52 protein-coding genes (1 of these 52 running past the window's edge) are annotated in these 57671 nt (G+C 39.8%); 44 read left to right on the top strand and 8 right to left on the bottom strand.

Annotated features, from left to right (window positions below):
* From Q8S11_RS12820 to Q8S11_RS12700, 25 genes are all read left to right on the top strand, one after another.
* Positions 1-733, top strand: partial view of a hypothetical protein gene (locus Q8S11_RS12820; protein ID WP_305662509.1) — the 3' end only. 950 nt of this gene lie to the left of the window's left edge; the window shows 733 of its 1683 coding nt (coding positions 951-1683); its start codon lies beyond the left edge, outside the window; its stop codon occupies positions 731-733.
* An 84-nt stretch (positions 734-817) separates the two neighbouring features.
* Entirely contained in the window at positions 818-1189 is a 372-nt protein-coding gene (locus Q8S11_RS12815; RefSeq protein WP_305662508.1) for an NADH-quinone oxidoreductase subunit A, read from the top strand.
* A gap of 108 nt (positions 1190-1297) precedes the next feature.
* Entirely contained in the window at positions 1298-1840 is a 543-nt protein-coding gene (locus Q8S11_RS12810) for an NADH-quinone oxidoreductase subunit B (protein WP_305662507.1), read from the top strand.
* Positions 1840-2343 (top strand): NADH-quinone oxidoreductase subunit C, encoded by a 504-nt coding sequence (locus tag Q8S11_RS12805; RefSeq protein ID WP_305662506.1) that lies wholly within the window; start codon positions 1840-1842, stop codon positions 2341-2343. The genes Q8S11_RS12810 and Q8S11_RS12805 overlap by 1 nt, the downstream gene beginning before the upstream one ends.
* Positions 2340-3551, top strand: coding sequence for an NADH-quinone oxidoreductase subunit D (locus tag Q8S11_RS12800; RefSeq protein WP_305662505.1), 1212 nt, complete (start codon positions 2340-2342; stop codon positions 3549-3551). Before Q8S11_RS12805 ends, Q8S11_RS12800 begins: the two co-directional genes overlap by 4 nt.
* The gene (gene nuoE / locus Q8S11_RS12795) at positions 3544-4059 is read left to right on the top strand and encodes an NAD(P)H-dependent oxidoreductase subunit E (RefSeq protein WP_305662504.1); all 516 of its coding nucleotides are present in this window, start codon (positions 3544-3546) and stop codon (positions 4057-4059) included. Before Q8S11_RS12800 ends, nuoE begins: the two co-directional genes overlap by 8 nt.
* Before the next feature lie 93 nt (positions 4060-4152).
* Positions 4153-5523 (top strand): NADH-quinone oxidoreductase subunit NuoF, encoded by a 1371-nt coding sequence (gene nuoF / locus Q8S11_RS12790; protein ID WP_305662503.1) that lies wholly within the window; start codon positions 4153-4155, stop codon positions 5521-5523.
* A gap of 61 nt (positions 5524-5584) precedes the next feature.
* Positions 5585-6586, top strand: a complete 1002-nt coding sequence (locus Q8S11_RS12785) for a 2Fe-2S iron-sulfur cluster-binding protein (protein WP_305662502.1) — start codon at positions 5585-5587, stop codon at positions 6584-6586.
* Complete coding sequence (gene nuoH, locus Q8S11_RS12780; protein ID WP_305662501.1) at positions 6586-7623, top strand: NADH-quinone oxidoreductase subunit NuoH; 1038 nt, start codon at positions 6586-6588, stop codon at positions 7621-7623. Before Q8S11_RS12785 ends, nuoH begins: the two co-directional genes overlap by 1 nt.
* Before the next feature lie 61 nt (positions 7624-7684).
* On the top strand, positions 7685-8191 hold the full coding sequence (locus Q8S11_RS12775) for an NADH-quinone oxidoreductase subunit I (protein ID WP_305662500.1): 507 nt from the start codon (positions 7685-7687) through the stop codon (positions 8189-8191).
* Between the two features lie 93 nt (positions 8192-8284).
* Positions 8285-8788, top strand: coding sequence for an NADH-quinone oxidoreductase subunit J (locus tag Q8S11_RS12770; protein WP_305662499.1), 504 nt, complete (start codon positions 8285-8287; stop codon positions 8786-8788).
* Between the two features lie 3 nt (positions 8789-8791).
* On the top strand, positions 8792-9121 hold the full coding sequence (nuoK, locus tag Q8S11_RS12765) for an NADH-quinone oxidoreductase subunit NuoK (RefSeq protein ID WP_305662498.1): 330 nt from the start codon (positions 8792-8794) through the stop codon (positions 9119-9121).
* A 75-nt stretch (positions 9122-9196) separates the two neighbouring features.
* Positions 9197-11104, top strand: a complete 1908-nt coding sequence (gene nuoL, locus Q8S11_RS12760; protein WP_305662497.1) for an NADH-quinone oxidoreductase subunit L — start codon at positions 9197-9199, stop codon at positions 11102-11104.
* Between the two features lie 23 nt (positions 11105-11127).
* Positions 11128-12591, top strand: coding sequence for a NuoM family protein (locus Q8S11_RS12755; protein WP_305662496.1), 1464 nt, complete (start codon positions 11128-11130; stop codon positions 12589-12591).
* A gap of 4 nt (positions 12592-12595) precedes the next feature.
* Positions 12596-13975, top strand: coding sequence for an NADH-quinone oxidoreductase subunit N (locus tag Q8S11_RS12750; protein WP_305662495.1), 1380 nt, complete (start codon positions 12596-12598; stop codon positions 13973-13975).
* Positions 13976-14020: 45 nt separating this feature from the next.
* Positions 14021-14677 (top strand): DedA family protein, encoded by a 657-nt coding sequence (locus Q8S11_RS12745; RefSeq protein ID WP_305662494.1) that lies wholly within the window; start codon positions 14021-14023, stop codon positions 14675-14677.
* 5 nt (positions 14678-14682) lie between these two features.
* Positions 14683-15225 carry an inorganic diphosphatase gene (locus tag Q8S11_RS12740; protein ID WP_305662493.1) on the top strand — a complete coding sequence of 181 codons (543 nt, stop codon included), beginning with the start codon at positions 14683-14685 and terminating at the stop codon, positions 15223-15225.
* 5 nt (positions 15226-15230) lie between these two features.
* On the top strand, positions 15231-16550 hold the full coding sequence (locus Q8S11_RS12735; RefSeq protein ID WP_305662492.1) for a hemolysin family protein: 1320 nt from the start codon (positions 15231-15233) through the stop codon (positions 16548-16550).
* A 15-nt stretch (positions 16551-16565) separates the two neighbouring features.
* Positions 16566-17267 (top strand): 16S rRNA (uracil(1498)-N(3))-methyltransferase, encoded by a 702-nt coding sequence (locus Q8S11_RS12730; RefSeq protein WP_305662491.1) that lies wholly within the window; start codon positions 16566-16568, stop codon positions 17265-17267.
* Positions 17264-17935 (top strand): DUF4159 domain-containing protein, encoded by a 672-nt coding sequence (locus Q8S11_RS12725; protein WP_305662490.1) that lies wholly within the window; start codon positions 17264-17266, stop codon positions 17933-17935. Before Q8S11_RS12730 ends, Q8S11_RS12725 begins: the two co-directional genes overlap by 4 nt.
* 3 nt (positions 17936-17938) lie before the next feature.
* Positions 17939-18439: an acetyl-CoA carboxylase biotin carboxyl carrier protein subunit gene (locus Q8S11_RS12720; RefSeq protein WP_305662489.1), complete on the top strand. Its 501-nt coding sequence runs from the start codon at positions 17939-17941 to the stop codon at positions 18437-18439.
* 124 nt (positions 18440-18563) lie between these two features.
* The gene (locus tag Q8S11_RS12715) at positions 18564-20303 is read left to right on the top strand and encodes a GMC family oxidoreductase (RefSeq protein WP_305662488.1); all 1740 of its coding nucleotides are present in this window, start codon (positions 18564-18566) and stop codon (positions 20301-20303) included.
* Positions 20304-20307: 4 nt separating this feature from the next.
* On the top strand, positions 20308-20991 hold the full coding sequence (locus Q8S11_RS12710) for a gluconate 2-dehydrogenase subunit 3 family protein (RefSeq protein WP_305662487.1): 684 nt from the start codon (positions 20308-20310) through the stop codon (positions 20989-20991).
* Positions 20992-21199: 208 nt separating this feature from the next.
* Positions 21200-23632, top strand: coding sequence for a bifunctional YncE family protein/alkaline phosphatase family protein (locus Q8S11_RS12705; protein WP_305662486.1), 2433 nt, complete (start codon positions 21200-21202; stop codon positions 23630-23632).
* 48 nt (positions 23633-23680) lie between these two features.
* Positions 23681-25921 (top strand): TonB-dependent receptor, encoded by a 2241-nt coding sequence (locus tag Q8S11_RS12700; RefSeq protein WP_305662485.1) that lies wholly within the window; start codon positions 23681-23683, stop codon positions 25919-25921.
* 112 nt (positions 25922-26033) lie between these two features.
* Here Q8S11_RS12700 and Q8S11_RS12695 read toward each other — a convergent pair whose 3' ends face one another.
* On the bottom strand, positions 26034-27635 hold the full coding sequence (locus tag Q8S11_RS12695) for an SUMF1/EgtB/PvdO family nonheme iron enzyme (RefSeq protein WP_305662484.1): 1602 nt from the start codon (positions 27633-27635) through the stop codon (positions 26034-26036).
* A 428-nt stretch (positions 27636-28063) separates the two neighbouring features.
* Here Q8S11_RS12695 and porV point away from each other — a divergent pair, with 428 nt between their 5' ends.
* Positions 28064-29218 (top strand): type IX secretion system outer membrane channel protein PorV, encoded by a 1155-nt coding sequence (porV, locus tag Q8S11_RS12690; protein WP_305662483.1) that lies wholly within the window; start codon positions 28064-28066, stop codon positions 29216-29218.
* 5 nt (positions 29219-29223) lie between these two features.
* A complete protein-coding gene (gene ispF, locus Q8S11_RS12685; RefSeq protein WP_305662482.1) occupies positions 29224-29706 on the top strand; it encodes a 2-C-methyl-D-erythritol 2,4-cyclodiphosphate synthase in 483 nt (160 codons plus the stop codon).
* Between the two features lie 140 nt (positions 29707-29846).
* Here ispF and Q8S11_RS12680 read toward each other — a convergent pair whose 3' ends face one another.
* Complete coding sequence (locus Q8S11_RS12680) at positions 29847-30014, bottom strand: FeoB-associated Cys-rich membrane protein (protein WP_305662481.1); 168 nt, start codon at positions 30012-30014, stop codon at positions 29847-29849.
* 259 nt (positions 30015-30273) lie between these two features.
* Between Q8S11_RS12680 and typA the strand changes: the two genes are divergently transcribed.
* From typA to Q8S11_RS12650, 6 genes are all read left to right on the top strand, one after another.
* Positions 30274-32085, top strand: coding sequence for a translational GTPase TypA (typA, locus tag Q8S11_RS12675; RefSeq protein WP_305662480.1), 1812 nt, complete (start codon positions 30274-30276; stop codon positions 32083-32085).
* A gap of 75 nt (positions 32086-32160) precedes the next feature.
* Complete coding sequence (locus tag Q8S11_RS12670; protein ID WP_305662479.1) at positions 32161-33486, top strand: flippase; 1326 nt, start codon at positions 32161-32163, stop codon at positions 33484-33486.
* The gene (locus Q8S11_RS12665) at positions 33483-34127 is read left to right on the top strand and encodes an FkbM family methyltransferase (RefSeq protein ID WP_305662478.1); all 645 of its coding nucleotides are present in this window, start codon (positions 33483-33485) and stop codon (positions 34125-34127) included. Before Q8S11_RS12670 ends, Q8S11_RS12665 begins: the two co-directional genes overlap by 4 nt.
* 1 nt (position 34128) lies before the next feature.
* Positions 34129-34905, top strand: coding sequence for a class I SAM-dependent methyltransferase (locus Q8S11_RS12660; protein ID WP_305662477.1), 777 nt, complete (start codon positions 34129-34131; stop codon positions 34903-34905).
* Between the two features lie 18 nt (positions 34906-34923).
* Positions 34924-37218, top strand: coding sequence for a c-type cytochrome (locus tag Q8S11_RS12655; RefSeq protein ID WP_305662476.1), 2295 nt, complete (start codon positions 34924-34926; stop codon positions 37216-37218).
* A 110-nt stretch (positions 37219-37328) separates the two neighbouring features.
* Entirely contained in the window at positions 37329-38234 is a 906-nt protein-coding gene (locus Q8S11_RS12650) for a glycosyltransferase (RefSeq protein ID WP_305662475.1), read from the top strand.
* A gap of 435 nt (positions 38235-38669) precedes the next feature.
* Here the strand turns inward: Q8S11_RS12650 and tnpA are convergent, their stop codons facing one another.
* On the bottom strand, positions 38670-39122 hold the full coding sequence (gene tnpA, locus Q8S11_RS12645; protein WP_305662474.1) for an IS200/IS605 family transposase: 453 nt from the start codon (positions 39120-39122) through the stop codon (positions 38670-38672).
* 209 nt (positions 39123-39331) lie between these two features.
* The gene (locus Q8S11_RS12640; RefSeq protein WP_305662473.1) at positions 39332-40078 is read right to left on the bottom strand and encodes a bifunctional 2-polyprenyl-6-hydroxyphenol methylase/3-demethylubiquinol 3-O-methyltransferase UbiG; all 747 of its coding nucleotides are present in this window, start codon (positions 40076-40078) and stop codon (positions 39332-39334) included.
* 88 nt (positions 40079-40166) lie between these two features.
* On the opposite strand from Q8S11_RS12640, the gene Q8S11_RS12635 reads away from it, so the two are divergent.
* A complete protein-coding gene (locus Q8S11_RS12635; RefSeq protein WP_305662472.1) occupies positions 40167-41459 on the top strand; it encodes a glycosyltransferase family 4 protein in 1293 nt (430 codons plus the stop codon).
* Complete coding sequence (locus Q8S11_RS12630; RefSeq protein WP_305662471.1) at positions 41446-42198, top strand: glycosyltransferase family 2 protein; 753 nt, start codon at positions 41446-41448, stop codon at positions 42196-42198. The genes Q8S11_RS12635 and Q8S11_RS12630 overlap by 14 nt, the downstream gene beginning before the upstream one ends.
* Positions 42199-42335: 137 nt before the next feature.
* On the opposite strand, the gene Q8S11_RS12625 is transcribed toward Q8S11_RS12630, so the two are convergent.
* The 4 genes from Q8S11_RS12625 to uvrB form a co-directional block, all read right to left on the bottom strand.
* A complete protein-coding gene (locus Q8S11_RS12625) occupies positions 42336-44828 on the bottom strand; it encodes a YfhO family protein (protein ID WP_305662470.1) in 2493 nt (830 codons plus the stop codon).
* A gap of 170 nt (positions 44829-44998) precedes the next feature.
* The gene (locus Q8S11_RS12620; protein ID WP_305662469.1) at positions 44999-45253 is read right to left on the bottom strand and encodes a DUF4834 family protein; all 255 of its coding nucleotides are present in this window, start codon (positions 45251-45253) and stop codon (positions 44999-45001) included.
* A 675-nt stretch (positions 45254-45928) separates the two neighbouring features.
* On the bottom strand, positions 45929-46114 hold the full coding sequence (locus tag Q8S11_RS12615) for a YwbE family protein (RefSeq protein WP_305662468.1): 186 nt from the start codon (positions 46112-46114) through the stop codon (positions 45929-45931).
* A gap of 92 nt (positions 46115-46206) precedes the next feature.
* The gene (gene uvrB, locus Q8S11_RS12610; RefSeq protein ID WP_305662467.1) at positions 46207-48237 is read right to left on the bottom strand and encodes an excinuclease ABC subunit UvrB; all 2031 of its coding nucleotides are present in this window, start codon (positions 48235-48237) and stop codon (positions 46207-46209) included.
* A 255-nt stretch (positions 48238-48492) separates the two neighbouring features.
* Between uvrB and upp the strand changes: the two genes are divergently transcribed.
* The 9 genes from upp to Q8S11_RS12565 all read left to right on the top strand — a co-directional run bounded on the left by upp (position 48493) and on the right by Q8S11_RS12565 (position 57333).
* Positions 48493-49137 carry a uracil phosphoribosyltransferase gene (gene upp, locus Q8S11_RS12605; RefSeq protein ID WP_305662466.1) on the top strand — a complete coding sequence of 215 codons (645 nt, stop codon included), beginning with the start codon at positions 48493-48495 and terminating at the stop codon, positions 49135-49137.
* A gap of 83 nt (positions 49138-49220) precedes the next feature.
* Positions 49221-49913 carry a YjjG family noncanonical pyrimidine nucleotidase gene (locus tag Q8S11_RS12600; protein WP_305662465.1) on the top strand — a complete coding sequence of 231 codons (693 nt, stop codon included), beginning with the start codon at positions 49221-49223 and terminating at the stop codon, positions 49911-49913.
* Positions 49910-50431 (top strand): DinB family protein, encoded by a 522-nt coding sequence (locus tag Q8S11_RS12595; protein ID WP_305662464.1) that lies wholly within the window; start codon positions 49910-49912, stop codon positions 50429-50431. Before Q8S11_RS12600 ends, Q8S11_RS12595 begins: the two co-directional genes overlap by 4 nt.
* Before the next feature lie 112 nt (positions 50432-50543).
* On the top strand, positions 50544-51524 hold the full coding sequence (locus Q8S11_RS12590) for a DUF6427 family protein (protein WP_305662463.1): 981 nt from the start codon (positions 50544-50546) through the stop codon (positions 51522-51524).
* A 100-nt stretch (positions 51525-51624) separates the two neighbouring features.
* Positions 51625-52362 (top strand): type III pantothenate kinase, encoded by a 738-nt coding sequence (locus Q8S11_RS12585; RefSeq protein WP_305662462.1) that lies wholly within the window; start codon positions 51625-51627, stop codon positions 52360-52362.
* Positions 52355-53650, top strand: coding sequence for a hypothetical protein (locus tag Q8S11_RS12580; RefSeq protein ID WP_305662461.1), 1296 nt, complete (start codon positions 52355-52357; stop codon positions 53648-53650). The genes Q8S11_RS12585 and Q8S11_RS12580 overlap by 8 nt, the downstream gene beginning before the upstream one ends.
* A gap of 3 nt (positions 53651-53653) precedes the next feature.
* Positions 53654-54217: an LPS export ABC transporter periplasmic protein LptC gene (gene lptC, locus Q8S11_RS12575; protein ID WP_305662460.1), complete on the top strand. Its 564-nt coding sequence runs from the start codon at positions 53654-53656 to the stop codon at positions 54215-54217.
* A gap of 276 nt (positions 54218-54493) precedes the next feature.
* Positions 54494-55354 carry a glucose-1-phosphate thymidylyltransferase RfbA gene (rfbA, locus tag Q8S11_RS12570; protein ID WP_305662459.1) on the top strand — a complete coding sequence of 287 codons (861 nt, stop codon included), beginning with the start codon at positions 54494-54496 and terminating at the stop codon, positions 55352-55354.
* Between the two features lie 686 nt (positions 55355-56040).
* Positions 56041-57333, top strand: a complete 1293-nt coding sequence (locus Q8S11_RS12565; protein WP_305662458.1) for a dienelactone hydrolase family protein — start codon at positions 56041-56043, stop codon at positions 57331-57333.
* Positions 57334-57671 lie beyond the last annotated feature (338 nt).

Below are 57671 nucleotides of genomic sequence, written 5' to 3'. Positions count from 1 at the left end.
TTCTGCCTTTGAAAATGAAAATTTTGCCTCAAGTGCACAGGCCCTTAAAGAGTTTATTTCTAAGGTTGAACCAAGCCGTTTAATATCACAGGATTATCTTTATTTGGGAAGAGCTCAGATGAAAGATTCTACGATGCTTGATGAAGGTATGGTAAATATAACCAAGGCTGTGCAAATGGATTCTACTAATGCAGCAGTAATGAGTGAAATTGGTTTAGAATTGTTCAAGGCAAAAAGATATGAAGATGCCGCGAAAGCATATGAGATATCTATTTTGAATCCGGAAAGAGCACTTCTTGATTATTACTACTTAGGCTCATCGTATTACTTTCATTATGGGGCATTGAAAAATGCTAATTTGTCTCCTGAAAAAGATCTTTTAGTAAAAGCAGATACAGCCTTCAGCTTCCTGGTTCAGCGTTCTCCAACTACACAGATTGGTTGGCAGTACAGAGGTCGCATCAATCGGCTATTGGACGATGAAAACGATAGCCAGGGTCTGGCGGTGCCATTCTATGAAAAATACATAGATCTGGTTACAGTTGAGAAGCCGGAACTTGCTTCAAAGAGTACTCCCGGACTGATTGAGGCATACAATTATCTTGGATCAGTTGCAGCGAGAAAGGATGGAGACAATGTAAAGGCTAAAGAATACTTCGATAAGGTTCTTTCTTTGGATCCGGCAAATGTCACAGCAACGCAGGCAGTTAAAGCAATAGACGGAAGTAAGTAAAAAATTCAATACTATTTAAAGAGAAGTCCCTGAACCTTGTTTAGGGACTTCTTTTTTTTTATATTTGCCCAGCAAAAAACAACAATGGAAGCACAAAGTACGGCTGTAAATTATCTCCCTATAATATTTCAAATGCTTGTTGCCCTTGGCTTTGTGGCACTGACAATGACCATTACTCATTTGGCAGGACCTAAGCGAAAAACATTAGATAAGTTGGTTGCATTTGAATCCGGAATAAAGTCTGTTGGAAATGCGCGCCAACCCTTTTCTATAAAGTATTTTTTAGTGGCTATACTTTTTGTTCTATTTGACATAGAGGTAATTTTTATGTACCCCTGGGCGGTTAATTTCCGCGATTTTGGAGTCAATGGTCTTCTTGAAATGTTTGTATTTATGGGCACGCTCTTACTAGGATTTATTTATATAGTGAAGAAAAAGGCCCTCGATTGGGAATAATGTTTAGACTGATTCTAAATAATGGTTTAAACAATTGAAAACATTAAATTTCTTAAATTTGGGCTCAATTCAGACTTGTCTGAATTGGGCTTTTTCTTTTGAAGAATTATGACTGAAGTAAAGTTAGTAGAAGCACCTCCGGGACTTGAAGGTTCTGGTTTTTTTGCTACATCCATGGATAAAGTAGTTGGCTTGGCAAGATCACATTCATTGTGGCCATTGCCTTTTGCAACCTCTTGCTGCGGTATAGAATTTATGGCTACGATGGGATCACACTATGATTTTGCCCGATTTGGATCAGAAAGGCCTAGTTTTTCACCCCGTCAGGCAGATCTTTTGATGGTCATGGGTACCATTGCTAAAAAAATGGGTCCTGTATTGAAGCAGGTTTATCTTCAGATGGCAGAACCACGCTGGGTAATTGCAGTAGGTGCCTGTGCCAGTAGCGGTGGAATATTTGATACTTATTCTGTGATGCAGGGTATTGATGAAATTATCCCGGTTGACGTTTATGTTCCGGGTTGCCCACCAAGGCCAGAGGCCATAATTGATGGGTTTAATAAAATACAGGAACTGGTAAAGAATGAGTCACTTCGCAGAAGAGATTCGCCAGAGTACAAAGAATTATTAGAAAGATACGGAATCCAGTAATGGGCAAACTTAATAATCAGCAAGTCATACAAAGTATAACCTCAGCGTTTGGAGACAGAATTTCTGTCCCCACAGAACCTTATGGTTTTTTAACATTTGAAACTACTGCTGAAAATATCAGTGAAGTGCTTCGTTTCCTTAAAGAGGATAAGGAGCTAAAATTTAATTATTTGACCGACATTACAGGAATACATTTTCCTGAAATGGAGCTTTCAATTGGTGTAATTTATCATTTGCATAGCCTTTCAAATAATGTTCGGGTCAGGATTAAGGTTTTTATTGATGGAAATGCACCGCACATCCCAACTGCTACCAACCTTTGGGAAGGAGCTAATTGGATGGAGCGTGAAACCTATGATTTTTTCGGAATCATTTTCGATGGACATCCGAATCTGGTAAGAATTTTAAATGTTGATGACATGACGGTTTTCCCGATGCGAAGAGAGCATCCACTGGAAGACCCGAATCGTGTAGATAAAAAGGATTATTTCTTCGGAAGATGACGAATCACCCTATATTCACAGATCAGGACCCACAGAAGGAAACGTTTACATTAAATCTTGGTCCAACCCATCCGGCAACGCATGGTGTTTTTCAGAATATTCTGGAGATGGATGGAGAACGAATAATAAGTGGCGTTTCAACCATTGGCTATATACACCGTGCATTTGAAAAAATTGCTGAACACCGACCCTTTTATCAAATCACTCCGCTTACTGACCGTTTAAATTATTGCTCATCTCCAATCAATAACATGGGATGGCATATGACGGTAGAGAAATTGCTTGGAATTGAAACCCCCAAAAGAGTGGATTACCTGAGAGTGATTGTTATGGAGCTTGCCCGTATTTCGGATCATTTAATATGTAATGGAATATTAGGGGTTGATACCGGAGCCTTTACTGGCTTCCTCTACCTGATGGAGGAAAGAGAGCATATTTACGAAATTTACGAAGAGATTTGCGGTGCACGATTGACTACTAACATTGGCCGTATCGGCGGATTTGAGCGGGATTTTAATGATATCGCCTTTGCCAAAATAAAAAAGTTCCTGGTGAAATTTCCACCTATTCTGAAAGAGTTTGAAACCTTATTTAACCGAAACAGAATCTTTATCGAGCGTACCTCAGGTGTTGCTGCTGTTGATCCGGAAACTGCATTGAATTATAGCTGGAGTGGTCCGATTTTACGGGCAACAGGTGTTGATTATGATGTGAGGGTAAATGAGCCATATTCATCTTATCAGGATTTTGAGTTTGAGATACCGGTTGGTACAAGCGGCGATGTTTACGATCGTTACATTGTACGAAATGAAGAAATATGGCAGAGTTTAAGGATTATTGAACAGGCGCTGCAAAAGATTGAAAAGGAACCCAAAGGTATTTTTCATGCAGATGTCCCTGAATTTTATCTGCCACCTAAAGAAGAAGTTTATAATAGTATGGAAGCCCTTATCTACCATTTTAAAATAGTGATGGGAGAAATTGATACTCCAAAAACTGAAGTTTATCATGCAGTTGAAGGGGGTAATGGTGAACTGGGTTTCTATCTGGTTAATGACGGAGGACGTTCTCCTTACCGTCTGCACTTCAGAAGGCCAAGTTTCATTAACTACCAGATGTACGCTCCAATGAGTGCTGGAATGTTTTTATCCGATGCCATTATTAATATGAGTAGCTTGAATGTAATTGCAGGAGAATTAGATGCTTAGTGTAACTGAACATAAGGAAATTGAATTTTCATCAGAACTGCTTATAAAGTTTGATGAGATTGTAACCCGTTATCCTCAGGGAAAACAAAAGTCGGCCTTATTGCCTGTACTACATTTGGTTCAGGCTGAATACGGTTGGATTAGCCCGGAGGCAATGGATAAAGTAGCAGCTTATCTTCAGATAAAACCAATTGAGGTTTATGAAGTTGCAACATTCTATACGATGTTTTTTCTACGTCCACAGGGAAAATATGTTTTGGAAGTATGTCGTACCGGACCATGTTGTTTGGTAGGTGCCGAAAAGATTATGACCCATATTGAAAATACTCTTGGAGTTAAAGAGGGTGAAGTGACAGCCGATGGAATGTTCAGCTGGAGAGGAGTAGAATGTTTGGCGGCCTGTGGTATGGCACCGGTTCTACAGATTGGCCCTGAATACACTTTTTATGAGCATTTAACAGAAGAGAGTGTTGATAAATTGATTGAAACATTAAAGAATAAGATATGAGAAACGAGATGTGAGAAATGAGATATAAGACTGAGTGTTTTCTAACAGCCCGGTCTCCCATCTCATTTCTCACATCTCTCATCTTGATTTAACATGGCGCGCAAGTTATTACTAGAGAATATTAATGTACCAGGAATTCATACTTTCGATGTATATCGTCAGAATGGAGGATACCGTTCGGTAGAAAAGGCTATAAAGTCTATGACTCCTGATGCCATAGTGGAAGAAGTGAAAACTTCAGGACTACGCGGACGTGGCGGTGCCGGATTCCCTACAGGTATGAAGTGGAGTTTTTTGGCTAAACCGGAAGGTCGTGAGCGCTATCTGGTTTGTAATGCTGATGAATCTGAACCTGGAACGTTTAAAGACCGTTATCTGATGACTCACATTCCTCATCTTCTTATCGAAGGAATGATTGTTTCCAGTTTCGCTTTAGGGGCAAAAACATCCTATATCTATGTGCGCGGCGAAATGATGCCTCAAATCAGAATTTTGGAGCGTGCAATTGCTGAAGCAAAAAATGCCGGTTTTCTTGGAAAAAATATATTGGGTTCTGGTTATGACCTTGAATTATATGTTCAGCCTGGTGGTGGTGCATACATTTGTGGTGAAGAAACCGCTCTTATAGAATCATTGGAAGGCAAGCGTGGTAACCCACGTATCAAGCCTCCTTTTCCTGCAATCTCAGGAGTTTGGGCTTGTCCTACTGTGGTTAATAATGTGGAAACCATAGCAGCTGTTGTACCTATTATAAATGATGGCGGAGACGAGTATGCTAAGGTCGGTAATGGCAGAAGTACTGGAACAAAACTGATTTCTGCTTCCGGAAACCTCAAAAAGCCTGGTGTTTATGAAATTGAATTAGGTCTGCCTGTTGAAGAGTTTATTTATTCCGATGAATATTGTGGAGGGATAGCAAATGGTAAAAGATTGAAAGCTGTAGTGGCCGGAGGTTCTTCTGTTCCAATTCTGCCAGCTAATCTGATCCTGAATACCATCAATGGTCAGCCCCGTTTGATGAGCTACGAATCTCTTTCTGATGGAGGCTTTCAAAGTGGGTCAATGTTGGGTTCAGGTGGTTTTATTGCTTTTGATGAAGACCAGTGTATTGTTAGAAATACCTGGAATTTCTCCCGTTTCTATCATCATGAAAGTTGCGGACAGTGTTCACCCTGCCGTGAAGGAACAGGCTGGATGGAAAAAGTTCTTCACCGTTTGGAATATGGCCATGGAAAAATGAGTGACATTGATCTTTTGGTGGATGTCTCTAAGAAAATCGAAGGAAATACAATTTGTCCACTGGGAGATGCTGCTGCATGGCCTGTCGCCAGTGCTATTCGCCATTTCCGTGATGAATTTGAATGGCATGTAACAAACCCTAAGGAAGCAATGGAACGGAATTATGGTCTGGCAAAATATGCCGATCCCTTGCCAAAATTAGAAGAAGTGGTAAGTGAAAATTAAAAAGTCAAAAATTTGGACGGAAAGCCCTTTGATACTAAGCACAGGTTTTGAATTTTAAACAATGAGCGATAAAGTTAAAGTTACAATAGATGGGATTACGGTTGAAGTAGAGCCTGGTACAAGTATTCTCAATGCTGCGCGTCAGATTGGAGGAGATATTGTACCACCTGCTATGTGCTATTATTCTAAACTGGAAGGTAGCGGCGGAAAATGCCGCACCTGTCTGGTAAAAGTAAATAAGGGCTCTGAGAAGGATCCACGCCCGATGCCAAAATTGGTGGCTTCATGCCGTACCGGGGTAATGGATGGAATGGAGGTGCAGAACATTACTTCCCCGGAAGTGATTGAAGCAAGAAAGGGAGTAGTTGAGATATTGTTGATTAACCACCCTCTGGATTGCCCGATTTGTGATCAGGCTGGTGAATGTCATTTACAGGATCTTTCCTATGAACATGGTGTAGGTGATACCAGATATGAATTTGAACGCCGTACTTTTGATAAAATAGATATTGGGGATAAGATTCAGTTACATATGACCCGTTGTATTTTATGCTACAGATGTGTTTATGTTGCAAATCAGATTACTGATAACCGTGTGCATGGCATTTTGGGTCGGGGCGATGCTTCAGAAATCTCTACCTACATTGAAAAAGCAATTGATAATGATTTTTCAGGTAATGTTATTGATGTTTGCCCGGTTGGAGCTTTAACCGATAAAACCTTCCGTTTCAAGAACCGGGTTTGGTTTACTAAGCCTGTAGACGCTCATCGCGATTGCCCAACATGTAAAGGAAAGGTCACCCTCTGGTATAAGGGAGATGAAGTTTTAAGGGTTACAGGCCGTAAAGATCAATTTGGTGAGGTAGAGGATTTTATTTGTAATACTTGCCGCTTCGAGACTAAAAATACTAACAGTTGGATCATTGAAGGTCCGCGTCATATTGCGCAAACCTCAGTTATATCCGCTAATCATTATGAATTTGCTCCATTACCTGTTATTAAAGAGAATCAGGTATTGATTGAAGCAAATAAAGTTGAATTTGAACGAGCAACCAAGATCTGATGGAACTAGCATTTATAATTGAAAAATTCGCTTTAATTCTCGTAATATTTGTGATCAGTCTTACTGTTGCAGCTTATTCAACACTGGCAGAAAGAAAAATCGCAGGCTTTCTTCAGGACAGGGTCGGACCGAACAGAGCCGGACCCGGAGGAATGTTCCAGCCGCTTGCTGATGGACTGAAGATGTTTTTTAAGGAAGAAATTATTCCAACGGAATCAAGTAAAGCGCTTTTTATTCTTGGGCCATCCCTTGCATTATTTACATCGTTTTTAGGTAGTGCGGTCATTCCCTGGGGTCAGGATATCGAAATAGCCGGACGACAGGTCAGTTTGCAGATCACTGATATCAATGTAGGAGTCCTCTATATTTTTGGGGTGGTTTCACTGGGTGTGTATGGAATTATGATTGGTGGTTGGGCTTCGAATAATAAGTTCTCGCTCATGGGGGCCGTAAGAGCAGCTTCCCAAAGTATCAGCTACGAGATCCCATTGGGCTTATCCATCATTGCTTTGCTTATGCTTACCAATACCTTGAGTATGAAGGAAATAGCTGAGCAGCAACATGGCATAAACTGGAATATTTTTTACCAGCCTCTTGGATTTCTTATTTTCCTTATTTGTTCTTTTGCAGAGACTAATCGCACCCCTTTCGATTTACCTGAATGTGAGACTGAACTTGTAGGAGGTTACCATACCGAATATTCCGGTTTTAAAATGGGAGCTTACATGTTCGCTGAATATTTGAATATGTTTTTGGCTTCGGCGGTAATGTCCACACTATATTTTGGAGCATACAATTATCCCGGAATGGATTGGGTAAATGAAATGACCGGAGCTGTGATTGGACCACTGATCGGAATGGCTGTCCTTATGCTGAAGATATTTGCATTTATCTTCCTGTTTATGTGGGTGAGGTGGACTATCCCGCGTTTCAGATATGATCAGTTAATGAATCTTGGCTGGAAAATTTTAATTCCATTGGCAATAGCCAACATAGTAATTACAGGTATTGTAATTACTATTATTGACAAACTTTAACCAGTCTGAAATCGATTGGTTTATTTAAAATAAAATACCCTTTTAGGAGGATTTAGGGTCTATGGAACCATTAAGTAACAGGAAAAAAGTTTTAGAACAGAAACCAATGAATTTCTGGGAGCGATTATACCTTCCTGCAATTTTTCAGGGTATGGGAATAACTTTCAGGCACATGTTCAAAAAGAAGGAAACTATTTTTTATCCTGAGGTAGAACGCGAGTTTTCGGAGAACTGGAGAGGGATGCATTCATTGAAGAGGGATGAACAAGGCCGTGAGCGTTGTACTGCATGCGGACTTTGTGCGCTTTCCTGTCCTGCAGAAGCAATTACAATGATTGCTGCAGAACGTCAGAAAGGTGAAGAAGCTTTATATCGGGAAGAGAAGTATGCAGCTGTTTACGAGATTAATATGCTGCGCTGTATTTTCTGCGGATTATGTGAAGAAGCTTGTCCGAAAGAGGCAATCTATCTGGATGGTCCTATTGTCCCTGCTGATTATCTGAGGAAGGATTTCATCTATGGTAAAGACAAATTGGTTGAAGAGCCCATGAAGGTTCAGCAAGACTAAGTTTTTGTAATTGAGGCAGCCGGGATCTGTAAATATTTCGGTAGAAATTATACCTTTGCCCAAAATAGGAGCAAAGATTAAATTATCTTATTAATGAGTATATCTCTTTTTTATTTTGTTGCTTTCTTAACCATATTCTTCTCACTTCTGGTGATATTTTCGAAGAATCCGGTGCATAGCGTGCTTTATCTCATCGTCACATTTTTTACGTTTACGCTGCACTATATCATGTTGAATGCACAGTTCCTTGCTATTGTGAACTTTATAGTTTACATGGGTGCAATTATGGTTCTGTTCCTGTTTGTCCTCATGCTGCTTAATCTTAATGAGGGTTCAATCGGTTCTAAATCCAATCTTCTTAAAATGGTTGGTGTAATTGCAGGTATGTGCCTGATCATAACATTGGTTGGTTCTGTAAAAGCATTAAATGATTCTGATCCATTAATTCTGCAAACCCAGGATCTGGGTCTTGTAAAAAACCTGGGTAAGGTTTTGTTCAGCAAATTCCTTTTGCCATTTGAGTTATCGTCAATACTCTTACTTTCTGCGATGGTCGGGGCGGTTCTATTAGCTAAAAAAGATATTAAACAGGGATAGGTCATGGAAAATTTAACTCAGTCAATTCAAGGCGTTCCTTTAAATCACTATATCCTTCTAAGCACGATTATTTTTGCAATAGGTGTAATAGGGGTCTTGATCCGTAGAAATGCAATCGTAATTTTCATGTCAATCGAATTGATGCTCAATGCTGTGAATCTGTTGCTTACTGCCTTCTCAGTTCATCATAATGATCCTGCGGGGCAGGTATTTGTATTTTTTATAATGGCATTGGCAGCTGCTGAAGTGGCAATTGGTCTGGCCATCATTGTAATGATTTACCGGAACACGAACTCCACGGATGTAAATATTTTGAATAAGCTTAAGTGGTGATCCTCGCTGAGGATCAGCCTGCCTTTGGGCGGCCGGGGATGATCGCTTAAACAAAATGATAATTAGAATATAATAATGATAAATTTAGTCTGGTTAGTTCCTTTATTCCCTCTTTTGGGTTTCCTCATCAATGGATTAGGCCGCAATACCCTGCCTAAAGCTATTGTTGGATTTGTAGGTTGCCTTACAGTACTTGCTTCTTTTGCGGTTAGTTTGGGAATATTCTTTGAACTGAATTCAGCAGAAACAAAATCTTTCATAATTCCAATTTTCGATTGGATAAGTGCAGGAAATGTGAAGATTCCTTTTTCTTTTCTGGTTGATCCCCTCAGTGCATTAATGCTGCTGATTGTAACAGGAATTGGATTTCTTATCCATGTATATTCAACCGGATACATGCACCATGATGCAGGCTTTGCCAAATTCTTTTCCTACCTGAATCTGTTCATATTTTTCATGCTCCTATTGGTGCTTGGTTCCAATTATGTCGTCATGTTTATTGGATGGGAAGGCGTGGGTTTATGCTCTTATCTGCTTATTGGATTCTGGTTCACCAATTCATCGTATGCAAGTGCTGCAAAAAAGGCTTTTGTGATGAACCGTATCGGTGATTTAGGCTTTTTGATTGCTGTCTTCCTGATCTTCACCACTTTCAATAGTGTCGAATTCTCCAGTGTTTTTCCTCAGGCTGCAGATATGGCTTCAGGAGATTCAGTTCTGATTCTGATTACGGCTTTATTATTTGTCGGTGCAATCGGAAAGTCGGCTCAAATTCCATTGTTTACCTGGTTGCCTGATGCGATGGCCGGGCCAACTCCAGTATCAGCCCTGATTCATGCTGCGACAATGGTTACTGCGGGTATCTACATGATTGCACGTTCTAATATATTATTTACACTGGCTCCTGAAACTTTGGGAGTGGTAGCCATTATCGGTCTTGCAACGCTCTTCCTTGCAGCCGCTATTGCTGTAACTCAGACAGATATTAAAAAAGTTTTGGCTTATTCAACTGTATCTCAGTTGGGATATATGTTCCTCGGATTAGGAGTTGGAGCATATACTGGTGCATTCTTTCATGTAATCACTCATGCATTCTTTAAGGCATTACTCTTCCTTGGTGCAGGATCTGTTATTCATGCGATGAGCAATGAACAGGATATGCGAAACATGGGTGGACTTAAAAAGAAATTACCTGTTACTTACCTGACAATGATGATCGGAACAATTGCGATCGCCGGACTTCCTCCTTTTTCAGGATTCTTTTCAAAGGATGAGATACTAGCGCACGTTTATGAAAACAACAAACTCTTCTGGCTGATTGCTGTTATTGGTGCGATGTTTACAGCATTTTATATGTTCAGGATGATGTATTTGACATTTAACGGGATGTTCAGGGGTACAAGCGATCAGGAAAACCATTTACATGAATCACCGACATCAATGACGGTTCCTTTAATAATTCTGGCAATCCTATCAGCTTTGGGCGGATTAATTGGAATTCCAGCAGTATTTGGCGGTGGGCACTGGCTGGCGGGTTTCCTTGCCCCGGTTTTTGAAACATCAGCTTCTAAATCAGCTCAACTCAGCTTAGATCATACCACAGAATACATTCTTATGGCTGTTTCTGTTGGAGCTGCAATTATTGCGATGCTTTATGCCTATAGCCGTTACGTAAAACAAGCGCATATTCCAGCTGATGAAATTACAGGACGCAAGGGACTTGCGCGCCTGTCATATAACAAGTTTTTTATAGATGAGATCTATGATACGCTGATTTCACGTCCATTAAATACATTGTCCGTTTTCTTCTTCAGAACTATTGATAAAGCAGGTATTGACGGCCTGGTGAATGGTTTTGGTAAGGGAGCTGTCGAAGCAAGTAAAACTTTCAGATTACTTCAATCTGGTATGGTTGGCTTTTACATTTTCATGATGGTGGCAGGAATTATAGCCTTACTGGCCTATAGTATGTATAAAATTTAATATTAAGGAGTAGAACAATTTAAATGGAAATCTTACTGTTACAAATTTTTATTCCGCTTATAGCTGCACTGGTCATCCTCCTTTCAAGCAGAACAATTGTGAAAGGGCTTGCAGGTGTATTGTCTTTATTATCACTGGCAATTACTTTTTATTTGTATCTGAATTTTGTTCCGGATGCCAGCACCCAGTTTCTGGTTGACCTGGCCTGGATTCCTCAGTTCGGGATACATTTTAAGGCAGGGGTGGATGGGATAAGTATGTTACTATTAATTTTAACCAATCTCCTTATTCCGATAATTATATTATCAAGTTTTAAACATGATATGAAGAATCCCAATGCATTTTATGCACTGATATTCTTCATGCAGACTGGATTATTGCTTGTTTTTACAGCTTTAGATGGGTTTTTGTTTTATATCGGATGGGAAACAGCCTTAATACCAGTTTATTTCATTTGTGCACTATGGGGTGGAGAGAACCGTATAAAAGTTAATTTAAAATTCTTCATTTACACAATTGCAGGAAGTTTATTGATGTTACTGGCAATTATCTACCTGCATTTACAAACTCCTGGCAATAGCTATGATATAGCAGAGTTTTACAAGCTTGAACTTGATTCGGTAACTCAGGCATGGATATTCTGGGCATTCTTTATTGCCTTTGCTATTAAAATGCCGGTATTTCCATTCCATACCTGGCAACCTGATACGTATACTGAAGCTCCAACTGCCGGAACTATGTTACTTTCAGGTATCATGCTGAAGATGGGAATTTATGGAGTTTTACGCTGGTTAATTCCTGTTGCGCCTCTCGGTTTTGATGCATGGGGAGAAACGGCATTAATCTTGTCGGTAATAGGGGTGGTTTATGCATCAATAATTGCATTTACTCAGAACGATATTAAACGCCTGATTGCCTATTCATCAATCGCACACGTCGGACTAATCTCAGCTGGTATTTTTGCCTGGAATCTTCAGGGTCTGCAGGGAGCAATGATACAAATGCTTAATCATGGAATAAATGTGGTGGGGATGTTCTTCATTGCAGATATTATCATCCGCAGGATGAATACACGCGATATGGCTCAGATGGGCGGAATAGCAAAACCTGCACCGGTTCTGGCTATTACTTTCCTTATTGTATTATTGGGAACTGTAGCCTTACCACTTACGAATGGCTTTGTTGGAGAATTTCTGTTATTAATGGGCGTTTATAATCACAATCTCTGGATGGCTGCTATTTCAGGTTTAACCATCATTTTCGGCGCAGTTTATATGCTCCGAATGTACCAAAAGGTGATGCTGGGGCCTGTAAATTCGAGTACTACGATTTTTAAAGATCTGGATGGAACAGAAAAATCAGTTTTACTGATTATTTCAGCACTGGTGATTTTAATTGGGGTTTACCCTCAACCAATCCTGCATATTTCAGAAGCAGCAGTAATTAACCTGTTAGATCAGGTCAATCAAAAAATATTAGTTAAATAAAAGCATGAACGCATTAATAACCCTATCTGTTTTAGCCATTCTGGTTCTTTACTTAGGCTTGTATAAGGCAAAAAATGCTTTACTGCCTGTTACTTTGCTAGGCTTAGCGGCCGGACTTGTTTTCGCTTTACTTGAGTGGAACTCGGGTGCAGGACCGATTTACAGTGGAATGATGCAGTTTGATAATTTTGCAGTGGCATTTACATCGATAGGAATTGTTTCAACAATGCTGATCTTGCTGATATCCAAAGATTATTTTGAACATATCAGCGATAATGTCGCAGAGTATTATGCAATCATGCTTTTCGCTCTGATTGGTATTCTGGTTATGGTGTCATTCAATAACCTCTCTATGCTGTTTATCGGCATAGAAATTATGTCAGTGAGTCTTTATATTCTTGCGGGTATCCGTAAAAATGATTTTAAGTCAAATGAGGCTGCTCTTAAGTATTTTCTGACAGGTGCTTTTTCGACTGGATTTTTATTGATGGGTATTGCATTGCTGTATGGAGCTACCGCAAGTTTTGATCTGGGTATGATTAAGGATTATGTAATTTCCAACCCTGCTCACATTTCACCACTTTTTTATACTGGCCTGATTTTAATGATTATCGGACTTAGTTTTAAGGTAGGCGCCGCTCCATTCCATTTCTGGACCCCTGATGTTTATGAAGGTTCCCCTACTATAATTACTGCTTTCATGAGTACGGTAGTTAAAACCGCTGGATTTGCTGCCTTCTTGCGTTTATTCATGATCTGTTTTGCGCCGCTTCAGGAATTCTGGATGCCTGTTCTGCTGGTAATCGCCCTTTTAACCTTGTTTATTGGGAATGTCACCGCTTTATATCAGCATAGCTTTAAAAGAATGCTTGCATTTTCGAGCATCTCACATGCAGGCTATATGTTATTTGCAATTATTGCTTTAGGACCCGGTTCTGGTAATGCGGTGTTTCTTTATGCCAGTGCCTATTCTGTAGCTTCAATCATTGCCTTTGCCGTGCTTATTCTAGTTAAACGTCAAACCGGATCTGACAATTTTGATAGTTTTACCGGCCTTGCTAAACGAAATCCTTTCATCGCATTTACGCTGACAGTGGCAATGCTTTCTTTGGCAGGAATACCCCTGACTGCCGGCTTCATTGGAAAGTTTATGATGTTCTCAACGGTTATGTCAGAATATCATATCTGGCTGGTAATCCTTGCGGTTGTAAATGCTGTAATTGGGATCTATTACTATTTGAGAGTGGTTGTTGCAATGTATTTTAAATCGGCAGAGCGTTCAGAGATTCAATCATCTCCATACTTTAATTTTGTTCTCGGCTTTTCAGCCCTGCTAACAATTATAGTTGGGGTGTATCCAGGCTTTATATCCAACCTTTTCTAAGTCAAATTCTTCCATAAATATTGTAGCTTTACGCTTATTGATATTATGCACGAATTCTGGGATTATTTTCAACATCTTATTGATCCGGTAAAATTGCTTCGGGAAGGAGGGTTTTACTTACTCCTTTTTGTGGTATTTGCAGAGACAGGTTTATTTTTCGGATTTTTCCTTCCGGGGGACTACCTCCTGTTCCTCGCCGGTATGTTTGTTGCTACTAATAAACTTGATGTATCAATTTATATCCTGATAGTTGGCCTAATTGCAGCTGCAGTTGGTGGTAATTTTGTAGGGTATTGGTTTGGAAAGCGCACCGGACCGGTTTTATATCAGAGAGAAGATTCTTTTTTTTTTAAGAAGAAATATCTCAAAGCTGCTGAAGTTTATTACAGAAAGCAGGGAGCTTTTGCTCTTATCATGGGTAGGTTCATCCCAATTGTCCGGACTTTTGCGCCAATAATTGCAGGGATAGTAAAACTTGATTTTAATAAATTTGCATTTTATAATATATCTGGTGCGATTCTATGGATTTCATCCTTAACTTTGCTCGGATATTATCTTGGCCGAAGTTTTGAGCAAGAGATAAATGACTACCTGTTATACATTATTATCGGTTTCATACTGATAACAACTATACCTTTAATTGTAACCTATTTAAAAAGGAGAATTGAAGGAGACAGGAGCGAAGAAGAGCAAAATACTTAAGCAAAATGAACAAAGACCATCCCTGGCATAACGTTTCTCCTGGTGAAGAAATACCTTCATATGTAAATGCAATTATTGAAATTCCAAAAGGGTCCAAAGCAAAATATGAGATTGATAAAGAGTCAGGCCTGATTAAATTAGACCGTGTGCTTTTTTCATCAGTAATGTATCCGGCAAATTATGGCTTTATTCCACAAACATATTGTGATGATAAAGATCCTTTGGATATATTAGTTTTGTGTTCAGTTGATGTTTATCCAATGTCAATTGTGGAAGCAAAAGTTGTAGGTGTTATGCACATGGTTGATAATGGAGAGCAGGATGATAAAATTATTGCTGTTGCAAGGAATGATATGTCTGTTAATTATATAGAGGACCTGAAAGAATTACCTCCACACACAATGACAGAAATTGTACGGTTTTTTCAGGATTATAAGGCTTTGGAACGCAAAAATGTTAGCATTGAACATTTACTTGGAAAAAATTATGCATATAAAGTCATCAAAGAAAGTCTGCAATTATATAAGAGCACATTCTTAAATAAATAACCATCATGGGCCTCGCGCTGTTTTTTACATTTTTCCTTGTTTTTCTTAACGGCTTTTTTGTTGCTGCTGAATTTGCATTGGTTAAGGTGCGTGCTTCACAAATTGAAATTAAAGCCAAAACCGGAAGTCGTGTAGCTAAGATTGCCAAGCACATGACACAGCATTTGGATGGTTATCTTGCCGCAACACAGTTAGGTATTACACTTGCTTCATTAGGATTGGGTTGGGTTGGGGAAGAAGTAATGACTGATATTGTCAGTAAGTTCTTCAATTTTATAAATATAGACATGTCTTCTTCGGTGGCAACCAATATTGGTCATGTTCTCGCCTTTGCGATTATTACAGTTTTACATATTGTATTTGGTGAACTGGCTCCAAAATCACTTGCCATTCAGCGGCCGATTGGTACAACCATGGGTATCGCTTTACCTCTTCATTTCTTTTATATAGTGTTCAGACCCTTTATCTGGCTACTTAACGGATTTGCAAATTTTATACTTAAACTTATTGGTATAACGACAGTAGGAGGTCATGATGCTCACCATAGTTCTGAAGAACTGCAGTATCTGCTTGATCAGGGGAAAGAGAGTGGCGCACTCGAAACCAATGAACACGAATTGATAAAGAATGTATTTGATTTCAATGATCGTGTTGTGAAGAATATCATGGTACCAAGAACCAAGATTTCTGGCATCGAGCTGAATACGCCCCACAAAGAAGTTCTGGATATAATTATTCGGGAGGGATATTCCAGGATACCTGTTTATGATGAAACAATAGATAAAATTGTAGGAATCGTTCACGCTAAGGATATTCTACCTCTTTTAGCGCAAAATAAAGAGTGTGTTCTTAGAGAGATTATACGTACACCTTATTTCATTCCTGAAACTAAAAAAATTAATGATCTTCTAAGTGAGCTGCAGTTGAAACGTATACAGATCGCTATTGTCCTGGATGAATTTGGAGGTACAGCAGGTATGGTGACCGCCGAAGATATTGTTGAAGAGCTTGTTGGTGATATTCAGGATGAATACGATGAGGAAAAGCCAATTGTTGAAAAAGTATCTGCAAATGAATTTATAATCGATGCCACGGCTTCCATTTATGATGTAAATGAATACCTTCCGCATGATCTTCCGGAAGATGGTGACTATGATACTGTCGCAGGTCTTGTTAGTGAGATTTTTGGAAAGATACCGGATGTTGGGGAAGCCAGTGAATTTCATGGATATGTTATTACTATCTTAAAGAAGGCCGATCAGAATGTTGAATCTGTTAAACTTGAATTAGTAATTAACAGTGAGGATGCAGTGGATATTCATTAATCCGGAGGTCTTTCCATGCATATTTTCTATACACCTGATATAAATTCTGATACTTATATCCTGAGTGAAGAGGAGAGCAAACATTGCATCAAAGTTTTGAGGTTCCAGAAAGGAAGCTTGCTTAACCTGGTTGATGGGAAGGGTGGCTTTTATGACGCAATTGTAGATGAACCCCATCCTAAAAGAACCAGGATAGTTATCCAGCGTGTTCAGAAAAATTTTGGAAGGAGGAACCACTACCTTCACATTGCTATTGCACCCACCAAGAACATTGAGCGACTGGAGTGGTTCCTTGAAAAAGCTACTGAAATTGGAATTGACGAGATTACACCGATCATTTGCGACCGGTCAGAACGTAAAGATGTGAAAACGGAGCGACTAAACAAGGTAATTACCACTGCGGTTAAACAATCAATTAAAGCATTTCATCCAAAGTTAAATGAAGCAGAACGCTTTTCTGAATTTATTCTGAGAAGTCAGAATACCAATAAATATATTGCTCATTGCATCGAAAGTAAAAAATCGGTGATTAAAGATCAATTCAAACTCAATTCTGATTATATTGTAATGATAGGCCCTGAGGGAGATTTTACTTCCCACGAAGTTGATGCGGCTATGAAGCAAGGTTTTATTCCTATAAGTCTTGGAAATTCGAGATTAAGGACTGAAACTGCTGCTTTGGAGGTTTGTTTCGAAATTAATTTTTTAAACAGATGAAACATTTAAAGAGTGCTATCTCTGGGATTATTTTTTTTCTTTTTTTAGGAATATTTTTCTCATTCCAGGCTCCCACTTATAAGATGGCCAAGATGAAATATAATGGGGGCGGGGATTGGTATGCTAACCGGACAGCCCTTCCCAATCTGATCAGATTTTGCAATAAAAATATAGGGACTAATTTTGATAAAGAAGAGGCAATAGTGGAGGCCGGAAGTATAAATCTGTTTAATTATCCCTTTGTTTATCTGACAGGACATGGTAATATTGTGTTCTCTGATCAGGAAGCTCTGAATATCCGTAAGTATTTGACAGGTGGTGGATTCTTGCATATTGATGATAATTATGGATTAGATCAGTTTATTCGCCCCCAAATGAAGAAAGTATTCCCGGAGCTTGATTTTGTAGAGTTACCATCTAATCACATACTTTACAATCAGAAATTTAAATTTCCAGCCGGTCTTCCAAAGATTCATGAACATGATGGTAAACGTCCTCAGGGTCTTGCACTAATTTATAAAGGAAGAATAGTTTGTTATTATACTTTTGAATGCGATCTTGGTAACGGATGGGAGGATGCAGGAACATATGCCGGCGATTCTGAAGATACCCGCCAAAAAGCGCTAAAAATGGGCTCAAATCTGATTCAGTACGCATTAACTCAATAGTGTATGCTTAAAGTAAAAGTAAATGATAAGTTCAGTTTTGAAGTTAATTCAGAAAGGGATATTACGAAGATAAATAGTCGGGTCATTAAGGCAGACATAGTCAGAATTAATGATCGAACCTACCATGTAATTCACAATGGGAGATCTTATAATGCAGAACTCATTTGTATAAACAGGGATGAAAAATCATGTTCTATTAAGGTTGGTACGAATATTTACTCGATGCAAATGTCTGATCAGTTTGATGAGCTTCTGCATCAACTGGGAATGGATAATTTAAAATCTACCAAGGTCCCGGAGGTTAAAGCTCCAATGCCTGGTTTGGTGATCCGGGTTCTGGCTTCCGAAGGTGATGAAGTGGAGAAAGGGGGTAATTTGTTTGTACTCGAAGCGATGAAAATGGAGAATATCATAAAGGCTCCTGCCGATGTTAAAATAAAATCAATAAAAGTTAAACCCGGCGATAAGGTCGAAAAGAATCAAGTTGTGATGGTCTTTTCCTGATCCTGAAACCTCATTTGATTATAATTGAATAATTCGCTGTTTTCCTGGAATAATATTTCTTCCCGCAAATAAATATTGTTTATTTTCAAACATATTTAAGCCCAATTAATTAGAAATAGTCCTGATGGCAATAGAAATAAAAACCAAGGGTGAACTTTATGATGTTTGTATCGTAGGTTCCGGTGCCGGTGGTGGAATGGCGGTGAAAGTACTAACTGAAGCCGGACTTAAAGTGGCATTGCTCGAAGCAGGCCCCGATTATGACCCTGCAAATCCTGAACAGAAAACCCAGCTTAAATGGCCTTATGAATCACCCCGCAGAGGCGCCGGTACAAACCGTGCTTTTGGTGATTTTGATGCGGCTTATGGTGGATGGGAAATTGATGGGGAACCTTACACAAAAAAGAATGGAACTGAATTCGACTGGTTCAGATCGCGTATGCTTGGCGGAAGGACCAATCATTGGGGAAGGATTTCCCTTCGTTTTGGTCCGAAAGATTTTAAACGGTATGATTTCGATGGTTTGGGAGATAACTGGCCCATAGGATATGATGATGTAAAGCCATATTACGACCGTATTGATAAAATGATCGGTGTTTTCGGTACCAAAGAAGGAATTTATAACGAGCCGGATGGCTACTTTCTTCCGCCACCAAAGCCAAGACTTCATGAGTTGATGATTAAGAAGGCTGCAAATAAGATTGGAATCCCGGTCATTCCTTCCAGGCTTTCAATTTTAACCCGTCCGGTAAATAATGACCGGGGTTCATGTTTCTTTTGCAACCAGTGTAATCGCGGCTGTTCAGTACATGCTGATTTTTCATCTTCAACCTGTCTGGTTAAACCCGCAAGAAAAACCGGCAATGCTGATGTCTATGTCAATGCCATGGCACGCGAAGTTCTTACCGATCGTGAAGGTAAAGCCACCGGTGTATCCTATGTAGATAAAACAGATATGCAGGAATACCAGGTAAATGCAAAAGTTGTTGTTCTTGCAGCAAGTGCCTGTGAATCTGCGAGATTATTATTGAACTCAAAATCAAGTGCACATCCAAATGGACTCGCCAATTCAAGCGGAATGGTGGGTAAGTACCTCCACGATTCTACCGGGGCATCACGTGGCGCATTTATCCCTCAGTTGATGGATAGGAAACGTTATAATGAAGACGGTGTAGGAGGCCTCCATCTCTATATTCCATGGTGGCTTGATAATAAAAAACTTGATTTTGCCCGCGGCTATCATATTGAATTCTGGGGCGGACTGGGTATGCCTTCATACGGTTTCGGTTTTGGGATCGAAAGAATGAATGGTATGTATCCCGGAAAGGATGGAAAGATGAAGGCTGCAGGGGGTTATGGAGCCTCTTTGAAAGATGATTATCGCAGATACTATGGTTCAACTGTTGGATTTGCCGGTCGCGGAGAGAGTATCCCCAGAATAGAGAATTATTGTGAAATTGATCCTGAAGTTGTAGATAAATATGGAATTCCTGTCTTGAAATTTAATTATAACTGGACTGATCAGGAGGTAAAGCAAGCCAAACATATGCAGGATACTTTTGAGGAAATTATCGATTCAATGGGAGGCGTTGCGAGTGGGGTAAAACCAGGAGCGGATAAGAAGTATGGCCTGGAAGCACCCGGAAGGATTATTCACGAAGTTGGAACAACCCGGATGGGTAATGACAAGAATAAGTCGGTGCTAAATAAATACAATCAGGCCCATGACGTAAAAAACCTCTTTGTAGTTGATGGCGGTGCATTTGTTTCTCAGGCTGATAAAAATCCAACCTGGACTATTCTTGCACTCTCCTTACGCGCTTCGGAGTATATCGTTGATCAGTTAAAAAAGCAAAATATTTAATCAGATGAACAGAAGAGATTCACTCAAAGCGCTGGCTGTTGGAACAGTGAGCGTCGGTACACTACTCACATCCTGCGATAAAAAAGAAGGAACACAATCTTCCGGAGAAGAAAAGACCGTGGTATATGGCCGTACACCTGAAGAAAAGCTGATTGATGAAAAGCTGATGGCCGAAAAGTTCTTCAGTGCAGCTGAAATGGGTACAATTACCATTTTATGCGATATCATCATCCCACGCGACGAAAATTCGGGGAGTGCAAGTGAGGCTAAAGTGCCTGATTTTATTGAATTTATCGTAAAAGATCAGCCCCGGTATAAGATTCCGATGAGAGGTGGTTTGAAATGGCTGGATGTGAAGTCGCTTAAACTTTTCAAAAAATCATTTACTGAGGCTACTAAAGCACAACAGATTGAACTTGTTGAACTCATCGCGTTCCCTGAGAAAGCAGCTCCTGAGAATGCTGCAGGAGTAAGTTTCTTCAATACCATGCGTAACCTGACAGCTACCGGATTTTTTACAAGTAAAGAAGGTATTGAAGATATGCAATATAAAGGAAATCAACCTAATGCATGGGATGGGGTTCCCGATGATGTATTGAAGCAATATGACCTTGAATATGATGAAAAGACTCTTGCCGAGTGTCTGAAGGCTGAGGATCGGGGGAAAATTATGACCTGGGATAGTTAACCTATTGCGTTTGGTTCCTAATTTTCTTTAATAAATCAAGGATTGAATCTGCATTAATATGAACATGTTTTAATGGTCATATTCAGTTAATGTAATGTTCATATTAACTAAGTTCTTTTACGGAATGAAGTATTAACAATTTCTTGTTTTTACCCAAAAGAAATACATTTTCGCTATGATTATTATAAAAAAAAGCCCTGGGTTATTCATGCCTACCCTATTGATTATCTGTTTGTTGTTGCTATCTAATAAGGGCATAAGCCAGACAGTTCCTAATAGTCAAGACCCTTCAAAAGTACTCCTGCCAAATGGCTGGTCATTAAGTCCGGCCGGGCGATCAATTCAATTGGGTGATCTCCCACTGAATATTCAGATCTCTGAATCTCAAAGATTGATGGCCGTAACTAATAATGGACAGAGCAAACACAGTATACAATTGATTGATCCGCAAGGCGAAAAAATACTGCATGAACAGCCTATCGGGAAGGCATGGTATGGACTTAAGTTCAGCGCAGATGAAAAGAAGTTATATGCATCTGGTGCAAATGATAATATAATATTGGTTTATCAAATAGTCAATAGAAAATTAACGGCCGCAGATACACTTGTATTGGGCAAGCCCTGGCCGGTCGAAAAAATTGGTCCAACTGGCTTAGAGGTTGATGATGCCGGCAAACGACTTTATACTGTAACCAAAGAAAATAATTCACTTTACGTTTTTGATCTTTCAACAAAGAAACTTTTGCACAAAGTTAAGCTTGGCGCAGAAGCATACGATTGTTTATTATCACCTGATAAAAGCAAGCTATACATCTCTTTGTGGGGTTCAGATAAACTCGCGGTTTATGATACGAAAACCAACCGTGTTACTGCAGAGATATTTACCGAGAACCACCCCAATGAAATTATTCAAAACAGGAACGGTAAATATCTATTCGTAGCAAATGCAAATGATAATTCAGTTTCTGTTATCGATACCCAGGCTGGTAAAGTTATTGAAGTAATCTCCACCGCACTTTATCCAACCAGGCTGACAGGTTCAACAACCAATGGTCTTGCACTTTCAGAAGATGAAAAAACACTTTATGTGGCAAATGCTGATAATAATTGTCTTGCAGTTTTTAATGTTTCCAAACCAGGGAAAAGCAGTTCGAAAGGTTTTATTCCTACAGGATGGTACCCAACTAACGTTCGGGTAGCCGGAAAAAAGATATTTGTTTCAAATGGAAAAGGTTTCAATTCAATGCCTAACCCATACGGTCCTCAACCTGTAAAAAAGACCGATAACAGTGGCTTACATACCGGTATCACTGAGCAAAGGGAAGTACAGTATATCGGATCGCTGTTTAAAGGAACGCTTTCGATTATCGATCAGCCGGATGATTCAAAACTGGACTCTTATTCAAAACAGGTTTATGCCAATACTCCTTATAACAAGCAAGCTGAAACTCTTTCAAAGGGTCTTAAAGATAATCCTGTGCCCAATATTCAGGGGGGTAAATCGCCAATTAAATATGTTTTTTATGTGATCAAGGAGAATCGTACTTATGATCAGGTTTTAGGAGATATGAAGGAAGGTAACGGAGACCCCGGACTTTGTATTTTCCCCGAGAGAGTAACACCTAATCACCATGCTTTAGCAAGGGAGTTTGTTTTGCTTGATAATTTCTATGTGGATGCCGAAGTAAGTGCAGATGGACATAACTGGAGTACGGCAGCTTATGCAACCGATTATACCGAGAAAACATGGCCCACCAGTTATGGCAGTAGGGGTGGTACCTATGATTATGAGGGTAGCCGCAAAATTGCCTATCCCCGGGATGGGTATATCTGGGATTATTGCAAGCGTGCAGGAATCAGTTACCGTAGTTATGGACAATTTGTGACCAAGGATGGCCCAACTACAGAGTCGCTTATTGGTAATATTGCAACAAAATTTGCACCCTATAATCTGGATATAAAGGATATTGACAGGATCGTTGCATTTAAATCTGATTTCGATTCATTGCTTGCAATCAATTCAGTGGCACAGTTCAATACTATCCGGATAGGGAATGATCATACCAGTGGACAAAGGATAGGAAAACTAACTCCTACAGCACAGGTGGCAGATAATGATTTAGCATTAGGGCAGCTTGTGGAACATATTTCAAACAGCAGTATCTGGAAGGAATCTGCAATTTTTGTTCTTGAAGACGATGCACAGAATGGTCCAGATCACGTAGATGCACACCGCTCACCTGCATTTGTAATTAGCCCTTATACCAAACGGAATTCAGTAAACAGTAATATGTATTCAACATCGGGCATGCTCAGGACAATGGAGCTGATATTGGGTTTACCTCCAATGAGTCAGTATGATGCTGCAGCTGTTCCACTTTCTGAATGTTTTACCTCAATACCCGATTATAGGCCATACAAGGTGAAGCCATCTAATGTTGATTTAGAACAGCGCAATATGGTATGGAATAAGAGTGCAGAGCGATCTCATGAGTGGAATTTCGCGAGAGAAGATGCCGCTCCTGATCTGGATTTAAACGAGGTGGTTTGGAAATCAGTTATGGGCGAAGATTCTGTAATGCCTGCTCCGCGCAGAAGTGCATTTCTAAAGCTGGAGCAAAAAATGAATGCTGATGACTAATTATCGCTAAACCATTAAACCATTTCTACTTTCTTTAATTCATTAATTATGGCGAGAATTTTATTTTTTCTGTCAATGGTATTTCTTTCCGGAAATCTTTCCGGTCAGAGTATTAAAGGGAAAATATATTCACAGAATACAAAAGACGCTTTGATTGGGGTGAGCATCAGGCTTGAAGGTGCAAGCTCAATAGGAGCAGCGTCAGATGAGATGGGAGTATTTAGTTTTCAGAACATACCTCCAGGCAAATACATAATTAAAGCTAGCTATGTTGGTTTTGAGCCGTATCAATCTACAGTGATTCTGGATAATGAGGATCTCACTCTTGAATTATTCCTTATTTCCAAATCGGGTTCCCTTCCTGAAGTTCAGATTTTATCCGCCTCACGCCGGAATACTTCTTCAGCTAATTTGCCATTTGCCTCCAGTGTATTAAATTTGCCTGCGCAATCTGAAAATATCCCACGCACCATACCTGAATCCTTAAATATTATCCCTGGTGTTTTTGTTCAGAAAACAAACCATGGGGGTGGTTCTCCATTTATTAGGGGTTTAACCGGCAATCAAACTTTGATCCTTATTGATGGCATAAGACTAAATAATTCCACGTTCAGATATGGCCCCAATCAGTACTTGAATACTATTGATCCATTCTCAGTAAATAAGATTGAAGTTCTGAGAGGAAGTGGCTCTGTTCAGTATGGATCTGATGCCATAGGCGGGGTTATACAGATTTTCACAAAGGATCCGGGCTATACAACTGAAAATTCTTTTAAAGGAAGTGTTTCAGGAAGATTTGGGAGTGGTAATATGGAACAAACTGGAAGCACAGAATTGACCTATTCCACCAAGAGAGTGGTTCTTTCAGGAATTTTGGGAGTAAAGAATTTTGGGGATCTGATAGGCGGGGACACTACCGGCAGACAATCACCTTCCGGCTATTCCCAATCGGATGCCAGCCTGAAATTAAAGTTAAAAGTTTCTGAAAATTCCGAACTTATTCTTGCTAATCAGTTTGTACAGCAAAATGATGTTGATGTTTATCATAAGGTTCAACTTGAGAATTTCAACATTAATAAGATGGGGCTTCAGGGTAGAAATCTCAGTTATCTGAAATACAGTATTGATCAGGAATCATCAATTTTCAGAAGGATAGATATTACAGGTTCCTTAAATGCAACTGTTGAAGAACGAAACAGTCAAAAGAACGCTAGTCAGTCTATTGGTTTGGAAAGTGATAAGATTAACACTTCTAATTTGGGCATTGAATTATTCTCGGATCTGAGTAAAAAGTGGACAGTAAACAGTGGTCTGGAATATTACAGAGACAAGGTTAACAGTATCAGGAACACAACAAATACACTGAGTGGAGTACTTACTACACAGAGGGGATTATATCCAGATAATTCAGCGTATTCAAACACTTCGGTTTATTCGCTTCATCACCTTACCCTTGGCCATTTTAATCTTGAAGGCGGATTAAGATACAACTGGTTGCAGGCAAGGATTCCTGATAAGGATCTCGGCCGATTGGAAATTAACCCTGGTGCATTTGTATGGAATACAGGGCTGAATTATTCTGTCGGGAAGCATCATTTATATACCTCATTTAATACCGGATACCGTGCTCCGAATATTGACGATATGGGAACATTGGGTATTGTAGATTTCAGATATGAACTTCCTTCTTATACACTAAAACCTGAAAAAAGTTATAATTCAGAAATCGGTTATAAGTATTTTTCTGAGCATGTTAGTTTTGGTACAGCATTTTATAGAAATCAGCTTAGCGATCTGATTAACAGAGTTCTAACGGGTCAGGTAATTGATGGATATAATGTTTACATGAAGGAAAATACAGAAGATGCGGTAATTAAAGGAGTAGAGGGCTTTGCTGAATTTCAAGTTTCCCAAAATCTGTTCTTTGATTTGTTTACTTCATTTAATCATGGACGAAATATCTCTAAAGGAGAGCCACTGAGAAGAGTACCCCCGTTTAATGGAAATGTTTCAATGAAGTATAAAATGAATAAATTTTATATGAAGGCTGAGTTGGGCTGGGCCGACAAACAAGATCGTCTTGCTCAGGGTGATAAAGATGATAACAGGATTCCTGCAGGTGGAACACCAGGATGGCAGGTTCTTAACATTTATTCAGGATATACATTGAAGAAAGCACAATTACGGTTGAGTGCTCAAAACCTTTTCAATGCCGATTACCGAACTCATGGCAGCGGAATAAATTCAGTTGGAAGAAGTCTTTGGACGAGCCTTTCATTTGATTTCTGACAGCAATTTTGGCTTTAAAAATCAAAAGCCCCAAATGCTGATTATTCGGGGCTTTCTGCTTTTAGCTTTTATCTTTCAGCTTTCCACTTTCAGCTTTCCACTTTCAGCTTCATTATCTTGATTTACTCTGAGCTTTTGATTTAGGCTGGCTAAATTGGGGTTTGCCTTTAGTCATAATTTCAGGCGCACCAACCAGAGTCATAGCAGAACGGAAACCCATTTCTGCACTTGTTTCATCCTGTTGCATAAATCTTCTGGTAGCAGGATTTAGCCAGTAGGCCCTGTCATTCCATGATCCACCTTTATAAACCCTTGAGCGATCATTCACCAGCGTGGTAATTCCGTAAAGGTCTGTTACTACAGTATCCTTATGGCCGCGGAAATCAGGATTGTAGGGTTTACCTGCAATTGCGGATGAATCTATTGCTGTAACATCATTTTGTAGTTCTGACCATTTTTGTTTTTTGCCTGTCTTTGCAGGGTCCTTTATCGGACGACCATATTTATCTTTAGCATAAATACCCTTATCTCTGTCTGATAAGCGTTTATTCACAAATTCATTTCCTCTAAATGGGTTGAAATCATTGAAATCTTCAAAACTTAATTTCCTATAAACATCGGCAGTCCATTCATTGACATTTCCTGCCATATTATATAAGCCGAAATCATTTGGAACATAACTTCTTACAGGAGCAGTTATATCCGCTTTATCATTAAGGTATCCGCCTGTACCCATATTATCACCTTCTCCACGCTTAAAGTTGGCCAGAATCATTCCTTGAGTACGTTTTTTTGGAGACCTTACACCAAGGCCATTCCATGGATAAATCCTGCCGTCGGCAATATTTTCGTATTCAGTGTTTCCTGCCAGGGCCAGGGCTGCATATTCCCACTCTGCCTCGGTTGGTAAACGATAAGGTTGTTTTAATACCCCATCTTCCAATCGTACCGGTCTGACAACCCCTTTTGCATTGGGAGTTGTTCCGGTAGCTACTGCGCTTGGATTTAAATCTTTTTTCATCTTTTTTCCATCAATTCCTTCGCCACGATACTGCCCGTTCAGGTAAATATCGGTATTGAAAGGATCTGCAGATGTTGAAACGGTGGCAGCAGTTCCTGCTTTGCCCGCACCGGCTGTTAGTGTCTTATAATCGATTAAATAACCTTTTGATCGTAAGATCTCTTCGTTAACACGATCGGTTCGCCATTCACAATAGGCATTTGCCTGTTCCCAGGTTACCCCAACTACCGGGTAATCCTGAAAGGCCGGGTGACGCAGATAATTATTTACATAGGGTTCATTATAGGAAAGAGGTTGTCTCCAAACAAGTGTATCTGGCAGTGCATTGTAATAATATTCTGCATCATTGGCATAAGTTCGTCTTATCCAATAAAGATATTCGAGCCAGTCTACGTTTGACACCTCAGTTTCATCCATATAAAAAGAGGCAACAGTTACCCTGCGTCTCACATTATCAAACTCATAACCCAAATCCTGGTTTAAACTTCCGCCCATTACAAAAGTTCCGCCTTCAATTGCGATCAAACCCGGACCCGGTCCAGCCTTCACTTTGCTGTTAACTTCGAAACCACCATTGTACTTATTATTATAAGCCATGCCGGTTTTAGAAGATTGACCCGTCTTTTTATTGCAGGATGATAAGATCCCAAGAAGAATTATGGCAGCTAAAGAATAAATTGAAATTCGTTTCATTACTATTCGATGTAATTGGAGCATATATTTTCTAAAAGTACAAAATTGGACTTATATCCCCAATGGATTTTTTTTTGTCTTAACTAATGTCAGGATATGGCTTTATTGTTCTAACGAAAAAAGTTTGAATAAGGTTACATAACAATATACGTTAAATCATTTTCCAAACGTTTTATAATAAATATTATTTTAATGTACTTTTTAAATATACACTGGTCTAATCAAATATATAAAATTAATAGACTGTAAATCAAGTAATTGATTCAAGTTATTTTAAAAGATTAAAGATTCCATGCTGGTCAGTTTACATTTGATTTCCCGGTTTATATTTTAACTTAGTTTATCCGGTTCAATGGGAAATAATTCTTTTAAATACCTATATTTAAAACACTGTAAAGTGTAGATTTGGCTGATTTTTTTCAATATTAATGGTTAACAAACTCTCGTTTTGTAATTATTTTATCGTTTTCATTGTCTGTGTGCCTGATTTGGCTATGTCACAGCCAACCCAGTCAGATGGAAAACGGACTAATACCATTCAGACAGCAGCTCCATTTTTACTAATCACACCCGATGCTCGTTCAGGTGCTATGGGTGATGCCGGAGTAGCAATTTCACCTGATGCTAATTCCATGCACTGGAACCCGGCTAAGCTGGCCTTTCTTGATAAACCCACTGGCATTTCAGCCTCATATACTCCCTGGCTTAGAAATCTGGTTCCTGATGTCGATTTGGGTTATATATCCATTTACCATCGTTTGGATGAGAGAAATACAATAGCTGGGGCATTAAGGTATTTTTCATACGGGTCAATACAACTTACAGATAATAGTCAGAATGACATTGGAGTATACAGCCCGAATGAATTTTCTGTTGAAGGTTCTTTCTCCAGAAGATTTGGTGAGGGATTTTCTCTGGGAACCGCTTTAAGATACATTCGGTCAAGTTTAAGTAACGGCCAGTTCAACGGACAGGATATACAGCCTGCAACCGCACTTGCGGCAGATGCTTCGGCTTATTATAAAACTGGTACAGTTTTGTTGGGCACAGATGCAGAGTTAGCTTTTGGTTTGAACCTGTCTAATATCGGATCAAAAATGAGTTACACTGATGGGGGGACAAAATCCTTTCTACCTGCTAATATGAAGCTAGGTGCCGCTACTACTTTTCTTCTTGATGATTTGAATCAGTTTACAGTTGCACTGGATATGAACAAGCTACTTGTTCCAACCAATCCCATCAGGGATATCAATGGAAATATTATTGATGGGAAAGACCCTGACCGTTCTGTTCCTGCTGCAATTTTCGGTTCTTTCAGTGATGCTCCGGGTGGTTTTTCTGAAGAATTTAGTGAGATCAGTTATTCGCTTGGTACAGAATACTGGTATAATAAACAATTTGCACTTCGATCAGGGTATTTTTATGAAGCACCAACTAAAGGTGACAGAAGATACCTGACACTCGGTGTCGGCTTAAAATACAATGTCTTTAATCTTGATTTCGCATATTTGCTGGCAAATCAACAAACCAGTCCTTTAGCACAGACATTGCGCTTTTCACTGGTGTTTAATTTCGAAAAATAATATAAATGAAAATCAGGGTTGGATTTGGGTTCGATGTACACCAATTAGTTGAAAATCATCCATTTGTTTTAGGAGGTGTTAAATTAGATCATCATTCAGGGGCTTTCGGGCATTCTGATGCGGATGTTTTGGTTCACGCCATTTGTGACGCGCTGCTGGGTGCGGCAAACTTGCGTGATATTGGATATCATTTTTCGAATACAGATGATCGCTGGAGAGGTATCAGCAGCCTGATTCTTTTGAAAGAATGTGTCGAATTACTTAATCAAAAAGGCTGGACTGTTGGAAATATTGATGCCATGTTATGTTTGGAAGCTCCTAAAATAAATCCACACATCCCAGAAATGAAGCTTAAAATAGCTGAGGCTGCCGGGATTAGCGAGGATGATATATCAATCAAAGCAACCACAAATGAAACAATGGGTTTTATTGGCAGAAAAGAAGGTTTGGTTGCTTATGCGGTCTGCTTGATTGAGAAAGTCTCTTAGCAAATGAAAGGCGATTTGTCAATGAGACGATTTGTCGATGGGACACGACAAAATTTCAGCAGGCTTTTTCTAACCAACTAACCAACTAATCACTAACCAACTAAGAGTTATTAGTCCATATGTTACCATAAAAATCGGAATCAGTTTTTCCCTGAATCAGGAATTTTAAGTTCAGTGAAGTCTGCCGCACATTTGCCACAATTGCTTGCGCAGCCCTTTTTGCTGTTCATACTTTTATAGACCATACGGCTCATATAAATAATGGCCAGGATGAAGAGCAGAATAACCAAAATCAGCTGATAATCCATACATCAAAGTTACAGAATATCTGACAATTTCCGGTCAGGCGAGGGTAAATTATGTAGTGTTGCAAAATAAGTTTATCCACAATTTATTTGAAGATTGATAGTGAAATCTGCCCCAATACGCCGCCAATCGCTACAGAAAAGCTTTGCTTTTTGCAAAGCAGCCTAATTACGAAGCCTTTATCTTACTGAATTGGTACATATTGCAAAAATCTCCTTATTAAATCCTACCTTTGCAAAAAAATTCAAGAATAATTTTTTAATGCAAAAAATAAGGAATATAGCGATCATCGCTCACGTTGACCACGGTAAAACTACATTGGTTGATAAAATTTTACACCAAACCAATTTGTTCCGTGATAATCAGGACACCGGGGATCTGATACTGGATAGCAATGATCTTGAACGTGAACGTGGTATTACCATTGTTTCGAAGAATGTTTCTGTAAACTATAAGGGTGTCAAAATTAATATTATTGATACTCCGGGACACGCCGATTTTGGTGGTGAGGTTGAACGGGTATTGAAAATGGCTGATGGGGTTATCCTTCTGGTCGATGCTTTTGAAGGCGCTATGCCTCAAACCCGTTTCGTGACTCAAAAGGCCCTTTCATTGGGATTAAAACCAGTTGTTATTGTTAATAAGGTCGACAAAGAAAACTGTCGCCCGGAAGAGGTTTATGAATCAATCTTCGAATTGTTCTTCAATCTTGAAGCTACTGAAGATCAACTGGATTTTCCGGTTCTTTATGGTTCTTCAAAGCAGGGGTGGATGAGTGAAGACTGGAAAGTACAGACTGAAGATATTACTCCATTGCTGGATACAATTCTGGAGCATATTCCACCTGCACCAAGTTTTGAAGGTACCCTTCAGATGCAGATTACTTCTCTTGATTATTCATCCTTCGTAGGCCGTATTGCCATCGGACGTGTAGCAAGAGGTGTGATCAAAGAAAATCAGCCAGTTTCTTTAGTGAAACGCGACGGGAAGATACAAAAATCCAGAATTAAAGAACTTTATACATTTGAAGGATTAGGAAAAATCAGAGTTCAGGAAGTTTCTTCAGGTGATATTTGTGCAGTTGTAGGAATCGAAGGTTTTGATATTGGTGATACTATTGCCGATTTCGAAAAACCTGAACAATTGGAAGTAATTAAGATCGACGAACCAACCATGAATATGTTGTTTACCATCAACAATTCACCAATGTTTGGTAAGGAAGGGAAATTTGTAACCTCACAGCGTTTACGTGAGCGTCTTTACAAGGAGATGGAAAAAAATCTGGCTTTGAAAGTTCTCGAAACCGACTCGCCGGATTCTTACCTGGTTTATGGCCGCGGAATTCTCCACTTATCGGTATTGATTGAAACAATGCGTCGTGAAGGATATGAACTACAGGTTGGACAACCTCAGGTTATCATCAAAGAAATAGACGGACAGAAGTGTGAGCCAATTGAAACACTGATTGTTGATGTACCAGCAGAGGTTTCAGGAAAAGTGATTGAACTGGTAACTCAACGTAAAGGTGAATTACTGATTATGGAACCTAAGGGAGACCTTCAGCATCTTGAGTTTGAAATTCCGGCACGTGGTATCATCGGACTTCGTAATAACGTATTAACAGCTACTGCAGGTGAAGCCATTATGGCACACCGTTTTAAGGCTTATGAGCCATGGAAAGGTAATATTCCGGGTCGTTTGAATGGAGTATTGGTATCCATGGAAAAAGGTTCAACCACCGCTTATTCAATTGATAAATTACAGGATCGTGGCCGTTTCTTCATTGAACCAGGTGTTGAAGTGTATGAAGGACAGATCATGGGTGAGCATATCCGTGATAATGACCTGGTTGTAAACGTTGTTAAGGGCAAGGCTCTAACCAATATGCGCGCATCAGGTACAGATGATAATGCACGTATCGCTACCGCCGTTAAGTTTTCACTGGAAGAAGCTATGGAATATATTCAGGCCGATGAGTACATTGAAATAACTCCTAAAAGTATGCGTTTACGCAAGATCTATCTGACTGAGAATGAGCGTAAGATCAATGCAAAGAAGTTTGTGAATCAATAATCAAACGAAATAATTTAAAATATCACATGAAAAGCCCCGGATTTAATCCGGGGCTTTTCTATTATATTTGTTTTGATGAAGTTTCCAGTCGTACCGGGGTTTGACCAGCAAGCTTTTAGTAAATACCTGAAAAACACCGGATGGTTGTTCCTTGCCAGGGTGGGAAGTTTGGGTATTAAAATTCTTGCGGGTATTGCCGTTGCCAATTATCTTGGTAAGACCGCCAATGGAATGCTAAATTACCCCCTCGTTTTTGTCACCTTCTTTTTGGCAGCAGCAGCATTGGGCCTAGATGGATTTGTAACTCGCGAACTTCTTTCAGAACCCACAAAAAAGAATAAGCTGCTGGGTACGGCCTTTCGTATGCGGCTTTTGGCCGGAATCGCTATCATTCCGCTTGCCTGGCTGAGTTATACCCTTTTTAAGGGTACAAATGGTGATATACCGATAAGTTATATTCTGATCGCTTCCTGTATCGGTATCACCCAATCATTATCTATAATTGATAGTTATTTTCAATCCCGGGTTCAGGGAAAATATGTCATGTTGGTTCAGGTGACAGGAAATCTGTTATCGGCTGGAATTAAGCTTATTCTGATTTTTATTTCGGCTCCTTTATCCTGGTTTATCTGGACTTTGCTCATTGATGCTGCCATTTTAGGATTTGGCTATCTGATAGCTTACAGAGTAAAGGGAAACCATATTTCAGAGTGGAAGTATGAGGGCAGCCTCGCCAGATATCTGCTAAAGCATTCCTGGCCACTTGCATTTTCTGCAATTCTGGTCACTGTTTACATGAAGATAGGACAACTCATGGTAGAAAGTTTTTTGGGTGTGGGGGCCCTTGGAATCTATTCTACGGTAGTAAACTGGAGTGAAAGCTGGTATTTTATTCCTGTAGCAATAGTCACTTCAGTATTTCCGGCCATTATGAATGCCCGCAGGGATGATCCATCCCGTTATCAGAAAAGACTGACCGATATGTATGATCTGATGGTTTTGATCAGTTTGAGTATTGCGATAATGATGAGTTTTGCCTCTACCTACATTTACCGGTACCTTTATGCTGCAGAGTTTGCCGAGGGTGCAAAAATATTATCCATTCATATCTGGGCAGGCATTTTTGTTTTTCTGGGCAGTGCAAGTGGTCAGTATCTGGTAGCTGAAGGTTATACCCGGTATTCATTGTATCGTACTGGAGCAGGTGCAGTGGTTAATGTTGTTCTGGGATTTTTCTGGATACCCTTATACGGTCTTCAGGGTGCTGCCTTTGCTACACTTATCGCATATTTTTCTGCAACTTTTTTTATCCTTGTCTTTCCTCAAACAAGAAAACAGGGAATAAATATGCTTAAATCCTTATTTTTAATCTCACTCATTCAAAAAATCGCAAAACGTTGAAAAGAACGGAACCCTATACCAGTTTGATCAATCCGGCAAGAATAAAGACCTTATTATCTTTCGGAATAAAAGGATATTTATCAGAAATAGGCTGGTTCAAATCATTTGAAACAAAATCTCCTATCGGCCGGAATTCAGAGCCCATTCCATGGGTCACCTATTCATTTATCGATTTTATTGCTGATCGTATTCAAAAGGAACATCTAGTTTTTGAATTCGGTTCAGGTAATTCAACATTCTACTATGCAAAACGGGCACAAAAGGTTGTTTCTGTTGAACATGATAAGGCATGGTTTGATAAAATATCAGCCTCGAAACCTTTAAACTCAGAGATGATCTTCTGCGAACTGCAGAAGGATGGTGAGTACAGCAAAATGCCCGAAAGCATAGGTATAAAGTTTGACATTATCATAATAGATGGTCGCGACAGGGTAAATTGCTCTTACAATTCCCTGGGTGCACTAAGTGAAAAAGGAGTGATAGTTCTTGATGATTCTGAGCGACATCAATATTCTGCTGCTGTCAACTTTTTAAAAAATGAGGGATTCCGGGAATTATCATTCAGCGGCATCTCTCCCGGCCTTTTTTATCGTAAGTCTACTTCAGTGTTTTACAAGGATAATAATTGCTTGGGTATCTAAGATGAATAATGAGATTTTAAGTGCTGAGGTTAAAAGTGCCTACGATGATTTTTATCTGGGCCGTGATGTACAATGGAGGATGCTTGGCGCTAAGTATAAGGCCAGGAACATCATGGATGTTTGCATGGGCCATGAATTCAAAAAGATTCTGGAAGTAGGGGCAGGCGATGGAAGTATATTACAGCACCTTGATGTTATGAATGCCTTTCCTGAAATGCACGCTTTAGAAATCTCAGAAAGCGGCGTAGATCAGATCAATTCCAGAAAACTGAAAAATTTAAAGTCGGTTAATGTGTTCGATGGATATCATATTCCTTTTGCCGATAATGAATTTGATCTTGTTATTTTGGCCCATGTTCTTGAACATGTTGAGTTTGAACGGATGCTCTTGCGTGAGATCAAGCGGGTATCAAAGTATGTGATAATTGAAGTACCCTGTGATTACCGGTATGGCGTTGATAAAAGGATGAAACATTTTTTGAATTACGGGCATATTAATATGTACACGCCTACTTCAGTCCGGTTCCTGGTTCAATCGGAAGGTTTTGAAGTACTTGCGGATAAGGTTTCAATGATTCAGCCCGAAGTGACAAAGTTCAATATTTTTATTAACCAGGGGAAAGCCAAAAATCTGTTAAGCTCCCTTCGGATTGAAGCTGAATACTTTCTTAAGAAATTAATAATCTACTTAAGCGGCCAAAAAAGGAAGGAATCTTTTGCCAATGCCTATACCCTATTTTTAAGGAAGAATGGTGATCTGGATATCTTCAATCATTAATTCTTCAAAATGCATTTTATGAAGACAATCTTATTTTCAATTCCTTTTCTGCTGATTATTTTCCTGCAGCTATTTAGCGGTAGAACTCAGCAAAAATCATCGAACAGGAATGATTATGCTGACTCAGTTTCGATCAGAAAAGCCTTTTCTGAATCGCCAGTACTTTCTGCGAGAGAGTCTATCCGGAAAATGCAAATTGAGAAGGGTTTTGGGGTTCATGTTGTCGCCACTGAACCGCTATTAAATACACCTGTTGCCCTTAGCTTTGATGATAAAGGCAGGATTTGGGTAGTGGAAATGGAAAATTATATGCCTGATTCCCTGGGTACAGGAGAAGATTTGCCGGTAGGGAAGATCGTCATTCTGACGGACAGGAATGGGAATGGAATAATGGATAACAGAAAGATCTTTCTCGATTCCCTAGTACTACCCCGTGCTATTTGCTTCGTTGAAAATGGAATTCTGGTTGCTGAATCTCCAAACCTTTGGTTTTACGAAATTAAAAATGATAAACCTGTCAATAAAACGCTTGTGGATGCAACTTACGCCGAAGGGGGAAATGTGGAGCATCAGCCTAATGGCTTGTTCAGGGCTCTGGATAACTGGATCTACAACGCAAAATCAACAAAACGATATAGAAAACAAGGCAATAAATGGCTGATTGAAAAAACGCATTTCAGAGGGCAGTGGGGGATTTCCCAGGATGATCAGGGTCGTTTGTTTTATAACAATAATTCCGAGAATCTTCAGGGAGATTATTTCAGTCCTGGTTTTGGCGCCACAAATTCGAATCAGTCGAGGCTTGCCGGTTTTTCAGAAAGCATTATCAAAAACAATAAAGTATATCCCATCAGGCCTAATACCGGGGTGAACCGGGCTTATATGAAGGGGATAATTGATGAAAATTTGAAGCTGGTTAATTTTACTGCTGCCTGCGGACCGGTAATTTTTAGCAGCAACTTATTCGGCGCCGATTATTATGGAAACGCATTTGTTGCCGAGCCATCTGCCAATCTTATTAAGCGAAATATACTGAGCAATGAAGGCAATCTGGTCACAGGTAAACAGGCATATGTCGGTCGCGAATTTCTGGCGAGTACCGATGAACGGTTCCGGCCGGTAAATCTGTACACCGGCCCGGATGGGGCGCTGTATATTGTTGATATGTACCGGGGGATCATACAGCATAAAACCTATTTAACACCCTATCTCAAAAGTGAGATCAAAGCCAGAAATCTTACTCAACCACTTAATTATGGTCGTATTTACAAAGTCCTACCAAAGGGAAAGAAGGTCCGGGGAGTCAAAATTCCACAGGATCCTGAAAAGCTGATCGCCTTATTGTCCGATTCAAACGGATGGATTCGTAACAAAGCCCAGCAAATGCTGGTCGATGGGAAGGATATAAGTCTGGGGTTTCCTTTAAGGCAGGTATTAAATTCCGGTTCAAAGAATTTAGGCAGGGTTCATGCCCTTTGGACTTTGGAAGGCCTGGGAGCTCTGGAAAAGGATGATGTATTGCCCCTTTTGAAAAGTACAGAATGGGCACTTCGTATGCAGGCACTAGCTGTATTACCCTCGGTTTTGACCAGAGAGAATTATAAAGAGTTTCTTCCTGTTTTAATGGCAATGCTTAATGAAAATGATACTCTTGCGGCTCCATATCTGGCTTTTTTGAACCCTCACGTACATGCTTTTGATCCGGCAGCAGCCGGTAAACTTTTACTGGAAATCTCTAAAAAGTATGCTGGCAATAGTTTTATTTCTGATGCAATAATCAGTAATTTGCAAAACAGGGAAGCAGGTTTTTATAAAGAATTTACAAGTATTAATCCGGATACGAGTCTGGTACTCATCAAACGTCTTAAAAAAATAGTCGATGATATGGCAAAAAGGAAGGTCAATACTACGGATCCTGCGAAGGAATTTCCAAAGGGTCTTGCCTTGTACAGGAGCATTTGTCAGGCCTGTCATGGAGCTGATGGGAATGGGGTTAATGGATTGGCGCCTCCACTAAATAACTCAGATTGGGTTACGGGGGATAAGAAAAGGCTGGCAGCAGTCGTTCTTTATGGACTTACTGGACCAATAACAGTTAGTAAAAAATTATACAAGGCACCGGATGTCAGTGGCGAAATGCCCGGGATTGCTTCGAATACCAATTTTTCGGATGAAGATATTGCGCAGGTTTTAAGTTATATCCGTGGTTCCTGGACTAATTCAACTGATAAAGTTTCAAAAGAAGAGGTTGCAGCTACACGCTTGAAACATAAAGGAAGGCAACACGGATTTACGGAGAAGGAATTTTTTTAATTGACAGTTGACAGTTGACAGTTGACAGTTGAAAAATGGAGATGTAAATTATATAATTTACTCGAATTTTCCGTACTAAATACTATGTACTCAATACTCAATACTAAATAATGCAGAACTTTGCCCCAATAGCTTTATTCGTTTATAACCGTCCGGAGCATACCAGGCGGACAATAAAGTTTTTACAGCAAAATTTGCTGGCGGATGAATCCCGGCTTTTTATCTTTTCAGATGCTGCTAAAGATCCCTCACAACAAGTGTTAGTGGATGAAGTGAGGGATATTATCAAACAGGTTGATGGCTTTAAATCGGTTGAGCTGATTGAACGGAAAACTAATTTCGGTCTGGCTGAGTCTATTATTGACGGGGTGAGCATGTTGGCTTCTGAATATGGTAAAGTGATTGTATTTGAAGATGATCTGATCAGTTCGGCATATACCCTGCAATATTTTAATGATGCCCTGGTTCGGTATCAGAACGAAGAAAAGGTGATGCACATTGGTGCTTATATGTATCCGCTGAATGCTGAAAACTTACCACAAACCTTTTTTTACCGCGCCGCAACCAGCTGGGGTTGGGCAACCTGGGAAAGAGCCTGGAAAGATTTTGAACCTGATATTAATAAGATAATTGCCCGGTTCGACAGGAGGAAGAGACTTGAATTCTCCATTGAGGGTACTATGAATTTCTGGAAACAGATTATTGAATTTAAACGGGGCAGAAATAATTCATGGGCGATACGCTGGTACGCTTCAATATTTCTTAAGGGAGGACTAACACTGAATCCTTCAAAATCCCTGATTAATAATATTGGGCATGACGGCTCTGGAATTCATTCGGGTTTAAATGATATTTATCATGTGATTATTAATCCAGTTCCGGTAACAACTTTTCCAGAAAAAATTGAGGAGAATAAGGAAGCTTATCTGGCAATTAAGGATTTCCTGAAAACCCGGAAGGGAAGCTTATGGCAAAGGATATTGCGGTTTACGAAACAGAAAATAAAAGGGATCTGACTGTTTTTCGGCATTATGGCGCTGAAGCACCGGTATTTGTTCCGTTCTGGTCGCTTAGGTTTTGGGCTAAAGCCCAGTCTGAAAACCGGATACTAACCCGGAGCTAAAGCACCGGGCTATTGAGCGATATGGCTAGCCCAATCCCCGGTATTTTTTATTCAAACATTTCACCCGTAATCAAGTGTCTTCTCGCTCAATAATTGACGGATAAAGTTTCAATAATTTCATCCTTTCATCGTAACAAGTAAACTGCCATTATTTTGGCCACCTTAGCATTTCGATATGTTCCTTATATTAATGGCATGACCAGTACGGTCGCTCAATAGGCTCCAGCTTTAGCTGGGGTCAATGAGATTGTTCGTTTTCGGGCTTCAGCCCAATATTCTGCAACATGTGAGGAAAATTACATTGGGCTTTAGCCCGATAGATATAACATTAATCTACTCTGATTTGATTGAATCCTAGTTTTTCAATAAAAGCCTTATATTCTTCTTCATATGATTTTTTCTTATGATGCATTTCCTGATTTTTAATGTATTCTCTTACCATTGCTAAATTGGATTCAGAAACAGAAATTGCCAGGTATTCATCCTGCCATTCAAATTTTGCTGCAAACGAATTGTTAAATCCCCCTCTCAGGTTTATCCATCTCGAAGATTCCCCTTTGATAAGTTGCAGAACATCCTTTATACATTGATCGCTTTTCAGAGAAATGAGACAATGGCAATGGTCATCATATCCGTTTATGGTATCTATATAGATATTCTTCTTTTTCGAATTGTGACGAATGTGATCCCAAAGTTCATTCCGGAATTCCGATGATTTTAAAAATGGAATTCGATTTTTTGTGCTCCATACACAATGGATAATTATTTTTATAAATGACATTGCAGGTATTTAGACTACAATATTCGAAAGTTTTGGAATAATAAAAATTCGGGTTAAGGAATGGTAGATTGAGGTTATTTAACGGCATTTCGGCGCTGAAGCACCGCTATTTGTTCCGTTCATGTCTCTTAGGTTTTGGGCTAAAGCCCGATCTGAAAACCGGATTTTCGCCCGGAGCTAAAGCACCGGGCTATTTAAAATTATCCCATTTATTTCTTTGCCTCCAGAACGATGTAAGGTGATAAGAATTTTGATTCAAGAGGTATCAGGGTAGTAGCTACCTTTCCAATGAACCAAATGGTCTTGATAAATGCTTTGGTCATTCCTGATTTTTGATCTTTGTTTTCCAGCCAAACACTGTATCTGCCAAAGTATAAGGATTTTATGGATTTCAGGCCAAGTTCTTCCAGTATCGTTGCAAGATATTCGGTATCCATGCATTCGATATAGTGTTTATTGTAATTATCTCTGTCGAAAGTCTTTTGAACCCAGCCATTCACACCTCTGAAATTAGGAAGGGTAATGAATAAAGTACCCCCCGGCTTTAAAAATTCAAGATGCCGTTCAATAATATCTTTGGTATCCTTAAAATGCTCAATCAAACCGCAGGATAGAACCAGATCATATTTTTGTTCAGGCTGATATTGAAATACATCATTCTCAATAACCGGAATATCACTTTCATCCAGACCATTTTTGTTTAGTACCTTTCTTAAAATATCGGGATGAATAAAATAATCGAAAAGAGTGGTTTTTACCCCCAGGTATTTGTGCAGGAAGATGGAATAATATCCCGGAAATCCGCCCAGTTCAATAGCCGTCTGAACATTATTTGTTTTAACTATTTCTTCCAGTTGCTGGTGAAATAGGTAATCCTTGTTGATCTGAATAGCCAGATCGGGTTTAGATTCCCAATAGTATGTCCAAAACTGCCTGTCGGTTAATTGATTTCCCATGCATTAGCAAAGAAAACAAAATTTTAGATATGCTTGTGAAAATAGCAAGCAAAGCAAATTGTTTTCTGAAAATCTTTCTGTTAGTGATATGAATTGTATTTTTGGGATAGTGAGAATTATCCATTTGAATTCATATGCCGGTAATGGCGGAGCTGGACGTGCGTGTTCGCGACTGAATAAAGCCTTGAAAGCTGAAGGGATGGATTCTGAGCTGGCAGTTAATTTTCTGTTCAGGGATAATCCAGTTGTAGTCAATCTATCCAAAGGTTTTTTCAATAAATGGCTTACTGCATTTGGAATCCTCCTCGAACGGTATTATTCTAAGTTCTATACCAAACCACTGCCAATACCTTTTTCATTTCCGCTTTGGGGCAGGGATGTTTCAAAGTTTGACTTGCTTCGATCTGCGGATATTATACACCTGCATTGGATCAATCATGCTTTCTTACGGCCTGCTGATCTTGCAAAATTAACTACTTTGAATAAACCCATTGTATGGACTTTCCATGACAGCAATGCATTTACCGGGGGATGCCATGTGCGGTATGAATGTGATCATTTTCTGAAGGAATGTGGTAATTGTCCGATACTGAAAAATTCTTCCCCGGATGACAGCTCTCATAAAATCTGGCTTCAAAAGAAAAATGCGTATTCAGGTCTTAAATTTACCGTTGTCGCTCCCGGGAGATGGATGGCTGATTCGGTTCGGATGAGCAGTATGCTCAGATCAGCGAAAATTGTAAATATTCCAAATACCCTGGATACCGCGGTTTTTAGGCCAGGCGATAAAGCCATGTCCCGTGAAGTGCTTGGTTTAGCACCTGATAAATTTATTATGATGAGTGGTTTTATGCCATCCCGTATGGATATGCATAAGGGAACAAGTTACCTGGTTGACGCAATAGAATTGTTCGCCACGAATTATGGTTTTGATCCTGAGAAGATGGAACTGATCATTTTTGGCAACCGGGATGAGAAGAATGTTCCTGAGTTCCCAATCAAAACTACTTTTCTTGGGACTATTACCGATGATGAAAAGTTGGCTTTGTGTTATAGCGCAGCAGATGTTTTTCTGGCTCCTTCGCTTGAAGATAATCTCCCCAACACGGTAATGGAGAGCCTTGCCTGCGGTACTCCGGTAGTTGCGTTCAGGACAGGTGGAATTCCGGATATGGTTCAGCACCAGCAAAATGGTTACCTGGCTGAGTATCGTTCTTCTGCAGACCTTGCCCGTGGAATTGCCTGGGTTTATTCTGCCAACCGCCAGGTTTTGAAGGCAAATTCCCGAAGAACTATTGAAGAGCATTTTTCAGAGCATAAAATCGCGCGCAGGCATATTGAATTATATGAATCATTGCTAAAAAATCATGTTCCAGCCTAAATTAACTGTCGTTACGATTGTTTATAACAATGTCCGGGATATTGAACGAACGGTTCTGTCGGTGTTGAATCAAACCTACCCTAACATTGAATACCTGGTAATTGATGGCGCCTCTACTGATGGGACTCTGGAAATTTTGAAAAAATATGAGGGCAGATTGGCTAAACTGATTTCTGAAAAGGATAAGGGTATTTATGATGCGATGAACAAAGGACTATCACTAGCTTCTGGTGATTATATTTTGTTTATGAATTCAGGTGATGAATTATATGCCTCTGAAACTGTTGAAAATGTATTTGCCTCCGCTCCAGATGCTGATATCTATTATGGTGAGACAGAAATGTATGATGAAGACTGGAAAAGTCTCGGACAAAGAAGGCATAAAGCTCCTGAAACTTTTACCTGGAAAGATTTTAAATATGGGATGAGCATCAGTCACCAGGCAATTTATATTCGTAAGTCGCTGACCGAGCCTTATGATTCCCAATATAAACTGAGTGCAGATATTGATTGGATTATTAAGGCTGCTAAAAAGGCCGGAAAGATTGTTAATACGAGAATGTATGTAGCAAAGTATCTGGTTGGTGGAATGTCAAAAAAGAAGCACCGTCAGAGTTTGATTGAGCGTTTCCATATTTTTTCAAAGCATTACGGGCTTATTCCCAATGTATTTAATCATTTGGTTATTGCAGGCAAGTTGGCTTTTTACTACCTGAAGCATAGGAGGACGAATGATTGAGGGAGTAATAAGTTGTAAGTTTTACGTTTCGCTCCTGTGGTCGGTGTTTTTCACCGACCACAAGATGTGAGTTCCTTATGGTACGGTGATAACACCGACCATAGGGAAATTATTTCCGCTCATCGAAAATGACGGGATCATGCTTTTGCCGGCTCCGGGGTCCTTCTCCGGTTTTCTGTATAGATTGCATATGCCAAACCCAGAACAAGCAGGATTGAAGCGATAAGTGAAATAGTTTCCCCTGTATAATAAGACGTCGGTTCAAATTTGAATTCGAGTTTATGGTTTCCTCCGGGTAATTGGGCAGCTCTTAAAAGATAATCCGCTCTGAAATAAGGGATTTTCTCTCCGTCAACATAGGCATTCCAGCCTTTATCATACCATACTTCTGAAAATACGGCAAGAGCATCACGGCCAGAGGAATATTCATAGGTCATATGATCAGGATGGTAATTTGTAAGTCTGATGAAAGCGTTTCCGTCGTAGCCAACCTTTTTTATATCAATTAGCGGCTTGAACTCTTCATGTACAACCATTACCTTTTTTGGATCGAAGCTACTGATTGCGAGCATTTCTTCATCCGCACTTTTAACATATTCAACAGACTGTACAAACCAGGCATTTCCGGCAGCTGTAGCACGGTTTACCATGGTTTCTTTCTGGCCACTTTGATCAGAAGTGATCAGATACTTGGTGTTCAGCATATCCAGAACATCTTCATTAATGGCACCATTAAATTGTTTATCCAGAACCTCCTGATATCTTTTCAATTTTGCGGCATGATAACCGCCGATACTTTTATGAAAGTAAGATGGGATTGAATTCGAAAATGGATTTCCGGAAGCAAGATCAAGGACACGATAATATGAACCATCCCTTTGAATGAGTTGATCCACATCCCTTGTCTTGAACTGTTGCGCGAGAACACTCTTATCTACAAATTTTTCATTATTCAGATAGCGTCGGTCGATATTCCACATATCAACAAGTATTACAGCAGCCAAAATTATAAATGTGAGCTCTGGGTTCATTTTCTTTCTGATCAATGCCCAGATTAAGCCTGCTCCAACGAGAATAAAGAAGAGGGAACGTAATGCGTCCATCCTTGCCATACTTATTCTGTCATCTACCAGCGCTTTAGCGACAGAGTCGGCAAATGCCCGGTCACCACTGGCTACTTGAGTTAATTGTTCAATAAATGCATTATGGTTCTGTGTTTTGAAATCCAGTAATACAGTTGGAACAGCAATTAGGATTATTAAGAGTCCGCCGGTTATGTATAAACTATTTAAAAGGCTTTTGTTCAGTTTTTTTGGATCTTCTGTGTGGAAGGCAACTTCTTTTACTGCAAGAATTGCCAGTACCGGAATTAGAAAGGCGGTAATAACCAGGATAGATTCAACGGCCCTAAACTTATTGTAGAGCGGGAAATAATCAAAGAACAGATCAGAAAGGAATGGAAGGTGCCTTCCGAAAGAGAGCAGCAGACACAAAAGACTTGCACTCAGAATCCACCATTTTATTCTGGTTTTTACAATAAATAAACCGAGTACGAACAGGAAGCAGATAATCGCTCCAAAATACCATGGGCCGGAAGTGAATTGTTTATCTCCCCAGTATGTACTGAGTCCAATCTGCGATAATTGCTGCATGGCGGGTATAAGCTGCTCTGCAGGAACCCCTCTGGTAGCGAGGGTTTTTGCAACTTCTGAATTTTCATCCAGATTTCCTGCGCCGGATGCGCCTCCATAAGCATTCGGCACCAGAAATGTCAGACTTTCACCAAGTCCCTGACTCCATTGGTAAGCATATTCACGGTCAAGGCCATTATTTGGTTCAGACTTTTCAGTTTTTAAATTAGATTTTCCACGGATAGTTTCTGCGCCATATTCATAAGTTGTCCAGAGCATACCTGCATTGACTGCAATTGCAAGCAAAGCAGCAGCAGCGAGGTATCCAAAGGATTTCAGAAAATCCTGAGTGGTTTTTGTTTTAACCGCATGATAAAGTTCAATTCCAACATAAATAAGCAGGGCAATAAACAGATAATAGGTCATCTGAATATGGTTGGTTCTGATCTCAATTGCAAGGAATAAAGCTGTTAAGATAGCACCAAGAAGGTATTGCCTCCTGAAAGTCATTATAATTCCTGCCAGAATAGGTGGGAAAAATGCAATAGCCATTGCTTTATTGCTATGACCGGCATCGATGATCTGGAAATTATATGATGAAAATGCAAATGCGATAGCGCCGGCAGCTGCAAGCCATGGGTTCATTCTTAAAACGCAGAACAATAGGTAAGCACCTAAAAGATAAAGAAGTACGGTATCGATCGGGTTTGGGAATGTAGTTTTAAAGAATGAAATCACATAGCTCGTTACATTGTTTGGATACTGAACCCATATTTGAAACGCAGGCATACCGCCAAACATGGAATTTGTCCATAAAGGCCCTTTACCATCCTTTGCCTTAACATCCATGATTTCCTTTTGCATTCCCTGAGCCATGAGAACATCACTCTGATAGAGGGCTTTACCCTGCAATGCCGGACTGAAATACACAAAACATAAGGCGATAAATATTCCTATTATGGCCAGATGTACCCCATTGCGTTTAAACCAGTTATTCATTCTGCTTAAATTAGTTGAATGCCAAAAATAGAAAAAAGCTTAAACCTGCAAGGCTTGTTATCGAGCTTTATGAAAATAAATCTTAATTATTGGGTAATTCGGGCAAAATACGAGCGTGAACTGGTTGATAAGCTGCTTCAGAAATGAAAAAAGAATAGTCGGGAAGGGAATCAGGGGTTTTTAATTTCCTCATACTCCACAAAGTCACCTGCCTGATCATCGTGTTTTTTGTCTTTTGGTGGCATATAATCTACACGGATACGGCCATCAGGATTTTGGTTATGTTGTTGCTGATAACGTTGATTAGCTTGATTCTGTGCTTTTGTCATCATTTTTTGGAAAGCGAATGGTAAAAGCACCCGGGCTATCATTTTGATGAGCCAGAGAATACAAATAGTAATGAATAAAAACTTTAAAACTGCCATAATAACGAAATGTAATACTCAAATATAGACGTTAATTTCTTTAAAATGTTTCAAATCGGATGAAATGTTACAATGGAATTACGATTAAAGCTAATTCGCAACCCGATTGCTATCGGGTTAGTAAATGAGGGATAGCAATTAGCAAATTGAGATAATTAGCAAATTACTAGTGTCCGGGGAAAGTTTTTATTAAGGTTTAGCCCGGCAGCAGAATTGAAACTCTTGCCATATTTAGGAAAGAGGGTATTTTCTTAATGATTGAATTATTTTAATCTCGGGTATAGAAGTATCGCTCAATAGGGCCCGCCTTCAGGCGGGTTGTAATCGGAGTGATTCAATTCGGGCTTCAGCCCCACATATAGCAGGTTAGAAAATAACGTAAACCGGTGCTTCAGCGCCGACAACATTTAATCGGGCTGAAGCCCGATGGGGGTGTTCCGGTATAAACGGATTATTTTGGGCTGAAGCCCGGAATATCCCCCTTGTATACCCCGCTTAAAAGCGGGGCCTATTGAGCGAGTGCGCTAACAGCGGGGCTTGCTTTTTGAAATCAGGAAATAAAATCGTTCACAATACTTTTTACAAGGATATTTTTAAACATTTTATTTTTACCGGACAACAGTGATTAGCAAATTGGGAATGGAGTTTGAATTGAGCTCAATGGTTTTAACAGATTTATGGGAATATTTGCACTACCCGGCCTATCTGTCCGTCTTCAAGCCTCACTTTTATACCTCTGGAGTGAAAAGCTGCACTGGTTAGCAGTGCCTGCACAATCCCCCTGGTTCGGACGCCACTGCGCTGGTCCTTTTTAAGAATGATATCTACTTCTAGTCCGGGGTAAATGTCTTTTCTGTCCATAATTAGTTGTTATTGAATTGGTGGTTCATTTTAAATTTAATTTTTAATCTTCAAATGGATTTAACTCTCCATTCTCAACTCTCAACTGTCAATTAACTAAACCTTTCCTCCATCACCTTCTCCAATGCAAACATTTCATCCCGTAATTTTGCGGCAAGAAGAAAGTCCATTTCTTTCGCGGCCAATGCCATATCCTTTTTTGTTTTATCAATGGATTTCTGTAATTCGGACTTGGTCATGTACTGCACAATAGGATCAGCTGCGAGACTATCGGTCATTTCCTTCTCAACGTAAGCTTTCTGAACGCCACCTTTAAAATCCATTACGGAAGTCTGCTCGATGATTGCTTCCCGGGATTTTCCAACTGTCCTAGGTGTAATACCATGTTTTGTATTGTATGCGACCTGTTTCTCTCTCCTTCGATTAGTTTCCTCGATAGTGACGCGCATACTATTGGTAATTTTATCAGCATACATAATTACCCGTCCACGGTCATTTCGGGCTGCACGCCCAATAGTCTGGATTAATGATCGTTCTGAACGAAGGAAACCTTCCTTATCGGCATCCAGAATTGCTACTAACGAAACTTCCGGAAGATCCAGACCTTCCCGAAGCAGGTTTATCCCAATCAGGACATCAATAACCCCGAGCCTCAGATCCCGCAGAATTTCAACTCTCTCCATTGTTTTTACTTCGGAGTGAATGTATCTCACCTTAATTCCAAGGCGATTCATATATTTTGTAAGCTCTTCAGACATTCGTTTGGTCAATGTGGTAACGAGTATCCTATCACCTAATTTGACGGTTTTATCGATCTCATCAAGCAGGTCATCTACCTGGTTTACAACTGGCCGGATTTCAATTTCCGGATCGAGGAGTCCGGTGGGCCTGATTACCTGCTCAACAAATACCCCTTCAGTTTGTTCTAATTCGTAATCACCGGGAGTAGCACTCACATAAATAGTTTGCGGGGCAAGTTTTTCAAATTCATTAAAGTTCAGAGGTCGGTTATCCAGAGCGGCAGGTAGCCGGAAACCATAATCAACCAGGGAAAGCTTTCTGGAACGGTCGCCCCCATACATCGCCCGGATTTGGGGAACGGTTACATGGCTTTCATCAATAACCATCAGGTAATCTTTTGGGAAGTAATCCAGCAGGCAGAATGGGCGCATTCCGGGGGTTCTCCCATCGAAAAAGCGGGAGTAATTTTCAATTCCGCTGCAATAACCTAACTCCCGGATCATCTCCAGGTCATAGTTAACCCGCTCTTCCAGTCTTTTAGCCTCTAAAAATCGTTTTTCATCAATAAACTGCTGTTTGCGACCCTCAAGTTCCTCCTGAATGGCCCAAATGGATTGTGTAAGCCGATCCTTTGGGGTGACAAATAAATTTGCAGGAAAAATAGCCAGATGATCCATTTTCTCCAGGGTTTTTCCCGATGCGGGATCAATTGTGCTTAGCTCTTCGATATCATCCCCATAAAAAGAAACACGATAGGCAAAATCCATATATGCCGGGTAGATATCCACAGTATCACCCTTCACCCTGAATGTTCCACGGCGGAAATCAACGGTAGTTCTGGAATACAGTATTTCAACCAGGCGGTGCAGGAAAGCATTTCGGCTAATTTTGGTGCCAACAGCAAAGCGGAATATTGAATTTGAGAAATCCTCAGGATTCCCCATACCATAGATACAGGAAATGGATGAAACCACGATGATATCCCGCCTGCCCGACATCAGGGAGGAGGTTGTGCGCAGCCTGAGTTTTTCAATCTCCTCATTAATCTGAAGATCCTTTTCGATATAGGTATTGGATGATGCTATATAGGCTTCGGGCTGATAATAATCATAGTAGGATACAAAATAATTCACCGCATTTTCAGGAAAAAATTGCTTAAATTCTCCATAAAGCTGGGCTGCAAGTGTTTTATTATGGCTGAGCACCAGCATTGGTTTTTGTGTTTGCTGCACTACATTAGCAATGGTAAAGGTTTTACCTGAACCTGTTACACCAAGCAAGGTCTGATAATGTTCGCCGGCATTAACCCCTTCCACCAATTGCCTGATCGCCTCCGGCTGGTCGCCCGTGGGTTGATATTCGGAAGTGAGTTTGAATTCCATAAGATAGGGCAAAGATAACAAAGAAGTGTTGTTAATTAGAAAATGAGGAAATGAGTAAATTAGCAAATGTAGGATGATTATGGTACGGTGATAACACCGACCAGAGGGTTACTGGTACGGTGATAACACCGACCAGAGGAAAGTTGGTAGTAGAATTACATTCTGAAACACTCGTCCCATTTGCTAATTTGCTCATTCTCAAATTTGCTCATTGACAAATTTCACCAAATAAGAGATTATTCCTTAAATTTAACCATGGCATTTATACTAGATCAAAGCAACTCAATCGCAAATCATTTTCTCGCCGAACTGCGTGATGCGCAGATTCAGCAGGATAGCATGCGTTTTCGGAAAAATATGGAGCGTTTGGGTGAAATTTTCGCCTATGAAATAAGTAAGACTATGAGTTTTACCGAAACAGAGTTTGAGACTAGTCTTGGAACAGCATCGGTTCCTGTTATGAATGAACTACCCGTACTGGCCACGATTCTGAGAGCTGGCTTACCTCTTCATCAGGGTTTATTAAACTATTTTGACCGGGCCGATTCTGCTTTTATTTCTGCCTATCGTAAAACAACTAAAGGGCATAACTTTATTATCAAGATCGAATATATATCTGCTCCATCCCTGGATGGCAAAATCCTGATTGTAGCAGATCCTATGATTGCAACCGGAGAGAGTATGGTTCTTTGCTGTAAGGAATTATTGGCTCAATATAAGATTAAAGAATTGCACATTGTAGGGGTTATTGCGTGTAAGGTTGGCATTGAACACATAAAGGCAAATCTCCCAAAAGCTAAACTCTGGATTGGTTCTGTAGATGAAGAACTGACTACAAAATCCTACATAGTGCCTGGTCTGGGTGATGCAGGTGATTTATCCTTCGGTGTTAAGGAATAAAGCCTTGTTTTTAAAGAAAATATAGGCATTCCCTTTTCGGCTATTATCCGTTACTTTGCAGGTAAATTTAGCAATCAGTTTTAATGCACTATAAACATCTTTTTTTTGATCTGGATCATACAATCTGGGACTTTGATAAAAATGCAGAGGAGACATTGAATGAACTTTATCATACTTATAAACTCAGGGATCTAGGATTGAATTCTCCAGATCGTTTTATTGAAGTTTATACCCATAATAACCATCAGCTTTGGGCAGAATACCATGTGGGTAAAATCACTAAACAAATGCTCAGGGAAACCAGATTTTCCAAAACATTTATTGACCTCGGACTTTCACCTGATCTTATTCCTCAGCATTTTGAGGATGATTATGTCACTATTTGTCCTACAAAAACAAATTTATTTCCCAAAGCACATGAAACCCTTCGTTACCTGAAAGAAAGGTATTCATTGCATCTGATATCAAATGGGTTCAAGGAATCAACTGAACTAAAAGTCAGTAACAATAGTCTCAATTTATATTTCGAAAATGTCGTTATTTCAGAGGTAGTGGGTTTTAACAAACCGGACAGGGCTATTTTTAATCATGCACTGGGTCTCGCAAATGCTGGTATTTCTGAAAGTATCATGATTGGGGATAGTCTTGAGGCTGATATTCGGGGAGCACAGGATTATGGAATGAAAGCTATTTATTTTAATCCTGAAAGAAAGGAAAAACCAGGGGATGTGGAGCAGGATATAACATGTTTGAGTGAACTTATGACCTTATTATGAGTGTAGAAAGGCATTACAGATCCCTGCTGAGTACTGTATCAGTATATGAGAAGCTTCTGGTAAAAGTATCTGAGGAAGAATTTATTCAAAGTCCTCAGGATGGCGGATGGTCCTATTCGGAAACCTATTCTCATATCTTTCAATCCAACCTGTTATCACTTCTTGCAATCGAGAAATGTATTGCTGGCATTGGAGTTCCGAACAGGAAACGAATTCACTGGCTTGCCTGGCTTATTTTGTTTTTTGGAAGATTTCCCCCTGTAAAGTTTAAAGCCCCGGCAAAGATTGCTGCAATGACGAAAAAGATCAGCAGGGAGGATGCACTTGATCTGATCTCTAAATTTAAAATCCGTCTTGGGGAGGTCAAATCAAAAATTCATCAGGCAGATTCCTTTCAAAAATCAAAACACCCCCGACTTGGGCTTTTGAATGCAGAAGAATGGTTCCGGTTTATTGAAGTGCATACTGTGCATCATACAAGGCAACTTAGGAAGATTGGGAGGAGGCTTAAAAGCTGAAAGCCGGAGGTCGGAGGTCAGAGGTTTCTAATTAAGGTACAAAATAGCATATTTTATTCAAATTTTCCAGTACTCAATACTCAATACTCAATACGCACTACTCACTACTAAAATGATTAAGCAGTTCAGAAGTATTAATCCATTAAACATCATTCTTCTGATAGGGATCGCCACTCTTCTCAGGGTTGGTATATTTATTCATTTGCCTGAAGAAATTAGTTTTGAGTTTATGGAGCCTTTTGCAAGGCTGTTGTTGGATATCCCTCTCGAAAATGCATTCAGTTCTTTAGGAAACGTTTTAATTGCACAAACTATTCTGATTATTCAGGCTTTAATGTTTAACAGAATAATTAATTCATACGGTCTGCTGGGGAAGCCTACTTTTTTACCCGCATTGATGTATGTTACTACAGGAAGTTTACTCAGTCCTTTCCTGCTTTTAAGTCCGGTGTTGGTATGCAATTTTTTGTTATTATGGATGATCGATAAGTTTCTGAGTATTTACAAAAGAGATGAGGTAAGGTCTGTTATGTATGATCTGGGAATGATTGTGGCTTTAGGAACCCTTGTCTATTTCCCATTTATATCTATGCTTCCCCTAATATGGATCAGTCTGGTAATCTTCAGACCTTTCAACTGGAGAGAATGGTTTGCAGTTATTGCAGGATTTATTACCATTTTCTTTTTTCTTGCCGTTTTTTATTATTGGAATGATTCTTTGGACAAGTTCTATCGTATATGGTTGCCTTTAACAACTAAATTTCCTACCAATCTTCGCATCAACCTTTATGATTCTCTGGTACTGATACCTGTGATAATAATATTAGTTCTGGGCTTTTTTCAATTGCAGCAGAACTTTTTCAGAAGTGTAGTTCAACTTAGAAAATCGTTCCAACTTTTATTTTTTATGTTCATTATCGGACTTTTATCTTTCTATTTAAAACAGAATCTGGTTCTGTATCATTTTTTGTTCTGTGTCCCGCCTGCTTCTGCCCTGATGGCGTACTATTTTCTTCACTCGGGCAAAAGATGGATTTATGAAAGCCTTTATTTGGTTCTGGCAGCCTGTATTATTTATTTCCAGTTATTCTGATAAGTAGAACGATTTAACCTTTTTTAACAGAAATAAGATCTGTCGGCTTCAAAAATTAAATAGCTTTGTGGGGTATTATGGAGTCTTTATTTGAAATTTAATGGCGCACCTGGTTATTGATATTGGCAACTCAAGAACAAAGTTTGCTGTTTTTGATAAACGCAAACTTACTGAGTCGGGGAATACCGGGAAGATTGATACTATTCAATTGAAGGCTTTGCTTGGTACTCACCAGATTACCCACAGCATAATTTCATCTGTCAATGATGATATAATTATTCTGGAAGACCTCCTGAAAGAAAAGACAAAATATATCCGATTCTCGGCAAGTGTAAATGCAGGGGTGATTAATAAATACAAAAGTCCTGAAACTTTGGGTTTAGACAGGCTTGCCGGAGTAATTGGTGCCAAATCACTTTTTCCAGATACGAATTGTCTGGTTATTGATGCGGGTACATGTATTACTTACGACGCGGTTGACACAGCAGGGGTTTACGAAGGAGGGAGTATCTCACCGGGCTTAAACATGAGGTTACAGGCTATGCATACGTTCACCGGACGATTGCCGGAGGTTGAACTTACAAACTATACTGACTGGCAGGGATATGACACCCCAACTGCGATGCTTTCAGGGGTATTGAATGGTTGTACTGAGGAAGTTAGGGGGATGATTGAGATCTACAGATCCCGATATCCCGGATTATTGGTTATACTATGCGGAGGGGATGCGATTTTTTTTGATACTAGGCTTAAAAATAGCATCTTTGCCCACACTTTAAAAACCGAGCCTGATTTGGTATTAATTGGTTTAAATGAAGTTATAAACAACAATGATTAAGACATTTAGAAATATATTTTTTCTTTTTCTGTTTGCAATGAGTTTTTCTGCAACAGCACAAGTAACTTCTTCCTCTCCGTATTCACAATTTGGTCTGGGTGACCTGAGTGGTTCTTTATTACCCCAGAACAGGGGAATGGGCGGTTTAAGCATGGGAATTCGTAAACCAGGATTGTATGATAATATAAATCTTGCAAACCCGGCATCTTATTCAACCCTCGAACTGACTACTTTTGATGTTGGGGCTTCGATGGATCTCCGAAAATTAAGTAAGGGAGGGGTATCCGGAAAAAGGCAGTTTAACTCCACGCTAAGCCATATTACTTTTGGTGTGCCTGTAAATAGATTTTCGGCGGTTAGTTTCGGTCTTGTTCCATACAGTGATCTGGGGTATCAATTTATGAATTCCGGCACGGTTGATACAAGCAAAGTAAATTATGTTTACGGGGGCGAAGGTGGAATGTCAAAAGCTTATTTGGGTTATGGCTTTAGGATAAATAAAAATCTGAGTTTAGGTTTTAACGTTGCTTATCTTTTCGGAAGCCTGAAACAAACAAGAGCTTTTGAGTTTGTGAATGAGTCTACAGTGGCTTTTAACTCCCGTACTCAATACAGCAATTCTGTTGGAGGCATGAGTTATGATTATGCCTTACAGTACTCTGCTGAAATTAGTAGTAAGACCAAACTCATTTTGGGTTATTCTGGAAACTCCGGGAATGGCCTGAACTCTAAAAGTAATACTGTTACCACCCGGTACAGAAAAGATGTATTAGGTGACGAACTTGCTGCTGCTGATAGTACCTATTTTGCAGAGGGAGCTAAAACTAAAATTCAAATGCCCTTAACTCATACAGCCGGTTTTGCCTTTGAAAAGACGAATGAATGGCTGTTTGGGGCTGATGTCACCTTCAGTAGGTGGTCAGACTATAGGGAAGGAAGTACAAACCCGGGCTTAAATGACAGCTATGGTATTATTGTGGGCGGACAGTTTACACCGGATGCAAATTCTGTTAGCAGTTATTTTAAACTAATTGATTACCGTTTAGGGGTTAAATACGACAAAACCTTTGTAAAGATTGGCAACAATGATATCAATCAATATGCTCTTAATTTTGGATTTGGTTTCCCACTACCCCGTAACCGATCCAGTTTCTACAAAATAAATCTGTCTACAGAGATTGGCCAGCGCGGCACCGAAATGAACAACCTTGTTCGGGATCGGTTTGTTAATATTCATCTTGGCTTTACGCTAAATGATAAGTGGTTCCAGAAAACCTATATTGATTAATGTATGAAAATCCGGCGCTGCATATACGGTGCTGTTCTTTATGTAGGAATACTTCTGCTGTTTGCCTGTGAAAATGATCTGCGCAAGGTTGAACAAATATCTGCTAAGAAAATGTTGGTCCCTGTTGATAAATCCACAGGTGTAGAAATCATTTACAGTGATTCTTCGATTGTAAAAGCCAAACTTATCACCCCCGAATTACTTAATTTTAAAACAGAGAAGCCTTATATTGAGATGAATAAAGGTGTGACTGTGATTTTTTATGATCCGTATCAACAGGAATCCAGTCGGGTTAAGGCTGATTATGCAATTCGTCGCGAGCGTGAGAATATTGTTGAACTTAAGCGGAATGTTGTTGTCACTAATATTAAAGGCGAGACATTTAAATCCGAAGAACTGATTTGGGATGAAACCAAAAAGCGATTTTATTCGAACAGACTTGTCAGTATTACCTCCAACCAGAATATACTTTATGGGACCAGTTTTTGGGCAAATGAAGATTTTTCGTATTACGAGATTGTTCAATCAACCGGCGATTTGAGATTGACTGGGGAGCAGGGGTTTTAAGGGTTTGTCGATGGAAGAGAATTAGCAAATTAGCAAATTTGATAATTAGCATCCCGATAACTATCGGGAGGGGAAAGGACTTGCGAAATCACATAGGCGAGCGGAAAGTAGATTTCGTCAGTCACATCCTGCTAAGCGACTTGGATATTAGGAATGAGCAAATTTGGAAATTAGCAAATTGGTCCCTACTTCGTTGGGGATGACGGAGTACATCTTTTGACATTTAGTAGGATCTTACCAACAATCAACAAACTAACAACCAACAACTAGAAAGCAATGAAAGGAATTATACTCGCAGGAGGATCAGGAACCAGGTTGCATCCACTTACCTTGGCGGTGAGCAAGCAGTTGATGCCTGTTTACGATAAGCCAATGATTTATTACCCGCTTTCTACCCTGATGCAGGCAGGAATTCGTGAGATTCTGATCATCTCTACTCCGCATGACCTTCCCAATTTTGAGAAACTTCTGGGCGATGGAAGCCGGATAGGTTGTAAATTTTCTTATGCTGAACAAAAAGTCCCGAACGGGCTTGCTCAGGCTTTTGTGATCGGTGAAAAGTTTATTGCTGACGATGATGTTGCACTAATACTCGGGGATAATATCTTTCATGGGGATTCTATCAGCAACCTCTTACCGTCAATTCAGAATCCTGAAGGGGGGATTGTATTTGCCTACCAGGTATCTGACCCTGAACGATATGGAGTAGTTGAATTTGATAAAGACTTTAATGCACTTTCTATTGAAGAAAAACCCCTTAAGCCAAAATCCAATTATGCTGTCCCGGGATTATATTTCTACAATAATTCAGTAGTGCAGATTGCCAAAAATATCAAGCCATCACCAAGGGGGGAATACGAGATAACGGATGTAAACCGTGAGTATTTACAACAGGGAAAACTAAAAGTTGGGGTTTTAAGTCGTGGAACCGCCTGGTTGGATACAGGAACGTTTAATTCCCTGATGCAGGCTGGTCAATTTGTGCAGGTCATTGAAGAGCGGCAGGGTTTAAAGATAGGCTGCATCGAGGAGATTGCATTTCAAATGAAGTTCATCAATTCAGAACAGTTGAAGAAAGTTGCAGAACCTCTCATGAAAAGCGGATATGGGGAGTACTTGCTTGGTTTGATTAGGTAAGGGATTTGAAAATTTGAAAATGAGCAACCAGGTAGCTATTGGGTGGGGTAAGGACTTACTAAATCACCTGGGCGAGCGGAATTAGATTTCGTCAGTCACATCTGGGTTAGCGATTTGGCAATCAGGAATTAACAAATTTGAAAATTAGCAAATGGGGAATGATTTGTCAATGAGATGATTTGTCAATTTGTCGATGGAAAGGACTTGCGAAATTACATAGGCGAGCGGAAAGTAGATTTCGTCAGTCGCTCACCGAGATTGGGAGCTTTTTGTCGATTCGGGGGTTCTACAATTGAAAATCTTTATCCATTATTTTAATGTCTTTATTCAAGTACTTTTTGGGCCTCACCCTTATTGCGAAACCGTTGATTTCAGAATCAATGTGGCCCTCTCCAGAAGAGAGGGTTTAAAGATACTGCAAGAATATTCTCCAATTTGAAGCCTATATATAAAAACATTAGATTTCGCAGCTATTAAGAATCCAATAAAAGTTTTAGGCTAATTCCTCCAATCAAGCAGGATATCTCAGACATCAGACATCAGGCATCAGATTTCCGATAACCGAATTAAGTATAAAACCTACCCCCTTCTTGCACTCTATTTAAAAAATCTCTTATCTTGTTTTATAATTTGATTTTAATCCTGCAGCTGTGGGATGACAAAAGAAAACAATAAAAAATAAGCAGATGAATAATAATCGCAGAGATTTTCTTAAGGTAGCTGGCATTGCCGGAGTTGGTGTGGTTAGCAGCAGTATGCTGAGCAGTCTCGCATCCTGTACTGATTCGAAAAAGGGTGCAAATGCGCCGATTGTTGATGATGAAATACTGGATCCGACAAAGCAAAGTATCATTGGTCTCTATGGCCCCTGGGCCAGTTCGCTGATTGAAAACAAGATACCTTCCCACTCGTTCAGGAATACGAAATGGCAAAATATTGATCAATGGAAAGCCTCTGCAAATGAGCGCATTCTCGATCGCCTGGGCATTCCTGAAATCGGGGGTACTCCTACGGTTACTGTAAAAAAGCAATACGAATACGATGGTTTGCATATTGAAGAGCTTAGCTGGCAATTGCCATACGGGCGTCCGACTGAGGCTATTTTGCTCAAACCTGTAAATGCAAAGGGACCATTACCTGGAATTCTTGCATTTCATGATCATGGAGCGAACAAATATTTTGGAACCAGAAAAATTACACGTACTTCTGATAAACAGCATCCGGATATGGTGGAGCATCAGAAAGAATATTACAGCGGCATGGCATGGGCCAATGAGATTGCAAAACGTGGGTATGTTGTTTTGGTTTCTGATGCCTTTCCATTTGCCAGCCGCAGGGTAATGATGGAGGATGTTCCCTCAACTATGCGTAAGAATTTGAGTGATAAAGATCCTGAAAATTCCGAAAATATTAAAGCATATAATACCTGGGCATCTGATCATGAGCATATTATGGCGAAGTCGTTGTTTTGTGCAGGTACCACCTGGCCGGGTGTCTTTTTTGCTGAAGATCAGAAAGCCCTGGATGTTTTATGCGCCCGAAAAGATGTGAATCCGGATCAGGTTGGATGCGCAGGATTATCTGGTGGAGGTATGCGTACGGTATTTATGGGTGGTTTAGATTCCAGAATAAAGTGTGCAGTCTGCGTTGGCTTCATGACAACCTGGAAAGATCTGATACTCAACAAGTCTTTTACTCATACCTGGATGACTTATGTTCCAATTCTGCCAAATGAAATGGACTTTCCCGAGATTCTTGGATTAAGGGCTCCGCTTCCAACGCTGATATTAAACGATTCTGACGATCAATTGTATACCCTTCCGGAAATGCAGAATGCCGATAAAATCCTGAAAGATGTCTATACCAAAGCAAAAGCTGAGGATAAGTATAAGTGCTCCTATTATCCTGGTCCGCATAAATTTGATAGCGATATGCAGAAGGAAGCTTTCGACTGGTTTGATCAGTGGTTGAAAGGGTAATTTGGACTTACGAAATCACCTAGGCGTTTAGAAGGTCGATTTCGTCATTCACATCTTCCTTTTGTCGAATTAGCAAATTGGGGGCCTCACCCTCTTTACGTAGCTTCTGGTTTCAAATCTGGTGCTGCCCTCTCCGGAGGATAGGGTTTAATGATACTGCAAGGTTGAGTTGTAAATTTGGTGTTTTGTTTATTTATCGAAGGGAGTAAGCAAATTAGCACATTTACGCACTGTCCGTAGAGTTAAGCGCAGCGTCTCTACGGATTGTCCAATGGTGAGGAGTCTCCTGACTCCTTCTTGCACAGTCAGTACAGTGAGAACACTGTGCTAAACAACAG

The sequence above is a fragment of the Daejeonella sp. genome, assembly GCF_030695525.1.
GTDB lineage: Bacteria > Bacteroidota > Bacteroidia > Sphingobacteriales > Sphingobacteriaceae > Daejeonella.
The sequence above is the reverse complement of the archived record's forward strand: the minus strand, read 5'-3'. Positions and strand labels throughout refer to the sequence as shown.

Coding starts and splice junctions, on each gene's coding strand:
- Q8S11_RS12695 (WP_305662484.1), bottom strand. CDS start 27,635: ATGAAACGAATTTCAATTTATTCTTTAGCTGCCATAATTCTTCTTGGG.
- Q8S11_RS12680 (WP_305662481.1), bottom strand. CDS start 30,014: ATGGATTATCAGCTGATTTTGGTTATTCTGCTCTTCATCCTGGCCATT.
- Q8S11_RS12720 (WP_305662489.1), top strand. CDS start 17,939: ATGCTTAAAGTAAAAGTAAATGATAAGTTCAGTTTTGAAGTTAATTCA.
- uvrB (WP_305662467.1), bottom strand. CDS start 48,237: ATGGAATTCAAACTCACTTCCGAATATCAACCCACGGGCGACCAGCCG.
- lptC (WP_305662460.1), top strand. CDS start 53,654: ATGAAAATCCGGCGCTGCATATACGGTGCTGTTCTTTATGTAGGAATA.
- Q8S11_RS12635 (WP_305662472.1), top strand. CDS start 40,167: ATGAATTGTATTTTTGGGATAGTGAGAATTATCCATTTGAATTCATAT.
- Q8S11_RS12620 (WP_305662469.1), bottom strand. CDS start 45,253: ATGGCAGTTTTAAAGTTTTTATTCATTACTATTTGTATTCTCTGGCTC.
- Q8S11_RS12670 (WP_305662479.1), top strand. CDS start 32,161: ATGAAGTTTCCAGTCGTACCGGGGTTTGACCAGCAAGCTTTTAGTAAA.
- rfbA (WP_305662459.1), top strand. CDS start 54,494: ATGAAAGGAATTATACTCGCAGGAGGATCAGGAACCAGGTTGCATCCA.
- Q8S11_RS12725 (WP_305662490.1), top strand. CDS start 17,264: ATGAAACATTTAAAGAGTGCTATCTCTGGGATTATTTTTTTTCTTTTT.
- Q8S11_RS12600 (WP_305662465.1), top strand. CDS start 49,221: ATGCACTATAAACATCTTTTTTTTGATCTGGATCATACAATCTGGGAC.
- Q8S11_RS12640 (WP_305662473.1), bottom strand. CDS start 40,078: ATGGGAAATCAATTAACCGACAGGCAGTTTTGGACATACTATTGGGAA.
- Q8S11_RS12770 (WP_305662499.1), top strand. CDS start 8,285: ATGAGTATATCTCTTTTTTATTTTGTTGCTTTCTTAACCATATTCTTC.
- tnpA (WP_305662474.1), bottom strand. CDS start 39,122: ATGTCATTTATAAAAATAATTATCCATTGTGTATGGAGCACAAAAAAT.
- Q8S11_RS12785 (WP_305662502.1), top strand. CDS start 5,585: ATGAGCGATAAAGTTAAAGTTACAATAGATGGGATTACGGTTGAAGTA.
- Q8S11_RS12775 (WP_305662500.1), top strand. CDS start 7,685: ATGGAACCATTAAGTAACAGGAAAAAAGTTTTAGAACAGAAACCAATG.
- Q8S11_RS12710 (WP_305662487.1), top strand. CDS start 20,308: ATGAACAGAAGAGATTCACTCAAAGCGCTGGCTGTTGGAACAGTGAGC.
- Q8S11_RS12800 (WP_305662505.1), top strand. CDS start 2,340: ATGACGAATCACCCTATATTCACAGATCAGGACCCACAGAAGGAAACG.
- Q8S11_RS12660 (WP_305662477.1), top strand. CDS start 34,129: ATGAATAATGAGATTTTAAGTGCTGAGGTTAAAAGTGCCTACGATGAT.
- nuoK (WP_305662498.1), top strand. CDS start 8,792: ATGGAAAATTTAACTCAGTCAATTCAAGGCGTTCCTTTAAATCACTAT.
- Q8S11_RS12580 (WP_305662461.1), top strand. CDS start 52,355: ATGATTAAGACATTTAGAAATATATTTTTTCTTTTTCTGTTTGCAATG.
- Q8S11_RS12650 (WP_305662475.1), top strand. CDS start 37,329: ATGCAGAACTTTGCCCCAATAGCTTTATTCGTTTATAACCGTCCGGAG.
- Q8S11_RS12590 (WP_305662463.1), top strand. CDS start 50,544: ATGATTAAGCAGTTCAGAAGTATTAATCCATTAAACATCATTCTTCTG.
- Q8S11_RS12625 (WP_305662470.1), bottom strand. CDS start 44,828: ATGAATAACTGGTTTAAACGCAATGGGGTACATCTGGCCATAATAGGA.
- Q8S11_RS12730 (WP_305662491.1), top strand. CDS start 16,566: ATGCATATTTTCTATACACCTGATATAAATTCTGATACTTATATCCTG.
- Q8S11_RS12655 (WP_305662476.1), top strand. CDS start 34,924: ATGAAGACAATCTTATTTTCAATTCCTTTTCTGCTGATTATTTTCCTG.
- Q8S11_RS12700 (WP_305662485.1), top strand. CDS start 23,681: ATGGCGAGAATTTTATTTTTTCTGTCAATGGTATTTCTTTCCGGAAAT.
- ispF (WP_305662482.1), top strand. CDS start 29,224: ATGAAAATCAGGGTTGGATTTGGGTTCGATGTACACCAATTAGTTGAA.
- Q8S11_RS12615 (WP_305662468.1), bottom strand. CDS start 46,114: ATGGACAGAAAAGACATTTACCCCGGACTAGAAGTAGATATCATTCTT.
- Q8S11_RS12585 (WP_305662462.1), top strand. CDS start 51,625: ATGGCGCACCTGGTTATTGATATTGGCAACTCAAGAACAAAGTTTGCT.
- nuoF (WP_305662503.1), top strand. CDS start 4,153: ATGGCGCGCAAGTTATTACTAGAGAATATTAATGTACCAGGAATTCAT.
- Q8S11_RS12815 (WP_305662508.1), top strand. CDS start 818: ATGGAAGCACAAAGTACGGCTGTAAATTATCTCCCTATAATATTTCAA.
- nuoH (WP_305662501.1), top strand. CDS start 6,586: ATGGAACTAGCATTTATAATTGAAAAATTCGCTTTAATTCTCGTAATA.
- Q8S11_RS12715 (WP_305662488.1), top strand. CDS start 18,564: ATGGCAATAGAAATAAAAACCAAGGGTGAACTTTATGATGTTTGTATC.
- Q8S11_RS12740 (WP_305662493.1), top strand. CDS start 14,683: ATGAACAAAGACCATCCCTGGCATAACGTTTCTCCTGGTGAAGAAATA.
- upp (WP_305662466.1), top strand. CDS start 48,493: ATGGCATTTATACTAGATCAAAGCAACTCAATCGCAAATCATTTTCTC.
- Q8S11_RS12735 (WP_305662492.1), top strand. CDS start 15,231: ATGGGCCTCGCGCTGTTTTTTACATTTTTCCTTGTTTTTCTTAACGGC.
- Q8S11_RS12595 (WP_305662464.1), top strand. CDS start 49,910: ATGAGTGTAGAAAGGCATTACAGATCCCTGCTGAGTACTGTATCAGTA.
- Q8S11_RS12705 (WP_305662486.1), top strand. CDS start 21,200: ATGCCTACCCTATTGATTATCTGTTTGTTGTTGCTATCTAATAAGGGC.
- Q8S11_RS12810 (WP_305662507.1), top strand. CDS start 1,298: ATGACTGAAGTAAAGTTAGTAGAAGCACCTCCGGGACTTGAAGGTTCT.
- porV (WP_305662483.1), top strand. CDS start 28,064: ATGGTTAACAAACTCTCGTTTTGTAATTATTTTATCGTTTTCATTGTC.
- Q8S11_RS12565 (WP_305662458.1), top strand. CDS start 56,041: ATGAATAATAATCGCAGAGATTTTCTTAAGGTAGCTGGCATTGCCGGA.
- Q8S11_RS12750 (WP_305662495.1), top strand. CDS start 12,596: ATGAACGCATTAATAACCCTATCTGTTTTAGCCATTCTGGTTCTTTAC.
- Q8S11_RS12745 (WP_305662494.1), top strand. CDS start 14,021: ATGCACGAATTCTGGGATTATTTTCAACATCTTATTGATCCGGTAAAA.
- nuoL (WP_305662497.1), top strand. CDS start 9,197: ATGATAAATTTAGTCTGGTTAGTTCCTTTATTCCCTCTTTTGGGTTTC.
- Q8S11_RS12755 (WP_305662496.1), top strand. CDS start 11,128: ATGGAAATCTTACTGTTACAAATTTTTATTCCGCTTATAGCTGCACTG.
- Q8S11_RS12805 (WP_305662506.1), top strand. CDS start 1,840: ATGGGCAAACTTAATAATCAGCAAGTCATACAAAGTATAACCTCAGCG.
- nuoE (WP_305662504.1), top strand. CDS start 3,544: ATGCTTAGTGTAACTGAACATAAGGAAATTGAATTTTCATCAGAACTG.
- Q8S11_RS12630 (WP_305662471.1), top strand. CDS start 41,446: ATGTTCCAGCCTAAATTAACTGTCGTTACGATTGTTTATAACAATGTC.
- typA (WP_305662480.1), top strand. CDS start 30,274: ATGCAAAAAATAAGGAATATAGCGATCATCGCTCACGTTGACCACGGT.